Source organism: Amycolatopsis tucumanensis (assembly GCF_021654135.1).
GTDB classification, from domain to species: domain Bacteria; phylum Actinomycetota; class Actinomycetes; order Mycobacteriales; family Pseudonocardiaceae; genus Amycolatopsis_E; species Amycolatopsis_E tucumanensis.
In genome coordinates this window covers 113925-170212 of sequence record NZ_JAKGSD010000013.1, presented here as the reverse complement: position 1 = coordinate 170212, position 56288 = coordinate 113925, and the positions used below count along the sequence as shown (strand labels likewise).

General features: G+C 70.9%; 52 protein-coding genes (1 of these 52 only partly in view). 28 read left to right on the top strand and 24 right to left on the bottom strand.

The window, feature by feature from the left end; translation table 11 throughout:
- The 6 genes from L2C96_RS16215 to L2C96_RS16190 form a co-directional block, all read left to right on the top strand.
- Positions 1-2372: SDR family NAD(P)-dependent oxidoreductase (locus L2C96_RS16215; RefSeq protein ID WP_237336777.1), on the top strand; the 2372-nt coding region annotated here is incomplete at its 5' end.
- A complete protein-coding gene (locus L2C96_RS16210) occupies positions 2369-4255 on the top strand; it encodes a hotdog family protein (protein ID WP_237336776.1) in 1887 nt (628 codons plus the stop codon). The genes L2C96_RS16215 and L2C96_RS16210, both read left to right, overlap by 4 nt.
- Positions 4249-5802 carry a PfaD family polyunsaturated fatty acid/polyketide biosynthesis protein gene (locus L2C96_RS16205; RefSeq protein ID WP_237336775.1) on the top strand — a complete coding sequence of 518 codons (1554 nt, stop codon included), beginning with the start codon at positions 4249-4251 and terminating at the stop codon, positions 5800-5802. Before L2C96_RS16210 ends, L2C96_RS16205 begins: the two co-directional genes overlap by 7 nt.
- Complete coding sequence (gene accD / locus L2C96_RS16200; protein ID WP_208722575.1) at positions 5796-7490, top strand: acetyl-CoA carboxylase, carboxyltransferase subunit beta; 1695 nt, start codon at positions 5796-5798, stop codon at positions 7488-7490. Before L2C96_RS16205 ends, accD begins: the two co-directional genes overlap by 7 nt.
- A complete protein-coding gene (locus L2C96_RS16195) occupies positions 7487-7948 on the top strand; it encodes an acetyl-CoA carboxylase biotin carboxyl carrier protein (protein WP_237336774.1) in 462 nt (153 codons plus the stop codon). The genes accD and L2C96_RS16195 overlap by 4 nt, the downstream gene beginning before the upstream one ends.
- Entirely contained in the window at positions 7945-9303 is a 1359-nt protein-coding gene (locus L2C96_RS16190) for an acetyl-CoA carboxylase biotin carboxylase subunit (RefSeq protein ID WP_237336773.1), read from the top strand. The genes L2C96_RS16195 and L2C96_RS16190 overlap by 4 nt, the downstream gene beginning before the upstream one ends.
- 21 nt (positions 9304-9324) lie before the next feature.
- Here L2C96_RS16190 and L2C96_RS16185 read toward each other — a convergent pair whose 3' ends face one another.
- The 5 genes from L2C96_RS16185 to L2C96_RS16165 form a co-directional block, all read right to left on the bottom strand.
- Positions 9325-11019, bottom strand: a complete 1695-nt coding sequence (locus tag L2C96_RS16185; protein WP_237336772.1) for a DUF6119 family protein — start codon at positions 11017-11019, stop codon at positions 9325-9327.
- Positions 11020-11125: 106 nt separating this feature from the next.
- On the bottom strand, positions 11126-11935 hold the full coding sequence (locus L2C96_RS16180) for a carbohydrate ABC transporter permease (RefSeq protein WP_237336771.1): 810 nt from the start codon (positions 11933-11935) through the stop codon (positions 11126-11128).
- 10 nt (positions 11936-11945) lie between these two features.
- Positions 11946-12884, bottom strand: coding sequence for a carbohydrate ABC transporter permease (locus L2C96_RS16175; RefSeq protein ID WP_123686252.1), 939 nt, complete (start codon positions 12882-12884; stop codon positions 11946-11948).
- An 8-nt stretch (positions 12885-12892) separates the two neighbouring features.
- A complete protein-coding gene (locus L2C96_RS16170; protein ID WP_237336770.1) occupies positions 12893-14260 on the bottom strand; it encodes an ABC transporter substrate-binding protein in 1368 nt (455 codons plus the stop codon).
- Positions 14261-14277: 17 nt separating this feature from the next.
- Positions 14278-15381 carry an ABC transporter ATP-binding protein gene (locus tag L2C96_RS16165; protein ID WP_237336769.1) on the bottom strand — a complete coding sequence of 368 codons (1104 nt, stop codon included), beginning with the start codon at positions 15379-15381 and terminating at the stop codon, positions 14278-14280.
- 254 nt (positions 15382-15635) lie between these two features.
- On the opposite strand from L2C96_RS16165, the gene L2C96_RS16160 reads away from it, so the two are divergent.
- A complete protein-coding gene (locus L2C96_RS16160) occupies positions 15636-16991 on the top strand; it encodes an MFS transporter (RefSeq protein ID WP_237336768.1) in 1356 nt (451 codons plus the stop codon).
- Between the two features lie 257 nt (positions 16992-17248).
- Here L2C96_RS16160 and L2C96_RS16155 read toward each other — a convergent pair whose 3' ends face one another.
- The 3 genes from L2C96_RS16155 to L2C96_RS16145 are packed head-to-tail and all read right to left on the bottom strand — an operon-like array spanning position 17249 to position 19828.
- Positions 17249-18133: an alpha/beta hydrolase family protein gene (locus tag L2C96_RS16155; RefSeq protein ID WP_237336767.1), complete on the bottom strand. Its 885-nt coding sequence runs from the start codon at positions 18131-18133 to the stop codon at positions 17249-17251.
- Positions 18120-18647: a PaaI family thioesterase gene (locus L2C96_RS16150; protein ID WP_237336766.1), complete on the bottom strand. Its 528-nt coding sequence runs from the start codon at positions 18645-18647 to the stop codon at positions 18120-18122. Before L2C96_RS16150 ends, L2C96_RS16155 begins: the two co-directional genes overlap by 14 nt.
- A gap of 14 nt (positions 18648-18661) precedes the next feature.
- Complete coding sequence (locus L2C96_RS16145; RefSeq protein ID WP_237336765.1) at positions 18662-19828, bottom strand: acyl-CoA dehydrogenase family protein; 1167 nt, start codon at positions 19826-19828, stop codon at positions 18662-18664.
- A gap of 118 nt (positions 19829-19946) precedes the next feature.
- Between L2C96_RS16145 and L2C96_RS16140 the strand changes: the two genes are divergently transcribed.
- The 3 genes from L2C96_RS16140 (at position 19947) to L2C96_RS16130 (ending at position 22744) form a co-directional block, all read left to right on the top strand.
- Positions 19947-20852 carry a PDR/VanB family oxidoreductase gene (locus L2C96_RS16140; RefSeq protein ID WP_123687324.1) on the top strand — a complete coding sequence of 302 codons (906 nt, stop codon included), beginning with the start codon at positions 19947-19949 and terminating at the stop codon, positions 20850-20852.
- A 142-nt stretch (positions 20853-20994) separates the two neighbouring features.
- Positions 20995-21789 carry an MBL fold metallo-hydrolase gene (locus tag L2C96_RS16135; RefSeq protein ID WP_237336764.1) on the top strand — a complete coding sequence of 265 codons (795 nt, stop codon included), beginning with the start codon at positions 20995-20997 and terminating at the stop codon, positions 21787-21789.
- A 505-nt stretch (positions 21790-22294) separates the two neighbouring features.
- On the top strand, positions 22295-22744 hold the full coding sequence (locus L2C96_RS16130) for an ATP-binding protein (protein WP_237336763.1): 450 nt from the start codon (positions 22295-22297) through the stop codon (positions 22742-22744).
- On the opposite strand, the gene L2C96_RS16125 is transcribed toward L2C96_RS16130, so the two are convergent.
- Positions 22741-23490 (bottom strand): GAF and ANTAR domain-containing protein, encoded by a 750-nt coding sequence (locus L2C96_RS16125; RefSeq protein WP_237336762.1) that lies wholly within the window; start codon positions 23488-23490, stop codon positions 22741-22743. The two genes, L2C96_RS16130 and L2C96_RS16125, sit on opposite strands and share 4 nt — an antisense overlap.
- Positions 23491-24687: 1197 nt before the next feature.
- Positions 24688-25176, bottom strand: a complete 489-nt coding sequence (locus L2C96_RS16120) for a beta-class carbonic anhydrase (protein ID WP_237336761.1) — start codon at positions 25174-25176, stop codon at positions 24688-24690.
- An 841-nt stretch (positions 25177-26017) separates the two neighbouring features.
- Between L2C96_RS16120 and L2C96_RS16115 the strand changes: the two genes are divergently transcribed.
- Complete coding sequence (locus tag L2C96_RS16115; RefSeq protein ID WP_237336760.1) at positions 26018-26176, top strand: hypothetical protein; 159 nt, start codon at positions 26018-26020, stop codon at positions 26174-26176.
- Positions 26143-27084 carry a sugar phosphate isomerase/epimerase family protein gene (locus L2C96_RS16110; protein WP_237336759.1) on the top strand — a complete coding sequence of 314 codons (942 nt, stop codon included), beginning with the start codon at positions 26143-26145 and terminating at the stop codon, positions 27082-27084. The genes L2C96_RS16115 and L2C96_RS16110 overlap by 34 nt, the downstream gene beginning before the upstream one ends.
- A gap of 9 nt (positions 27085-27093) precedes the next feature.
- Here the strand turns inward: L2C96_RS16110 and L2C96_RS16105 are convergent, their stop codons facing one another.
- Positions 27094-28191 carry an NAD(P)/FAD-dependent oxidoreductase gene (locus L2C96_RS16105; protein ID WP_237336758.1) on the bottom strand — a complete coding sequence of 366 codons (1098 nt, stop codon included), beginning with the start codon at positions 28189-28191 and terminating at the stop codon, positions 27094-27096.
- A gap of 248 nt (positions 28192-28439) precedes the next feature.
- Between L2C96_RS16105 and L2C96_RS16100 the strand changes: the two genes are divergently transcribed.
- Positions 28440-29129 (top strand): hypothetical protein, encoded by a 690-nt coding sequence (locus L2C96_RS16100; RefSeq protein ID WP_237336757.1) that lies wholly within the window; start codon positions 28440-28442, stop codon positions 29127-29129.
- 79 nt (positions 29130-29208) lie between these two features.
- Here the strand turns inward: L2C96_RS16100 and L2C96_RS16095 are convergent, their stop codons facing one another.
- The 4 genes from L2C96_RS16095 to L2C96_RS16080 form a co-directional block, all read right to left on the bottom strand.
- The gene (locus L2C96_RS16095; RefSeq protein ID WP_027929084.1) at positions 29209-29442 is read right to left on the bottom strand and encodes a biotin/lipoyl-containing protein; all 234 of its coding nucleotides are present in this window, start codon (positions 29440-29442) and stop codon (positions 29209-29211) included.
- Positions 29439-30485: an alpha-ketoacid dehydrogenase subunit beta gene (locus L2C96_RS16090; RefSeq protein ID WP_237336756.1), complete on the bottom strand. Its 1047-nt coding sequence runs from the start codon at positions 30483-30485 to the stop codon at positions 29439-29441. Before L2C96_RS16090 ends, L2C96_RS16095 begins: the two co-directional genes overlap by 4 nt.
- Positions 30486-30509: 24 nt before the next feature.
- The gene (locus L2C96_RS16085; protein WP_027929086.1) at positions 30510-31490 is read right to left on the bottom strand and encodes a thiamine pyrophosphate-dependent dehydrogenase E1 component subunit alpha; all 981 of its coding nucleotides are present in this window, start codon (positions 31488-31490) and stop codon (positions 30510-30512) included.
- 98 nt (positions 31491-31588) lie between these two features.
- Positions 31589-32326, bottom strand: a complete 738-nt coding sequence (locus L2C96_RS16080) for an IclR family transcriptional regulator (RefSeq protein ID WP_123686314.1) — start codon at positions 32324-32326, stop codon at positions 31589-31591.
- Positions 32327-32875: 549 nt separating this feature from the next.
- Here L2C96_RS16080 and L2C96_RS16075 point away from each other — a divergent pair.
- On the top strand, positions 32876-33430 hold the full coding sequence (locus tag L2C96_RS16075; RefSeq protein WP_237336755.1) for a hypothetical protein: 555 nt from the start codon (positions 32876-32878) through the stop codon (positions 33428-33430).
- A 57-nt stretch (positions 33431-33487) separates the two neighbouring features.
- On the opposite strand, the gene L2C96_RS16070 is transcribed toward L2C96_RS16075, so the two are convergent.
- The gene (locus L2C96_RS16070) at positions 33488-33880 is read right to left on the bottom strand and encodes a hypothetical protein (RefSeq protein ID WP_237336754.1); all 393 of its coding nucleotides are present in this window, start codon (positions 33878-33880) and stop codon (positions 33488-33490) included.
- Between the two features lie 1212 nt (positions 33881-35092).
- Between L2C96_RS16070 and L2C96_RS45325 the strand changes: the two genes are divergently transcribed.
- Together L2C96_RS45325 and L2C96_RS16065 are read left to right on the top strand one after the other, a co-directional pair.
- Entirely contained in the window at positions 35093-35383 is a 291-nt protein-coding gene (locus L2C96_RS45325; RefSeq protein WP_372491225.1) for a hypothetical protein, read from the top strand.
- Positions 35290-35559, top strand: coding sequence for an AMP-binding enzyme (locus L2C96_RS16065; RefSeq protein ID WP_372491223.1), 270 nt, complete (start codon positions 35290-35292; stop codon positions 35557-35559). Before L2C96_RS45325 ends, L2C96_RS16065 begins: the two co-directional genes overlap by 94 nt.
- Here the strand turns inward: L2C96_RS16065 and L2C96_RS16060 are convergent.
- Entirely contained in the window at positions 35526-35885 is a 360-nt protein-coding gene (locus L2C96_RS16060) for an MmcQ/YjbR family DNA-binding protein (protein ID WP_237336753.1), read from the bottom strand. The genes L2C96_RS16065 and L2C96_RS16060 overlap by 34 nt on opposite strands.
- Positions 35886-35952: 67 nt before the next feature.
- Positions 35953-37032 (bottom strand): alcohol dehydrogenase, encoded by a 1080-nt coding sequence (locus L2C96_RS16055; RefSeq protein WP_237336752.1) that lies wholly within the window; start codon positions 37030-37032, stop codon positions 35953-35955.
- Between the two features lie 146 nt (positions 37033-37178).
- On the opposite strand from L2C96_RS16055, the gene L2C96_RS16050 reads away from it, so the two are divergent.
- Positions 37179-38561, top strand: a complete 1383-nt coding sequence (locus L2C96_RS16050; RefSeq protein WP_237336751.1) for an NAD-dependent succinate-semialdehyde dehydrogenase — start codon at positions 37179-37181, stop codon at positions 38559-38561.
- Positions 38562-38613: 52 nt separating this feature from the next.
- On the opposite strand, the gene L2C96_RS16045 is transcribed toward L2C96_RS16050, so the two are convergent.
- Positions 38614-40374, bottom strand: coding sequence for a sigma-54-dependent Fis family transcriptional regulator (locus L2C96_RS16045; protein WP_237336750.1), 1761 nt, complete (start codon positions 40372-40374; stop codon positions 38614-38616).
- 192 nt (positions 40375-40566) lie between these two features.
- Here L2C96_RS16045 and L2C96_RS16040 point away from each other — a divergent pair, with 192 nt between their 5' ends.
- The 6 genes from L2C96_RS16040 to L2C96_RS16015 all read left to right on the top strand — a co-directional run bounded on the left by L2C96_RS16040 (position 40567) and on the right by L2C96_RS16015 (position 48158).
- The gene (locus tag L2C96_RS16040; RefSeq protein WP_237336749.1) at positions 40567-41496 is read left to right on the top strand and encodes an alpha/beta hydrolase; all 930 of its coding nucleotides are present in this window, start codon (positions 40567-40569) and stop codon (positions 41494-41496) included.
- Positions 41497-41528: 32 nt separating this feature from the next.
- Positions 41529-43154 (top strand): flavin-containing monooxygenase, encoded by a 1626-nt coding sequence (locus L2C96_RS16035; protein ID WP_237336748.1) that lies wholly within the window; start codon positions 41529-41531, stop codon positions 43152-43154.
- A gap of 138 nt (positions 43155-43292) precedes the next feature.
- Positions 43293-44768: an aldehyde dehydrogenase gene (locus L2C96_RS16030; RefSeq protein WP_237336747.1), complete on the top strand. Its 1476-nt coding sequence runs from the start codon at positions 43293-43295 to the stop codon at positions 44766-44768.
- Between the two features lie 71 nt (positions 44769-44839).
- Positions 44840-47200, top strand: coding sequence for a heavy metal translocating P-type ATPase (locus L2C96_RS16025; RefSeq protein WP_237336746.1), 2361 nt, complete (start codon positions 44840-44842; stop codon positions 47198-47200).
- Positions 47201-47528: 328 nt separating this feature from the next.
- The gene (locus tag L2C96_RS16020) at positions 47529-47792 is read left to right on the top strand and encodes an SHOCT domain-containing protein (RefSeq protein WP_237336745.1); all 264 of its coding nucleotides are present in this window, start codon (positions 47529-47531) and stop codon (positions 47790-47792) included.
- A gap of 36 nt (positions 47793-47828) precedes the next feature.
- Positions 47829-48158 carry a metal-sensitive transcriptional regulator gene (locus tag L2C96_RS16015; protein WP_237336744.1) on the top strand — a complete coding sequence of 110 codons (330 nt, stop codon included), beginning with the start codon at positions 47829-47831 and terminating at the stop codon, positions 48156-48158.
- Positions 48159-48246: 88 nt separating this feature from the next.
- On the opposite strand, the gene L2C96_RS16010 is transcribed toward L2C96_RS16015, so the two are convergent.
- On the bottom strand, positions 48247-48852 hold the full coding sequence (locus L2C96_RS16010; protein ID WP_237336743.1) for a TetR/AcrR family transcriptional regulator: 606 nt from the start codon (positions 48850-48852) through the stop codon (positions 48247-48249).
- Between the two features lie 113 nt (positions 48853-48965).
- Between L2C96_RS16010 and L2C96_RS16005 the strand changes: the two genes are divergently transcribed.
- From L2C96_RS16005 to L2C96_RS15995, 3 genes are all read left to right on the top strand, one after another.
- Positions 48966-49778 (top strand): SDR family NAD(P)-dependent oxidoreductase, encoded by an 813-nt coding sequence (locus tag L2C96_RS16005; RefSeq protein WP_237336742.1) that lies wholly within the window; start codon positions 48966-48968, stop codon positions 49776-49778.
- Positions 49775-50692: an NADP-dependent oxidoreductase gene (locus L2C96_RS16000; RefSeq protein ID WP_237336741.1), complete on the top strand. Its 918-nt coding sequence runs from the start codon at positions 49775-49777 to the stop codon at positions 50690-50692. Before L2C96_RS16005 ends, L2C96_RS16000 begins: the two co-directional genes overlap by 4 nt.
- Positions 50693-51182: 490 nt before the next feature.
- Positions 51183-51557, top strand: coding sequence for an Imm1 family immunity protein (locus L2C96_RS15995; RefSeq protein ID WP_237336740.1), 375 nt, complete (start codon positions 51183-51185; stop codon positions 51555-51557).
- A 63-nt stretch (positions 51558-51620) separates the two neighbouring features.
- Here L2C96_RS15995 and L2C96_RS15990 read toward each other — a convergent pair whose 3' ends face one another.
- Together L2C96_RS15990 and L2C96_RS15985 are read right to left on the bottom strand one after the other, a co-directional pair.
- Positions 51621-52895, bottom strand: a complete 1275-nt coding sequence (locus L2C96_RS15990) for a DUF6923 family protein (RefSeq protein WP_237336739.1) — start codon at positions 52893-52895, stop codon at positions 51621-51623.
- A gap of 164 nt (positions 52896-53059) precedes the next feature.
- Positions 53060-53695, bottom strand: a complete 636-nt coding sequence (locus tag L2C96_RS15985) for a GntR family transcriptional regulator (RefSeq protein ID WP_237336780.1) — start codon at positions 53693-53695, stop codon at positions 53060-53062.
- A gap of 134 nt (positions 53696-53829) precedes the next feature.
- On the opposite strand from L2C96_RS15985, the gene L2C96_RS15980 reads away from it, so the two are divergent.
- Together L2C96_RS15980 and L2C96_RS15975 are read left to right on the top strand one after the other, a co-directional pair.
- A complete protein-coding gene (locus tag L2C96_RS15980; RefSeq protein WP_237336738.1) occupies positions 53830-54369 on the top strand; it encodes a YbhB/YbcL family Raf kinase inhibitor-like protein in 540 nt (179 codons plus the stop codon).
- Between the two features lie 8 nt (positions 54370-54377).
- Positions 54378-55061: an iron-dependent transcriptional repressor DtxR gene (locus L2C96_RS15975; RefSeq protein ID WP_308191155.1), complete on the top strand. Its 684-nt coding sequence runs from the start codon at positions 54378-54380 to the stop codon at positions 55059-55061.
- A 108-nt stretch (positions 55062-55169) separates the two neighbouring features.
- Here the strand turns inward: L2C96_RS15975 and L2C96_RS15970 are convergent, their stop codons facing one another.
- Entirely contained in the window at positions 55170-55529 is a 360-nt protein-coding gene (locus tag L2C96_RS15970; RefSeq protein ID WP_027929107.1) for a hypothetical protein, read from the bottom strand.
- Positions 55530-55542: 13 nt separating this feature from the next.
- Positions 55543-56288: the 3' portion of an NsdA family TPR-like regulatory protein gene (locus L2C96_RS15965; protein WP_037322187.1), read on the bottom strand. Its footprint extends 544 nt past the window's final position; 746 of the gene's 1290 nt are visible here — the last part of the coding sequence; its start codon lies beyond the right edge, outside the window; the stop codon is at positions 55543-55545.

Genomic DNA, 56288 nt, shown 5'->3' with positions numbered 1-56288 from the left:
TCGGCCCGGAACAACTCGGCGAACTCCGCACCCTCGACCAGATCGTCGCCTACCTGGACGGTGATGCCGCCCCAAAAGCGCGTGACGCCGGGCCGATCGCGCTCCGGCACCGCGTCGGGCTCGTTTCGCTCCCGCCGGCCGACCGGCTCGCCGACGCCTTTCCCGCCACCAAAACCGCCACCGTCATCGAACTCGGCGCGGACGGCCACGAATACCGGCAGCGCCTCACCGACCGCGGCTGGACCGTCCACACCGAACCCGCCCCCGGTGAACTGTGCCTCGTCCTCGTCGGCACCACCGGCGACTGGGACCGCAACGCCGAAACCCTCACCCAGGCCCTGTTCACCGCCCAGCGCGCCCTGACCACCCTCCGCGGCGACCGCGCCGCCTTCGTCACCGTCACCCGGCTCGACGGCGGCCTCGGCCTGCACGGCACCCGCGGCGTGACCGAAAACCTCGTCGGTGGCGTCGGCGGCATCGTCAAGACCCTCGCCGCCGAGGCGCCACACCTGTTCTGCCGCGCCATCGACATCGCGCCCGGCCACCCCGACCCCGCCGGCGCCCTCCTCACCGAACTCGAGGACGCCGCCACCGACGTCCTCGAAGTCGGCATCGACGCCGACGGCCGCCGCAGCACCGTCATCCCCAGCCGGCACCGGCCCGCGAGCGACACCAGCGCGATCCACCCCCCGGACACCACCACCCTCGACGACACCGACCTGCTCGTCGTCACCGGCGGCGCCCGCGGCGTGACCGCGCTCTGCGTCCGGGAACTCGCCCGGCACAGCCAAGCCCGCTTCCTCCTGCTCGGCCGCACCGAGCTGACCCCCGAACCGGAATGGGTCGCCGCGAACGACCTCAAGACCGCGATCATCGAGCACCTGCGCAGCTCGGGCAGCAAACCCACCCCGCGCGAGGTCGACCGCATCCACCGCGACTTGCTCGGGCAACGCGAGGTCCGCGACACCCTCGCCGCGCTCGGCGATCGCGCCCGGTACCTCGCGGTCGACGTCACCGACCCGGCCGCCGTGCGCGCGGCACTCGAACCGCACGACATCACCGGCTTCGTGCACGGCGCCGGCGTCCTCGCCGACGCCCTCCTGCCCGACAAAACCCCCGATCAGGTCGAGCGCGTTTTCCGCACCAAGCTCGCCGGAGCGAAAGCGGTCCTCGACGCCGTCGACGGGAAACCGTTGCGCCACCTGGTGTTCTTCACCTCAGTTGCCGGCCTGCACGGCAACGCGGGCCAGGCCGACTACGCCGCCGCCAACGAAGCCCTCTGCCGGATCGCGGCAGGCTGGCGGCACCGGCACCCCACGACCCACGCGGTCGCGATCGACTGGGGCGCCTGGGACGGCGGCATGGTCACCCCCGAGCTGCGGGATCTCTTCGCCGCTCGCGGTGTCCCGCTGCTCGCCCCGGACACCGGCGCCCGCGCCTTCGCCGAGCAGTTCGCGCCCGCCCGCGAAGGCGACACGTGCGTCCTCGTCGGCGCGGACGTGGCCCTCTCCGGCGACCACCACGCGGCCAAGCCGGCCTTCACCGCCTCCCGCGACCTGACGGGCCTGGCCGACGACCCGGTCATCCGCGCCCACCGGATCGGCGCCGACCTGGTCCTGCCCGCGACCTACGGCCTCGGCTGGATGATCGCGGTCCTGGAGCGGGCGCACCCGGGCCGGCGTGTCATCGAGGTCCGCGACTACCAGGTCCACAAGGGAATCATCCTCGGCGGCGACCCCCGGTTGTTCCGCGTCGAGGCCGCGGCGGGCACCGCCGACGGCGGCCGCGTCACCGTGCGCGCCGCCGTCCGCTCCGGCGAACGCACCTCGCACTACGCCGCGGAATTCGTCCTCGCCCCGGCCGCACTCGAGGCGCCGATGCTCCAACCGTGGCGCGTCGGCGAAGGCCCGGAAGACGCCCTCGCCATCTACCGCGAGGCGACCCAGTTCCACGGCCCGCGCCTGCAGGGCATGCGCCGGATCCTGGACCGCCACCGCGACCGCCTGGTCCTCGAGTGCCGCCTCGACGACACCGAGCCCGGCGCCTTCCACGGCCGGCTGCACAGCCCCGTGCTCGCCGACGTCTTGTTGCAGGGCCCGCCCGTACTCGGCAAGGACCTGCTCGGCCAGGCCTGCCTGCCGCTGGGCATCGGCCGCGCCGAGTACTTCGACCCGCTGCCCGGCGGTGAGTCGTTCATCCTGGTGCTCGACGACGTCCGGCCCGGCCCCAGCACGGTCACCGTGACCGCCACCGCCTGCGCCCCGGACGGCCGGGTCCTGCAGCGCTTCGCCGACGTGACCGTGGTGTCCACCCCGGACATGGCGGACAAGTTCGTCGAGTCCGTCCGCACCTGGATCGAGGAGACCTCGTGACCACCCTTGAGTTCGCCGGGGACCCGCTGCCCCTGCTGCCCACCACACCCGCGCCGCCACCAGACCCGGTTCCCGCGACCAGCGGCACGAGCCTGCGCGACACCCTCGCCCAGGCACACGTCAGCGCGCTGCGCGCCCAGGCCGCGCTGCAGAAGCTGATGCTCCGCACCGTCGCCGCGCCGCGACCCACCACTCCGGCGGCCGCCGCTCCGGCCGTGGCCGAGGAGGGCGCGTTCAAACCCCTCGCGCACACCCCGGTCACGACCCTCACCCCGGCCCAGCTGGCCCAGCTCGCGGCGGGCGACATCGCCGGCGTGTTCGGGCCCGCCTACGACCAGGGCGAGGCCAACCCCGACCTGCGGCTGGCCGCCGGGAAGACCCTGGTCCTGACGGGTGTCGACGGCCTCACCCGCACCGGGCTGACCGCCACCTGCGACACGACCGACCTCGTCGAGGCAGCCGTCCAGGCGGCCCAGGTGGTGGCGCTGCGCCTCGGCCTGCACCTGTGCCTGCCGGACGCGACGTTCGTGCAGCAGCACTCCGGTCACGCCGAGGGCGTCGCGGGCGGCGGGCTCGAGCTGACCGTCCTGGCCGCCGGCCTCGTGCCCCGCCCGCACGTCAAGGTCGAGGCGCACTTCCGCGGCGGCGGGCGCGTCAGCGACCTCGTCGTCGCCGTGCACGAAAAACCCGGTACCCCGATCGGGCCCGAGCGCGGCGGCACCGTGCCGGCGTGGCTGGGCCGCAAGGGCGCCACCGGCGAACGCGCGATGCTCAGCGAGTTCCACCTGGCCCACCTCGCCCACGGCGACCAGGGCATCGCCTTCGGCCCCGAGTTCGCGCACTACACCGGAACCAAGGCCACCCGGCTGCCCAACGGCGGGCTCCTGCTCGTCGACCGCGTCCTGCACCTGCACGGACGGCGGGGCGAGCTGGACGGCGCCACCTACGAGACCGAGTACGACTCGCCCGCGGACTCCTGGTACTACGCCGACACCGCCAACGACTCGATGCCCAACTTCGTCTACATGGAGACGTCGCTGCAGGCGGCCCTGCTCATTGGCTACTACCTCGGCCCCACACTGTCCACCCCGGACGCGACGATGAGCCTGCGCAACCTTGGCGGCACGGCCACCGTGCTGCGCGAAGTGGACCTGCGCGGCAAGACCATCCGGCAGCGCTCGGAACTGGTGTCCACCACCATCCTGCCCGGCTCGTCCCTGCAAAGCTTCCGCTACGTGCTCTCCTGCGACGGCGAGCCGTTCTACCAGGGCGAGACCCTGTTCGGCTACTTCAGCGACGAGGCGCTGGCCAACCAGACCGGCCTGGACGCCGGCCGCTCGGTGCCGACCTGGCTGGCCGAGAACCCAGCGCCGGTGCGGCGGCTCGACATCGCCGCCCGCCGCGCCGATCCGTCGGCGCCGCTGGTCGCGCGGAACAAGCTGGCGCTGCTCGACCACGTCGACGTCGTCGACGGCGGTGGCCGCCACAGTCTGGGCTACCTGCACTCGGTGCGCCGCATCGACCCGGACGAATGGTTCTTCACCCGGCACTTCCACCTCGACCCGGTGATCCCCGGATCCCTCGGCGTCGAATCGGTCATCCATGCCCTGCAGGAATGGCTGCTGGACTCCGGCCTGGCCGACGACCTGCGCGACCCCGGTTTCATCGTCCCGGTGGGCGCGGAGTTCACCTGGAAGTACCGCGGCCAGTTCCTGCCCACCGACGGCGAAACCCGCCTGGAAGCCCACATCAAGGACGTCCGGCGCGCCCCCGGCCGGGTCCGGGTGACTGCCGACGCCAGCCTGTGGAAACCGGGCCTGCGCATCTACGAACTGACCGATCTCGCCGTCGAGCTGCGGGAACGGGGTGCCCAGCCGTGGTGACCGCGACCGCCGCCCTCGCCCGCGACGAGGACGCCATCCACCGCACGCTCCTCGAACTCGGCCGGCCGGTGTTCGTCGTCCGCGACAGCCAGGGCGTCGCCCTGACTACCGACGAGACCGCCGCGCGCGCCGCCCAGGTGCTGGCCGTCGCGCCCGCCCTGCGGCCCGAAACGCTCGGCGACGCCGCCTTCCGCACCGCCCACGGCGTCACCCACGCCTACCACGCCGGGGCGATGGCCAACGGGATCGCCTCCGCGGCACTGGTCACCGCCCTGGCCAACGCCGGGTTCCTCGCCTCCTACGGCGCGGCCGGGGTCGTGCCGGCCAAAGTGGACGCGGCGCTGACGCAAATCCGCCGCGACGCACCCGGAAAACCGTTCGCCTGCAACGTGATCCACAGCCCCAGCGAACCCGCGCTCGAACGAGCCACCGTCGACGCGTGCCTGCGGCACGCCGTGACCTGCGTGGAGGCCTCGGCGTTCCTCGACCTCACCCCCGAGATCGTGCGCTACCGCCTCACCGGGCTCACCCCGGACGGCCGCGCCCGCCACCGCATCATCGCCAAGGTGTCCCGCGCCGAGGTCGCCGAACGCTTCCTCCGGCCCGCGCCGGAACCGCTCGTACGGGCCCTGCTCGACGCCGGCGAGATCACCGCGGAACAGGCGGCCGCCGCCCGGCGGGTCCCGGTCGCCGACGACATCACCGCCGAGGCCGACTCCGGCGGGCACACCGACCGCCGCCCGCTGATGGTGCTGCTGCCCGAGCTGATCGCCCTGCGCGACCGCATCCAGCGCGAGCTGGGCTACGCCACCCCGGTGCGCGTCGGCGCGGCCGGCGGCATCGGCACCCCCGCCGCCGCGGCGGCCGCGTTCGCCCTCGGCGCCGCCTACGTCGTCACCGGCTCGATCAACCAGGCCACCGTCGAGGCCGACCAGTCCGACACCACCAAACGGCTGCTCGCCGCCGCGGGCGTGGCCGACTGCGAGATGGCGCCCTCGGCCGACATGTTCGAGATGGGCGTCGACGTGCAGGTCCTCAAGCGCGGCACCATGTTCCCCGGCCGCGCCAAGAAGCTCTACGACATCTACCGCACCTTCGACGGCGTGGAGAACCTGCCCGCCGACGTGCGCGCCGAACTGGAGGAACGGATCATCCGGCGCCCGCTCGCCGACGTGTGGCAGGACTGCGTCCGGTTCTTCACCGAGCGGGACCCCGGCCAGATCGCCCGAGCCGAGGGCAACCCGAAACGCCGGATGGCGCTCATCTTCCGCTGGTACCTCGGCCTGTCCTCGGGCTGGAGCATCTCCGGCGCACCCGACCGCACGGCCGACTACCAGATCTGGTGCGGTCCCGCGATGGGCGCCTTCAACGACTGGGTCGCCGGCACCTACCTCGCCGCCCCGGCCCACCGGCACGCCGCCGAACTGGCCACGCAACTGATGCGCGGCGCGGCGTTCGCCGCGCGTGTCCACCAACTGCGGCTGGCCGGCGTCCGCCTGCCCGCCGCCAGCGCGACCTACGTGCCCACCCCTGGGAGGCAATCGTGACCGCCACACTGCCCGAGACCGGCGCCTGGCTGCTCTGCGGCGGCTGCCGGCGGATGCTCTACGGCAAGCGGTTCGCCCGCGCCGGCCGGGTCTGTCCCGAGTGCGGGTGGCACGCGCCGCTGACCGCCCCGCAGCGGGTCGAGTCCCTGCTCGACCCGGGCTCGGCGCGGCTGCTGGAGATCGCCGCCGCGGACAACGATCCGCTGTCCTTCACCGACACCCGCCCCTACACCGAACGCTTGGCGGACAACCGGGAGCGCACCGGCCTGCCCGAAGCGGTGGTGTGCGCGCGGGGCCGCATCGAGGGCAACCCGGTCGTGGTCGCCGCCATGGACTTCCGGTTCCTCGGCGGCAGCCTCGGCTCCACCGTCGGCGAGGCCGTGACCAGGGCGGCCGAGATCGCGCTCGCCGAGCGCACCCCGCTGCTGCTGGTCACCGCCTCCGGCGGGGCCCGCATGCAGGAGGGCGTGATCTCGCTGATGCAGATGGCCAAAACGAGCCAGGCCCTGGGCCAGCTCGACGAGGCCGGCATCCTCACCGTCTCGCTGATCACCGACCCCACCTTCGGCGGCGTGGCGGCGTCCTTCGCCACCTCGACCGACGTCATCGTCGCCGAACCCGGCGCGCGGCTCGGGTTCGCCGGGCCGCGGGTCATCGAGCAGACCATCAAGCAGACCCTGCCGCCCGGGTTCCAGACCGCCGAATTCCTGCTCGACCACGGGGTGGTCGACACCATCTGCCCGCGCGCCGAGCTGCGCACCCGCCTGGGCAAACTGCTGTCGGTGGCCAGCCGCCGCCCCGACGACGTGCCCCACCAGCTCACCACCGACTCCGCGCTGATCACCGACCCGGCCGCGTTGCCGGAGCGCGACCCGTGGGACTGCGTCCGCGCCGCCCGCCGCCTCACCCGTCCCTCCACACTGGACTGGCTCGCGTTGCTGGTGGAGGACTTCACCGAGCTGCACGGCGACCGGGCGGCCGCGGACTGCCCCGCGCTGATCGCGGGCCTGGGCCGGTTCGAGGGCGTGCCGGTGGCCGTGATCGGCACCCAGAAGGGGCACAGCGCGGACGAGCTCGCGGACCGCAACTACGGCATGCCCAGCCCGTCGGGCTACCGCAAGGCGGCGCGGATCATGCGGCTGGCGGCCAAGCTCGGCCTGCCGGTGATCACGCTCATCGACACCGCGGGCGCGTACCCGGGCATCGAAGCGGAGCGGCGCGGCCAGTCGGTCGCCATCGCCGAGAACCTCAAGCTGATGGCGGGGTTGCCGGTGCCTGTCGTCGCCGTCGTCACCGGCGAGGGCGGCAGCGGGGGAGCGCTCGCGCTGGCCTTCGCCGACCGGGTGCTGATGTGCGCCAACGCGGTCTACTCGGTGATCAGCGCCGAGGGCTGCGCGGCGATCCTGTGGAAGGACCCCGCGGCGGCGCCCCGGGCGGCCGCCGCGCTGCGCGTCGACGCTCGTTCCCAGCTCGCGCAAGGGGTGATCGACGGCGTGGTGCCCGAGCCAGAGGACGACTCGGACCACCTCGCGTTCGCCGGGGCGATGCGGGCCGCACTGGCGAGCACGCTGGCCGACCTGCTCCCACTGGACCAGATGAACCTCGTCACCACCCGGCGGGCCCGCTTCCGCCGGTTCGGCACCGGATCCGCGGTGCTGCTCGACGCAGAGAAGGAGAACGCGCGATGAGCGCCAACGGTACCCACGACGTCGACCGCGTGGTCACGGTCCTGCGCGAGCAGGTTCTCGCGCTGTGCGCGCAGGCCACCCGCGCCCCGGTGTCGGTGCGGGTGAGCGCCCACGACGTCGCCGTCGAGGTGGCGTGGGCCGAGAACGGTGCGCCCGCCGCGGTGCCCGCGCCCGCTGAGGCCGACGTGGTCGCCGAGGACGCTCGGGTGGGGAACACGTTCACCCTCGACGCCGGGACCGTCGGCGTGTTCTACCGCGCGCCCGAGCCGGGCGCGAAGCCGTTCACCGACGTCGGCGAGACCGTCAAACCGGGCCAGCAGGTCGCGATCGTCGAGGCGATGAAGCTGATGATCCCGGTGGAGGCCGCGCGCGGCGGGCGGGTCGTCGAGGTGCTCGTCGCCGACGGCACCCCGGTCGAGCACGGCCAGCCGCTGTTCGTGCTGGAGCCGGACACGTGATCGGCACGGTGCTCGTCGCCAACCGGGGCGAGATCGCGGTGCGGGTCGTGCGGACCTGCCAGGAGCTGGGCATCCGGTCGGTCGTCGCCCACTCCAGCGCGGACCGGGCGTCGGCCGCGGTGAAACTGGCCGACGACGCCATCCAGATCGGGCCAGGTCCCGCGAAGGAGAGCTACCTCAACATCCCGGCGGTGATCGAGGCGGCTCGCGCCAAGGGCGCCGACGCCATCCACCCCGGCTACGGCTTCCTGTCGGAGAACCCGGACTTCGCCGAGGTGTGCGAGGCGGAGGGCATCACGTTCATCGGCCCGCCCGCCGGGGTCATGGCGCGGCTCGGGGACAAGTCCACCGCCCGCGCGATGATGGCCGAGGCCGGGCTGCCGTTGCTGCCGGGCAGCCGGGAACCGCTGGCCGGGGTGGCGGAGGCGGCCGCACTCGCCGACGAGATCGGGTACCCGGTGATCATCAAGGCGGTCGCCGGTGGCGGTGGGCGCGGCATGGCGGTGGTCCGTTCGGCCGGCGAGTTCGCCGAGGCGTGGGCCCGCACCCGCGCGAGCGCCCAGGCGGTGTTCGGCGACGGGCGGCTGTACGTGGAGCGGTACCTGGACAGCGCGCGGCACGTGGAGATCCAGGTGCTCGCCGACACCCACGGCGGGGTGGTGCACCTGGGCGCGCGGGACTGCTCGCTGCAGCGGCGGCACCAGAAACTCGTCGAGGAGTCCCCGGCGCCGCGGCTGTCCCCGGACGTCGTCGCGGCGATGGGCGAGGCGGCGGTGCAGGGCGCCCGGGCCGCCGGGTACGTCGGCGCGGGCACCTTCGAGTTCCTCGTCGACACCGACGGCCGGTTCTACTTCATGGAGGTCAACTGCCGCCTGCAGGTCGAGCACCCGGTCACCGAGCTGGTCACCGGCCTGGACCTGGTGGCCGAGCAGATCCGGGTGGCCGCGGGCGAACCGCTCGGCTACACCGCGGTCGAGCAACGCGGCGTGGCGATCGAATGCCGGATCAACGCCGAGGACCCGGCCCGCGACTTCGCGCCCGCGGCGGGGCGGCTGGCCGAATGCGAGCTGCCGGCGGGCCCGTTCACCCGCGTCGACACCCACGCCTACCGCGGCTACCGGATCCCGCCCCTCTATGACTCGCTGCTGGCGAAGCTCATCGTGTGGGCGCCCGACCGCGACGCCGCGATCGCCCGGATGCGCCGCGCGCTCGCCGAGGTGCGCCTGTCCGGCCCCGGCATCGCGACGACGACGAAGTTCCTCGCCGAGGTCCTCGACCACGAGCGTTTCCGCAACGCCACGCACGACACGAGGTTCATCGAGACTGTCCTGCCCGCGCGGCGCGCCACCGCCTGAGGCCGGGGGCGATCGCGTGGGTCACGGGATGACGCAAACCTGGAGCGGGATGTCGTAGGTGGCCAAGGTGACGGATGCGGACACCAGGGCGGAGCGGGCGAACGTGAACAGTGTGCTCGGATCGAGCGGCTTGTCGGATCGATGGATGGCGTAGACCAGCCCGGCGGGACGGGTGCCCAGTTCTCGTGCGCGAGTCTCGTCCTGTTCGCCGACGATCTTGACGAACTCGTCCCAGGTTGTGCGGTCGGTGAGACTCTCGACGGCCACGAGCCCTTGGGCGAACAGATGGCTGAGCACCGAGGACCCGGTCCCTGAACTGACCTTCTTGACGTGCACGAGAACGTTGCCCGGGCCCAGGAGGTCGCAGGCTTCGAACCCGCGCGGGTGCACGCGGGTCTTGAGGAGTTTCTTGTCGAGGCAGAGGAAACGGCTGTCCTTGTCCGCGACGAAGCGATTGTAGTTGCCTTCGACCACCTTGCCGGCGTCGTCGCGGGGAGCGGCGTTCCACGGCGGCAGTGTCCAGGGCGGCGTGTTCGCGAAAGCCTCGGAGATGACTCGATCGACGTGCTCGACGTACTTCTCGCCGATCTCGTACCACTCGCCGTCCAGCAGGACGTGCCGGTAGTCCGGGTCGGTGACCTCCGCCGCCATCCAGTGCAGCGCGGACACCTCTCCGCCCAGACTCCTGCCGTCCTCGTCGAACCCTTCGATGTTGCTGGACCGCAGGGCTCCCACCGTCCTGTCCGGCCCGAGGCGGCGAACACCTTCTTGAAGATGAGCGAGGGTGAGTTCGTCAGTGTCGATCTTGGTGTCGCCGATGTGGCCCCGGTAGCGGTGGACGGTGGGACCGTCGTAGTAGCGAGCGGGATATGCGATGCCGGCTTCGCCGCGGCCGATGTCGGGGTCGGCAAGCAAGTCCGCGGCTGCCGAATCGAGAACTTCCCGGAGATCGTCGTTCGGTGGTACTCGGCGCACCCACCGCAGTGGCTCCAGGCGGTCGTTGACGGGCAGTTCGTCCACGGCTCTGGTGAGTGCCCGGAGATCCGACGACAGCGATTCCGCCTCGATACCGAGGGGAATGTGCAGACCGTCGCCGCATTCGAGACTCAGCGAGAAGTTCCGGTAGCGTCCGCGCTGTCGAACGTAGGCCAAGTCGAGCCTGACGTCGCCGTGCACCTTCCCGGTCAGGTTGCGGACGAGTTCGGCATGTTCGCGCAGGCCGAAGGCCCAGAGCCCCTGGCCGCCCGGAACCATGTTGCGGTCCACGCGGGCCTTCGCGCTCAACGCCCATCGAGTGATCTCTTTGATTTCGTCGGGGTCGAGCAGCCGAACAGCCACATCCAGCCCGAATTCGCGGTCGATCTTGCTGTCCCTGGGATATCGCCATCCGTGGCCGAAGGTCAGGGCATAGCTCGTTTCGTCGACGCGCAGGAACAATGCCGCCGAAGCTGTCGTGGTCGTGAAGCCGAGGTCGACACCGGTCAGTGACCTGATCGCGCTCGTCCATTCGACCGGGCCGACCTCGGACTCGCCGGAGACCAGCAGGGCGGGCAACGAGCCCACGCGGACGTCGCGGATGGCGAATTTCTGCTCGTCATCGTCGATGATCTTGGTCGCGACGAGTTCGCGAAGTGTATCCGTGTGACGCATGCGATAGACGCTCATCCTGCGAGTCGCCAGGCTCGCGGGCGTCCGATCGCTGCCGTCACCGGTCACTTGTACTTGATACAACGGCGCGGGTGAATCAACAATACGACGACCGGATGACACCTTTCAGGAAGTCACGATCGGCCCTTTCTTTCAAGATTCCCTTGGTATCCGTCTACTTCAACCCCGACCGCACGAAGGCGTTCACGATGTGCCGCTGCAGCAGCAGGTAGATCGCGAACACTGGCAGGCACGCCAGGCCGGCCACGGCCATCAGCGGGCCCCAGTCGTTGCCCTCCGTGCCCATGAAACTGCGCAACCCCAGCTGCACCATGGCGTTGCTGCGCTGCAGCACCATCGCCGGCCAGAAGTACTCGTTCCAGGCGTTCACGAACAGCAGGATCGTCAGCGCGGCCAGCGCGGGCCGCAGGTTCGGCACCACGACCGTCCACAATGTCGTCCACGACGAGCGGCCGTCCATGCGCGCCGCCTCGAGCAGTTCCTTCGGGAACCCGTCCAGGTGCTGCCGCAGCATCAGCACGCCCAGCGCCGAGCACAGGTTCGGCACCACCACGCCGGCCAGCGTGTTGAGCAGCCCGAGCTGGAACAGCAGCACGTAGTTCGGCAGCATCGTCACCTGGAATGGCACCAGCCACGTCCCGACGAACGCCAGGTACAGCAGCCGCTGGAACCGGAACCGCCACGCGGCGAACGCGTACGCGGCGAGCAGCCCGGTCAGCAGCTGCCCCAGCGCCGTCAGCAGCGCCACCACCGTGGTGTTCACCAGCAGCCCGGCGACGTCGACCTTGCTCGCCGCGTCCGCGTAGCTCTCCAGCGACAACGGCCACGGCAGGAGCGACAACGACAACACGTCGTCCGGCCGCCGCAGCGACGTCGCGTACAGCCAGTAGATCGGGAACACGCACAGCACGCCGAGGACCACCAGAACGGCGTGCCCCCGGATCGTGCGCCAGCGGGAGTCCACAGTGCACTCCTCAGTCGTCGTGGAAGGTGAGGCGTTCGGACAGCCACACGAGCCCGGCCGCGATCACGCCGAAACCGATGAACAGCAGCATCCCGGCCGCCGCGCCCAGGCCCGCGTCGTAGCTGTGGAAGCTGTAGTCCCACAGCAGGTAGTAGACGTTCGTGGTGGCGTCCGCGGGACCGCCCTGGGTGAGCGTGTCGATCAGCGGGAACGTCCACTGCGCGGACAGCAGCACGGTCATCAGCGTCAGGAACACCAGCGTCGGCGACAGCAGCGGCAGCGTGATCCACCGCGTCACCTGCCCGCGGGTGGCGCCGTCGAGCTGGGCGGCGTCGGAGTAGTCGGAGTTGATCCCGGCCAGGCCGGCGGTCACCACGAGCACCGCGAACCCGAGCAGGTGCCACCCGGTGATCCCGATGACCGCCAGTTGCGCCGAGCCGGTCTCGTGCAGCCAGTTCAGGTCCGTGCCGAGCACCCGGTTCACCGCGCCGGCGCCCGGGTCGAGCATCCACTGCCACACCGCGGCGCTGGCCACCGGCGCGACCAGCATCGGCGCGAACACCAGCGCCTGGTACACCACCCGGGCGCGGCCCTGGATGCGCCGGGTCAGCAGCGCCGCCACCACCGGGACCACGACGGTGAACGGCAGCAGCCCGGCGATCACCACCAGCGTGCGCAGCACCGCCTGGCCCAGCTCGGGCAGGTCGATCAGCCGCTCGTAGTTGGCCAGGCCCACCGGCACCATCGGCTGGGTCGGCAGCAGGTTCCACGAGAAGAACGACAGCTGCGCGGTCTGCACCAGCGGCCGGTAGGTCCAGATCACCAGCAGGGCCAGCGCCGGCGCGAGGTAGAGGTACGGCGGGGCCGCGCGCAGCACCCGCCGTACCAGCGCCGGACGCTCGGCCACCGGCACCGCGATCGGCGCCGGCAGGGCGACTTCGACGAACATCGCGCGGACTACCTGCCCGCCGGCATCAGCGGCTTGGCCGCGTCCCGCGCCGCGGTCAGCGCCGCCTGCGGGTCGGCGCCCTGGTAGACCGCCTTCTCGACGGCGTCCATCATGCCGTCGCGGATCTGCAGGTAGGAGTTGCCCGGGAAGGACACCCACGGCTCCAGGTGCGCGAGCTGCTCCACGTTCGGCTTGATCAGCGGGTTCTTCGCCGCCCACGCCTGCAGCCCGTCTGGGTCTTCCAGCAGGCCGGTGCGCAGCGGCAGGTAGCCGATCTTCGACGCGATCGTGGTGTAGGCCTCCTCGCTGGTGAGGAAGCGGATCAGCTCCCATGCCGCGCGCTGCTTGGCCGGGTCCTGGGAGAACACGAACAGCGACGCGCCGGAGTTGGTCGCCACCGTGGGCTTGCCGCCGAACGACGGCATCGTGGTGGCCCGCAGGTCCCACTTGTCCTTGGCGCCCTTGATGAAGGTGGCCTGGATCGCGCTGGTCTCCAGGATCATCCCGATGTCACCGCGGGCGAAGGCCTCGTAGCCCTGCTGCTGCGTCAGCTTCGGCGTGCTGCCGGTGTTCACCATGTTCTGGGCCATGCGCACGACCTCGACGGCGGGGGCGTCGGCGAAGGCCAGCGACGAGCGGTCCTCGGAAAGGACATGACCACCGTTGCTGCGCACCAGCGACTGGAAGCACCAGTCCTTCGCGGTCTTGGTCAGGCAGTCGATGTAGGTGCCGTCCTTGCCGGTGCGCTGCTTGATCGCCTGCGAGGCCTGCTGCACCTCGTCCCACGTCTTCGGCGGGTTCGCCGGGTCCAGACCGGCCTGCTGGAACAGCGTCGCGTTGTAGTAGAGCACCGGGGTGGAGAAGACGAACGGCACGCCGTAGGTCTTGCCGTCCCAGTCGGCCAGGGTGCGCGCGGTCGGGGCGAACGGGTGCTTCGCGCCGTCGAAGTTGGCCTGCACCTCCTCCTTGCCCACCAGGTCGTCCAGCGGCTTCGCGCCGAGACCGTGGATGGTGAAGTCCAGGTCGGAGAACCCGAGCTGCGCCACGTCCGGCGGGCTGCCCGCGGCCATCTGGGCCTGGATGCTCGGCACCGTGTCGGTGGCCGGGTTGGGGCTGTTGCCCTGCGGCTTCTGCGCGGTCACCTTGATGTTCGGATGCGCCTGCTGGAACTTGCCGATCAGCTCGTTGAACGTGTCCGTCCACGCGCCGGCCTGGCCGAAGTTGTAGCTCTCGAACACGATCGAGACCTGCTGGTCCGGCCGCAGCTCGGGGGCGCGCGCCACCGTGCTCGGTTCCTGCGAGGCGGTGCTGCCCAGCCCGCAGGCCGTGGTGCCCAGCACCACCGCCAGCGCGAGGGCGATCGGGGTTTTCCTCATGGGTCGTGCTCCTTGTTTCACTGGGGGAGAGCGGAGAGTTCGTCGAGGGCGGGCACGGGTTCCCACCGCAACCGCCGTCCGGTGTCGCGGTCGAACAGGTGCAGGCGCTCTGGCGCGGCCGTCAGCTCGACCGCGTCACCGGCGGCCAGGCCGAGCGGACGCGGGCCGCGGACGCACACCCGGGCTCCGCCGACGGTGCAGTGCGCGACCTCCTCGCTGCCGAGGTTCTCCACGAGCCGCACCACGGCCCGCAGGCCCGGTCCCCGGGTGAGGTGCTCGGGCCGGATGCCCAGCACCACCTCCGCCGGGGGCAGGTCGGAAGTGATGCCCAGCGGCAGGCCGAAGTCCTCGCCGACGACGTGCAGGGCGCCGCCGCGGCTGACGACCGTGGCGGGCAGCAGGTTCATCGGCGGGGCGCCGAGGAACCCGGCCACGAACACCGAGGCGGGCTCGTCGTAGACCTCGGTGGGGGTGCCGACCTGCTCGAGCCTGCCCTGGTTCAGCAGCGCGATGCGGGTGGCCATGGTCATCGCCTCCACCTGGTCGTGGGTGACGTAGACGAACGTGGAGCCGAGCCGGCGGTGCAGCTCGGTCAGTTCGGACCGGGTCGCGGTCCGCAGTTTGGCGTCCAGGTTGGACAGTGGCTCGTCCATCAGGAACGCGCCGGGGTCGCGCACCAGGGCCCGGCCCAGTGCGACCCGCTGCCGCTGCCCGCCGGAGAGTTCCTTGGGGCGGCGGTCGAGGAGGCCGTCGAGGTCGAGCACCTGCGCCACCTCGGTCACCCGCTGCCGGATCTCGGTCCTGGGGCGGCGGCGCGCCCGCAGCGGGAAGCCGATGTTGCGCTCGACGGTCAAATGCGGGTAGAGCGCGTAGCTCTGGAACACCATCGCCAGGTCGCGGTCGCGCGGCGGGGTGTGGGTGATGTCGCGGTCGCCGAGGAGGATGCGGCCCGCCGACAGCGGCGCCAGCCCGGCGATCGCGCGCAGCAGCGTGGACTTGCCGCAGCCGCTGGGGCCGAGCAGGACGAGGAACTCGCCGTCGCCGACGTCCAGCGTGACCTCGTCGACCGCGGTGACCGCGCCGAACCGCTTGGTCGCCGCTTGGATCTGGATCCGGCTCACCGGTTTTTCCTCCCGGTCCTCGGGGAATCGCGGAATGCGTGTTTCGCGGCGCATCACAGCAGCCCCCGGTGTAGCGCAGGTGAACGGGTGGACACGGTTGCGGCGCGCGAAAGCCCAGTTCAGGGGCCTGTTCAGGGAGGATCGGAAGGAGTGCCGGATCGATCGGCGCGGCGAATCGATAGGTTGTTCCGATCGGGCGAAAGGAATGCCAGTGGCGCGCTTTCCGCCGGTCCGGGAATGGTTAGCGTGAGGCGGTGTCGCCTCGTTCCCGGCTCGTGCTCGCGCTGATCTGCGTCGCGTCGTTCCTGGTCTACCTCGACACCAGCATCACGCCGGTCGCGGTGCCCGCCATCCGGGCTGATTTCGGGGCCGGGCCCAGCTTGGCGCAGTGGCTGCTCGACGCCTACACGCTCGCGTTCGCCTGCCTGCTGCTCACCGCGGGCTCGCTCGGCGATCGCCTCGGCCGCAAGTCCGTGTTGCTGGCCGGGATCGCCGGGTTCACGCTCGCGTCGGTGGCCTGCGCGGCGGCGCCGGACAGCGGGGCGCTGATCGCGGCCCGCGGCGCGCAGGGCGTCTTCGCGGCCGCGGTCGTGCCGGTGTCACTGGCCGCCACCGCCGGGTTGTTCACCGACGCGCGGGCGCGGGCCAGGGCGATCGGTGTGTGGGGCGGGACCAGCGGGGTCGCGCTCGCGCTCGGGCCGCTGCTCGGCGGGTTGCTGGTCGAAGGCGCCGGGTGGCGGAGCATGTTCTGGATCAACCTGCCGATCGGCGTGGTGGCGTTCGCGGGTCTGTTGTGGACGATGCCGCGGGTGGCGCCCTCGGGCGGTCGCCGGATAGATGTCCCGGGCCAGGTGCTGTTCGTGGCCGGCGCGGCGGCGGTGACCTACGTGCTGATCGAGGGCAGGGTGCTGGGCTGGAACTCGCCGGTCGTGCTGGGAGTGCTCGCGGGCGGGCTGGTCGGGCTCGGGGCGTTCGTGGCGTGGCAGCGGCGCACGTCCGAGCCGATGCTGCCGCCGCGGCTGCTGGGGATCCGCGAGGTCGCGCTGGCGTGCGCGGTGAACTTCCTGGGCCTGTTCGGGCTGTACGCGGTGCTGTACCTGGTGACGGTGCACCTGCAGGAGGCGCTGGGCCTGTCCCCGATGGCGACCGGCGTGCGGTTCCTGGCGCTGTTCGGGTGTCTGGGCGTCACGGCCGTGCTGGCGTCCGCGGTGGCCGCGTGGCTGGGCACCAGGGTCACGATGGCGCTCGGGCTGGCGTGCATCACCGCCGGCCTGCTCGGCCTGACACTGCTCGAGACCGGCGCCGGGTATTGGGCATACGGGTGGGCGCTGGTGCTGCTCGGCGTGGGCGTGCCGCTGTCCAGCGGCGTGGTCGCGATCCAGGCCATGATGGGCGCCGTGCCGCCGGAGCTCAGCGGAACGGCGTCGGGGAGCATGAACACGTTCCGCCAGTTCGGGGCCGTCGTCGGGGTCGCGCTGGCCGGTCTGCTGTCCCCGGGCCCTGGCACGCTGTGGGTGACGTTCGCGGTCGCCGCGTCGGGAGCCCTGCTGGCCGGGGTGCTGGTGATGGCCCAGCGCCCGGCGGCGGTGCGGGTGCCGGAGCGGGTCTAGCTGGCCGCGCGCCCACCTCATTGAGCGGGTCAGGGACGAGGTCGCGGAGGCATGGCGCGGCACCGGCTCCGCCGCCGACGAACTGATCGCGGAGCGGCGGTCGGAAGCCGCCCGGGAAGCCTGCGAATGACCGTCGACAACGCCTGGGCGGACCTCGACGGAGTGGACGTCCCGGTCAAGCTGATCCGCTGACGCCGGAATGACAACGGCCCGCCCGGCGGCCTCCAGGCGCACCGAGCGGGCCGCGAGCCCGTCCGTCAGCCGGGCAGCTCTCCCCGCGTCACCCACTCGGCGACCGCCGGGCCCAGCACCGCGCTGTCTTTGATCCACTCGAAGTGGTCCAGGTGCTCCACACCCGCGCCGCGCTCGATGTGCCACCGCTGCGACGGCACGCGCGTGGCCAGGAAGTCCACGTTCGACTTCGGGCCCAGCGTGTCCTCGGCCAGCGAGATCAGCAGCACCGGCACCCGCACCTCGCGCAGCAGCCGGTCGTAGTCGTGGCTCCCGCCGCGCGGGCGGTAGCGGCTGGTGCGCGAGTGGCGCGCCCAGTCGGTCATCACGCCGCCCGCCATCGCGCCCGGGATCAGCACCCCGCCGGGCCACCACCCGCGCACCTTCGCGACCAGCCCGATCCACTGGATCTTCCACAGCGCCTCGACCCACCGCCGCGGGCCGAACGCGCGCCAGAACACCGTGCCGGTGCCGATCGTCACCACGCCGGCCACCTGGTCCGGGTGCGCGGCCGTGAACAGCAGCGCGATCTGCCCGCCCAGGCTGTGCCCCAGCAGGTGCAGCGGCGCGCCCGGGAACCGCGAGCGCAGGGCCGCCGCCACCGCGGGCAGGTCGGCCTCGATCAGCTCGCGGTACCCGAAGTCCGGGCCCTCCCGCAGCGCGGGCTTCGCCTCGCCCTGGCCGCGCAGGTCGACCGTCGCCACCGACAGGCCCGCCGCGTGCAGCGCCTTGGCCAGCGGCAGGTAGAACTTCGCCTTCATCGCCATCGCCGGCAGCACCAGCACGACCGGCGCGGCCGGGTCGGCCGCGGGCAGCAGCCGCACCACGAACGTGGCGCCCTCGGACGCCACGGTCAGCGACTCCAGCGACGAGAACTCCGACGGCCGCCGGCCCGCCTCACTCACCGACACGGCCGGACTCCTTGAGGTTGCCCACGTACTCGAAGGTGAACTTCGCGACCAGCACGTCGTCGTCGTTGTAGCACAGCGCCTTGCCGTCCAGGTCGAACCGCGTCGCGGCCGGATCGCCCAGCACGCGGCGGATCTCCCGCTCGTCGACCGTCGCGACCGCGCGGATCCGGCCCGTCGCGGGCTTGCGGAACGAGCACCGCGCGTCACGCAGTACCAGGAACTCCACATCGGACAGTCGCGGTGCGATCGCACCCACGAACGCCGACGCCCCGGCGATGTCCGCGGCCAGGAACAGCGCCCCGGCGTGCACGGTGCCCAGGTGGTTGAGCTGGTGGTCCGTGCCCGCCACCTCCGCGACGGCGCGGTCGGGCCCGACCTCGGTGATCGCGACCCCGGCGTGGTTGCCGAACGGCACCAGCGCGTCGGCGACCTCACGGATCTTGGCGTAGTCCGGCGTGTCGCCGCCGGCGCCGGCGAAGGCGTCGGCGAACCCGCCCAGTTCTGCGATGGCCATTCGAGTTCTCCTTGTCAGCGGTAGGGGCGCAGGACGCGGCGGGCGATCGACCACCGCAGCACTTCGGACGGTCCCTCGTAGATGCGGAAGGCGCGGGCCTCGACCAGGAACCGGGCCACGAGGTGGTCCTCGCACACGCCCAGCCCGCCGTGCAGCTGCACGGCCCGGTCCAGCACCCGCCACACCGCCTCGGACACGAACGTCTTCGTCACCGACGCGTGGTGCCGGGCCGCGCTGCTCGCCGGGCCCTCGGCGTCGATCACCTCCGCGCAGCGGGCGATCAACGCACGGGAGGCTTCGATGTCGATCTCGTTGTCGGCCAGGTGCCCCTGCGCCAGCCCGTGTTCGGCGATCCGCGCGCCGAACGCCTCGCGCCGCGAGATGTGCCGCGCGGCCAGCTCCTGGGCACGCGTGGCCAGGCCGAGCCAGCTCATGCAGAACGACAGGCGCGACGGCGCGAGCCGCACCTGCGCGTACTCCATGCCCAGCCCGACCTCGCCCAGCACCGCCGAATCCGGCACGAAACACCCGCTGAACGCGACCTCGCAGTGCCCGCCGGGCGCGCTGGTGTGGTCCAGGGTCGGCATCCGGCGCAGCACGCGCATGCCCGGGTTGTCGGTGTCGACGAGGAACATCGTCGGGCCGTCGTCGGTACGCGCCACGCAGATGACGAACGCCGCGCCGTCCGCGCCGGTGGTCAGGTGCTTGGCGCCGTTGATCACCCACCCGCCCGGCGCTTCCTCGGCGGTGGTGCGCAACATGCCCGGGTCCGCCCCGGCGCCGGGCGCGGGCTCGGTCATCGCGATCGCCGAACGCACCTCGCCGGAGGCCAGCGGCGCCAGGTAGCGCCGTGCCTGCTCGGCGTTCGCGGCGTGGGCGAGCAGGTGGATGTTGCCGTCGTCGGGCGCCCAGCAGTTGAGCGCGAGCGGCCCGATCAGGCTGGTGCCCGCGGCCTCCAGGACGACGGCCTGGTCACGGGTGTCCAGGCCGAGCCCGCCGTGCTCGACGGGCGACAGCGGGCCGAACACGCCTGCCTCCTTGGCCGCCTTCTGCAGCTCCAGCCGCAACGCGTCGTCCATCGGGCGGCCGTCGACGACGATCTCCCGCTCGACGGGCAGGATCTGTTCGGAAATGAAGCGACGGGTTCGCGCGGCGAGTTCCAGCGCGCTCGTGCTGACCATGCGGCCAGTCTGCGGCGGGCGCGGGACCGCTCCGGCGGGCATTGCCAGATCCAATCGCCCGAGTCGAATCCGGTCCGCACGCGTGGCCTCGGCCCGGCCGGTCGTGACGCTGGAGGTCATGCGCACGCTGCACGTGGAGTCCAAGACCACCGAGGCCGACGGGGTCGTCTCGTTCGTCCTGTCCGGGAGCGACCTGCCCCGCTGGGAGCCCGGCGCGCACGTCGACGTCGAGATCCGGCCCGGCCTGCTGCGCCAGTACTCGCTGTGCGGGGACCCGGCCGACCGCACGCGCTGGCGCATCGCCGTGCTGCGGGAGGAGGCCGGCCGCGGCGGATCGGCCCACCTCCACGACGCGGTGCCGCAGGGCGCGACCCTGCGCGTCGGCGACCCGCGCAACAACTTCCCGCTCGTGCCCGCGCCGCGCTACCGGTTCGTGGCCGGAGGCATCGGGATCACCCCGCTGCTGCCGATGCTGCGCGTGGCCGAGGCTACCGGGGTCGAGTGGGAGCTGTACTACGGCGGGCGCCGCCGCTCCCGGATGGCGTTCCTGGACGAGCTGGCCGCCTACGGGTCCCGCGTGCGGATCCTGCCCGAGGACGAGCACGGGCTGCTGCCGCTCGCCGAGATCGTGTCCGGCGACGCCCTGGTGTACTGCTGCGGCCCGGGCCCGCTGCTGGACGCCGTGGAACGGCTGTGCCCGGCGGACCGGCTGCGGGTGGAGCGGTTCCAGCCGCGCGAGGTGGCGGAGACACCGGCGCGGGGTTTCGAGGTGGTCGCGTCCGCGTCCGGGCGCACGGTGCGGGTCGCCCCGGGCCAGTCGGTGCTCGACGCGCTCGGCCGCGCCGGGCTCGCGATGCCGTCGTCGTGCCGGGAAGGGACCTGTGGCAGCTGCGAGACGACGGTGCTGGACGGCGAGGTCGAGCACCGCGACTCGGTGCTGTCGGAGCAGGAACGGGCCGCGGGCAAGACCATGATGGTGTGTGTGTCGCGGGCGGTGTCCGACCGGCTCGTGCTCGACGTGTGAGCCGGCGATAGGCGTACCCGATCGGCCGTTCGGGTTTGCCCGCGCGCGAGTGCGCGAGTGGTCTGGTCCAGGTCATGCTGGCGGGGCCAGCGCGGGCACCGGCCTGCCTGGCGTACCACGCTTTCGGCAGATCGGAAGAACCATGCAGCTCACTGTTCTCGGCTGCCGGTCGGGAATGCCCGCCGGCGGATCGCCCAGCTCCGGATACCTCGTGGACACCGGGCGGAGCCGCCTGCTGCTCGACTGCGGACCGGGGATCGCCACCGCGCTGTCCGCGGTGGACGGCCCGCTGGACGGCGTGGTGATCACCCATCTGCACATCGACCACTGCTACGACCTGCTGCCGCTGGGCAAGTCGCTGCTCAAGCCGATGCTGCGGTTCCCCGGGGCGCCCGAGTTCGGCGGCGAGTGCCGTCCGGTGCCGCTGCTCGTGCCGGCCGGGGCGAAGGAGCTGTTCACGCGGTGGTCGCAGCTGTTCCCGATCGCGTCGATGCCGGTGCTCAACCGGGCGTTCGAGGTGGCCTTCGACGTGCGCGAGTACGAGCCGGGCGAGCTGTTCGAGTTCGGCGACTGCGCGGTGGAACTGCACGAGCTGGTGCACTCCGCACCCAACTGCGGCATCCGTGTGACTGACGGCGAGCGGACCCTGGCCTACACCGGCGACACCGGCATGACCGACGCGCTGGTGAAGCTCGCCGCGGACGCCGACGTGTTCCTGTGCGAGGCGACGCTGCGAGCCAGCGACACCACCGGCCACGGCCACCTCAGCGCCGCCGAAGCGGGCCGGGTCGCGGCCGAGGCGGGGGTGGGGGAGCTGGTGCTGACCCACTTCGCGTCCACGGAGCCGGAGTGGCTCGACGGCTTGCTCACCGACGCACGAGCGGAGTTCGACGGCCCGATCCGGCTGGCCGAAGCGGGGAAGACGCTGACGTGCTGATCAGCTGGACAACGTCGAGCTCCTGAACGCCAACCTCTCCGAGACGACGGCGCGCCGCGTGCACCTCAAAGCAAGCCGCGGGATCGGCGGTGCCCGTCGGCGACCTGTGTGGCCTTCGCTGAGTGCGACCTCGAGGGCGCGGAGTTTGCCGCGTGACGAGCCGCGGACTGCGATCTTCGCTCGTCGAACCCGCGCAACGTGCGTGGTCTCCTGACTTTGGGTGGGGCGAAGATCAATACGGGACAGGCCGTCTCGATCGCCGCAAGCCTGGCAACCGAGAGCGGCCTGTCGGTCGTGGACTAGCGGAGCCGGTTGTCGAAGCCGGGGCTCGCTTGAGGACGGCCTGCGCTGCGTCACCGCCCAGCGCCGTAAGGCCCTTCCGCGCTGAGCAGAATGTCCTCGGGTGTTGGCTGGGCCGGGATACCGCCGGTTTGCGGTTCGGTCGCGTGTGGTGCAGGGTGGCCGCAGCCGATCGTCTTGAGCAGACAGGACGGGGTGGGGTGGCATGCGTCGGGATGAGGACTCCGATGGCTCCGGGTTGACGCTGCGACTGGCGCCGGAGGCCGAGCCGCCTCTGGTGCAGGTCCGTCGGTGGGCGAGCCAAGCGCTGGCGGATCTGGGTGAGGATCACCTGGTGGCGACGCTGCTGGTGGTGACGGAACTGGTGACCAACGCCTACCAGCATGGCCAGGGAGCGACCCGGATCCGGGTGTGGCGGGAGCCGGAACCGTGCCGGATCCGGATCGAGGTCGACGACCGCTCCAGCACGCCCCCCGAGGTGCGAACCCCGGACGCGCGGACACCGGGAGGCCGCGGCTTGCAGATGGTCGGCAAAGCCTCCCTCGACTGGGGGACGCGCGTCACCCACGGGGGCAAGACCGTGTGGGCCGTCATCGACTGCAGTGCCTTCGGCTGGCAACCCTGCCCCCGACCGCAACCGCAACGCGAGGATTAGCTCGGCGGCTGGGGCGGGCCGGGGGCCGCGGCCGGTTGGTGGGTGGTCAGGATTGCCTGGGCGACCCGCTGCGGCGTGGTGTTGCGTTGCTGGGAGGTGCGTACGAGGGCGTCGAAGGCTTGCTCAGGACTCAGGTCGAACCGTTGCATCAGCATTCCCTTCGCGGTGGAGATCACGTCACGGCTGTCCAGCGCCGCCTGCAGCCGCACCTGCCGCTGCGAGCCGGCCAGCGCGACCGCCGCGTGCGCCGCGAACAGCTCGACCAACCGCTCGGCCGGGGGATCGAAGGCCGCCCGGTGGTGGGAGTAGAGGTTCAACGCCCCGACCAGGTGGCTGCTGGTGAACAACCGCACCCCCAGCAGCGAGCGCATCCCCCGGCCCGCTGCCGCCGGCGCGAACCGCGGCCACCGCCGATCAGCCGCCAGGTCCCCGACCCGGTACACCGGGCAATCCACCATAGCGTCGACACACGGCCCCTCACCCAGCTCCACCTGCAACCGGTCGAGCTCAGCCACGATCGCACTGCTGGGCGCGACACTACGCACCTGACCGGATTCCAGCAGCGACACACCCGCATCCTCAACGCCGGCGATCGTCGCCATCGCCGCAGCCACAATATGGCCCACGGTTCCGTCGACATCCGGTTCAGGTTCCAGCTCCCTCACGGCCTTGGCCACCGTGTCCGCCAGCTCGTCCCGCCCCATCGCGGCACGGCCGGCAGCCGGCGGCCCCACGGTCTCATCCATGCCCGCCAGTGTTCCCATCCACACCCAGGATTAGACGTGCCACCGCCTTTCCCTTGCCCGCACGCCGGGGCGCACCCGGTCGCCGATGAGGTCCAGCACACCAGCAACCGGACCAGCAGCGCCCAGGGTGCCGACCCGGGAGGGCGGGGGCGGCCGTGCCGTTGCCTGGCGACTCCCCGGCGACCGCCCCCGCCCCTGATCGGCCTTCGGAACCACACCGCCGCGCGGAACCGTAGGGCCGGGTCGCCTCCCCCGCAGCAACCACCCTCCACCACACCGCCAGCCCAAGTGATCCGCTAGAGCCGAAGGTCCCGACCGGACGGTGGCCTGACTCACCGGAGCGCGCAGTTGGGCGGCCGATGACACGGCGCGCGATTCCAGATGCACAGGGGTATCAAAGTCGACAACCGGTGCGACGATGGAGGTTGTGGGCGGCCTGGCCGATCGAGGAGAGGTGCCTCCGTGGATGGCCGTGCTCTGCTCCTGTCGAGAGGGCTCCCTCGACCCGAGGTCGGTGCGACGAGGCGGACCTGGTCGTGGACGTCCCTGCCGTCTTTTGCGTGCGGGTCTGCGATCCCCTCCGGCTGAAGGCTCGATGCGGCGAAAGCCCTCACGAAGTTGGACGGCGTGCGGAAGTTGCGCGGCGTCCAGGGGCTGTCGACACGGATCGGCGAGCACATTCGGCGCGTAGACACTGCGCTGCAGGCAACGGCAAAGAAAGCAGCAAGCCACAGCGGCCGCATCCGGAACGCAAACGGGGCTTGAGCGATGTCCTCGGGCACAGCGCCTCGGACGCCATCGGGGCGGTGACCCGCTCACTGCACCGTTGCGCTGCCTTTACCCAACCATCCGCGTAGATCCGGAACATGATGGGCCGTATCGGCCCAGACCATGTCCGCAACCTCGCGCGGTTCGCGGAAGCATCCGTTGGGCCACTCGATTCGAGTCGGCCGGGCTCGGCGTACCGCACCCGACTGGGAAGGGGACAGCTCGGCAGGCGCGGCTGCCGGCAAGTGGATCCCCGCTCGAGAAAACCTCACGGCAACCGTTGCGCGGACGAGTCTGTGGCCGGATGGTCATGGTCGCGATGCAGGAGCAGGGAGCACACCGCAAGATCTTTGGCCAATCGGCGCGTTCACTCCAGAGGGTGGCGATGGGTCGGAAACGTTCCCTGCAGACACGGCGGGGTGGCCGAGGTCAGCGAACTTCGTTCAGTTTGCCCGTGGCGACGTCGAAGACGAAGCCACGGATGGAGTCCTTGTGAGGGATGAATAGGCTATTCTTGATACGCGCGATCGACTGGCGGACGTCGTCGTCGAGGTCGGTGAAGGCTTCGGCGGCCCAGGCCGGCTTGATGCCGACCTCGTCCTGAATGGCCTTCTTGAAGTCGTCGTCGGTGAAGGTGAGCATCCCACAGTCGGTGTGGTGGATGAGGATGATCTCTTCGGTGCCGAGCAGTCGCTGGCTGATGGCGAGGGAGCGGATCTCGTCCTCGGTGACGACGCCTCCGGCGTTGCGGATGATGTGGGCCTCCCCTTCATTGAGGCCAAGGATGCCGTAGACGTTGAGGCGAGCGTCCATGCAGGCGAGAACGGCGACGTGCTTGGCGGGCGGCAAGGGCAGGGGCCCGGAGAAACGGGCGGCGTATTCGGCGTTGTTCGCCAGGAGTTCCTCGGTTACGGACATGCCATTCCTTCCGGTTGGCGAATGGGCTGCGTCGAGTAGACGCGCCTCGCGCGTGGCTGCGCAATCACGCCCACAATCTGGACAGAACCGACACCCGGCCGCACGGTGGTCTCGACGACGCTGGAGGATCGCGGCGCAGGCCGTCATGGGCGAGGAAGTGCTTGCGTGCCGACGGGGTAGCCGACGATGTCGGGTGGGAAGGTGGGTCGAGTGGAATCAGTTGACAGCGGAGCGCTTGTCAGGTTCCCGTTGACTGTCGGCCCGCCCGGCGGGTGGCGCGGAAGAACAGCCCTTCGGCCGTCGCTGCACCTCCGGTCGGTCGAGCGGAGTCAGAGAGCTTGCAAGGGCAGCCCGAAGCAGCTGCTGGTTTCGCTGGTCCGTTGATTGCCGGCGTCGAAATTCGTGCGTCCGTTGCATCGGGCAGGGGCCGCCAATGTCAGTGTTCCGCGGGCACCTGCCATTTGGTCTGTACACAGGTCAGAATATGTTGGGCGCAGAATCGGTACGTAGGGGACGGTCCGGACGCGGCTCAACCAGTCGGCCTGTAGACGCATGCGTTGCAGGCTGGGTCGGCGAGTATCGACGGCCGTTCGACCTGGGTGTCGGTCGCGCAGGTTGATGTCCGAGGCTGGGGCAGAGCAGGGTCAGCTCCAGCTGCGCCCCGGCGTGACCGTTAACGTCCAGCGTTCCTGCCCGACGTGGACCGCCTGCTCACCGAGGCCGAACGGCTGCTGGGCGTGTCGGCGAAGGTGCTGGCCGACGCGCCGCTGGCTGGCGAGGTCCGGGTCGGCTCGGCGCCGCGCTGGACGCCGGACGCGCGGAGGACCGCCGGGTGCGGCCGATGCCCCTGGCGGTGCGGCGCGCTGCCGACGGGTGGCTGGTGTGGTCCGGCTTCGACGTCGTGTTCGGCGAAGTCACCCGCACCAACCCGAACTTCGGCCTGTTCGCGAATCCGTCATCACGCGAGTGCTGCTGCACGACGGCGTCGTGCGCGGGGTGACCGTGCGCGATCTGCACACCGGCGCCGATCACGCGGTTGCCGCGTCGTCCGTCGTCGTGGCCGCCGACAGTCTGCGCACCCCGCAGCTGCTGCACGCCTCCGGCGAGATCGCCGACCTCGGCGCCACCGGCATCGAAATCCTCGGCGAGGCCAACATCCCCGGCTACCCGGAGCCGTCCGCCGAGTGGATCGACGCCTGGCACGCGCGCTGTGCCCACCACGGCCTCACCCCGACCAACTACGACTCGTGGATCGACACCTCCCTGTGGCACGACCGCGACCTCACCGCCGACGAGGGCGCCGCGATGCTCGCCCGCGACCTCGGCCTCGCCGCGAGCCTCGGGTTCACCTTCCTGCGCCCCAAGATCGGCGTCGTCTCGCACGACCTGAAACCGCACCCGGTGTGGGAGGAGGTCGTCGAGCGCAACCTGGACCGCGCCGCCGAACTCGGCATCGTCATCTGCCCGGAGATCCACGCGCCGACGCCCATCCGGCACGAGGTCGTCGACGGCTACCTCGCCTTCCTCGAACGCACCGGCACCAAGAACTTCGGCCTGCTCATCGACACCGGGATCTTCCAGCGCGCCCCGGTGACCGCCAAGCACGAAGGACTGTCCGAAGAGGCGCAGGAAGCGGGCTGGCGGCGCCCGCTCGCCGTGCCGATGGCCGACCTCGCCGAGATCCTCCCGCACGTCGTGTTCATCCAGGCCAAGTTCTTCGACATCGATGCCGACCTGGTCGACGCGACCATCCCGTGGCGGGAGATCCTGACGACGCTCGACGGGCACGGCTGGAGCGGCTGGCTGTCCAGCGAGTACGAGGGCGACCGCGCGCCCTACCGCTCGCTGGAACAGGTGCGCCGCCAGCACGCGCTCCTGCGCTCGATCGAGGCGGAGCTCCGGGACTGAGCGCCCCCGTCAGCCGGCGGTGGGGCCGAACTGCTCGGTGAAGCGGCCGGTGAACAGGTCGGCGCCCTTGTACTGCCGGACGATGTCGGCCGTGACGACCGAAGGGCCGTCCGGGGAGGGCAGCTGACCGACTCCGCCGCCCGATCCGAGCGGGAGCAGGATCATCGGGAAGGGGAGTGGCTGGTAGGTCTCGGTGGGCTCACCACCACGCAGCTGGGCGGTGATGTTCTTCGCCACCACCTCCGCGTGCTGCATCGCGTACCCGGCCATCTTGGCCTCGGGCACGTCGGTGATGTCGCCGACGGCGTAGACGTGGTCGTACCCGGCCACGTTGAGGGTTTCGGTGACCCGGACCGCGCCGTCCGGGGTGCGGGTGGTCAGCTTGCCGTCGGCGAGGTAGTCGCTGTTGACGTTCGTGCCGAACGCGCGGAACCAGATGTCGGCGGTGATCCGGTCACCGCCGGTGGTGGTGACCGTGAAGGTTCCGGTCTCGCCGGGCCGGTTCGACGGCGGCGCCACCAGGCCGGCGCCCAGCCGCACGTCGACGCCCAGTTCGGCGAGCTGGCGCTGCAGATCGGCCCGCACCTCCGGCTGGAAACCGGGCAGGAGCTCCTCGGCCGGGGCGACGACGGTCACCTGCTTGTCCGGCCAGACCTCCTTGATCTCGCCGGCCAGTTCCAGGCCGACCGGTCCGGCGCCCAGGATGAGCACCCGGTCCGAGCCCGCCAGTTCCTTGTGGGTCCGGCGGAAGTCGTTCAACGCCTCGTCGACGGAGTCCGCGGCGGGGTGGGCGGGGTAGGCGTAGCGGGAACCGGTGGCCAGGACCAGGTAGTCCGCCGCGACCCGGCGGCCCGAGGCCAGGGTGACACCCTCCGCGTCGACCGAGACCGCGCGGTCCTGGATCACCTTGGCCCGGGTGAGCATCGTGTCGAAGGGGAAGAACATGTTGCCCGCCCAGTCGGGCTGAGCCACCGCCCGCAACGACCCGGCGACGTTGACGAACGCGTCCCGTGGGTCGACCAACACGACGTCGGCCTCCTCTTCGAGCGCCTTGGCGACCGAGGCGCCCCCGTACCCACCACCGATGACGACGACGGTCCGACTCATGATCTCACACTCCTTAGCAGGTCTTTCAGTTCGTAGTACGAACCATATTAGTTCGCAGTACGAACTGCAACGCCTCTGTGGTGCGGGCCACAGTGCGCTGCCGGAGTGGTAGGTCTGGACAACGGTGCGCACGGACCCTGCTCGCACTCCATGAGCAGCCCGTCTACCCGACTCGTCCCAAAGCCCGGGGAAGACAGGTTCGCCTTTTCGCCGGACTTGTCCCGCCGTGGTGGGTATCGTCCGCTGATGTGGAAATCATCGACGCCGGGTTGATGGGCGTGCGGTCCGCGGTGCTGCGCGTCAGCCGCCGTCAGACCCCGCTGCGGTTCACGATCTACCCGATGGCCCACCTTGGCGAGCAGTCCTTCTACGACGAGGTTTCCCGCCGGCTGCGGGGCCACGACCTGATCGTCGCCGAGGGCATCATCGGCGCCTCGGCCGGCGCGCGCAAGCTCACCAGGACCTACCGGCGCGCGGGTGGGCACCGCAAGCTCGGCCTCGTCGAGCAGTCGAAAAGCGTGGTGGACGTCGGCGTCCCGGTCGTGTGGGCGGATCTGACCGGCAGCGAGTTCGACGACGGATGGCGCAAGGTTCCGTTCACCGAACGCGCGATCGCCACCGTCGGGGCCCCGCTGGTGGCGGGTTACCTCCGGATGTTCGGATCGCGCGAGGTCCTGGCCGGTCATCTGAAGCTCGACGACGACGTCGCCATCGACCGCTGGGATCCCGATTCGGGACTGGACCGGCTGGTCTCCGACGAGCGCGAGGTGCGGCTGGTGCGCGCTCTCCAGGACATCTACGAGCGGCGCCACGACGAACGCATCGACGTGGCAGTGGTCTACGGGGCGGCGCACGCGCTGCCGGTGGTCCACTTCCTGATGGCCAAGCTGGGTTATGTCGTCTCGTCGGCGGACTGGGTCACCGTCTTCACCTACTGACCCTGCTGAACCGGCATCCCTGCGAGCCGATGGGGGCTGCCGCCGGCCCCGGGGCATGGGGCCGGCGGCAGCGTGGCTCCTACTCGATCCGCGCGATCACCGCGCCCTGCTTGACCACCTCCCCCTCCTCGACGAGCAGTCGCAGCACACCCGCGGCCGGGGCGGGCACCTCCACGTCCACCTTGTCGACCGCGACCTCCGCGATCAGGTCGCCCTCGCCGACCTGATCGCCGTCGGCGGCGAACCACGTCGCGAGCACGCCCTCGGCGTCGGGCTCGTTGTCGGAGATGTGGGGGAAGGCGATATCGGTCATGCGCTCACCAGGCCGAGAACAGCCCGGCGGATCCGGTCCGGCGTCGACAGCACGGCGTACTCCAGCGGGCGGGCGTACGGGATCGGGACATCGGGCACCGCCACCCGGGCGGCCGGAGCGCGCAGCAGACCCGGGTCGCGCTCGGCGACGCGGGCGATGACCTCCCCGGACAGCCCGAACGACAGGTAGTCCTCGTCGACGACGAGCAGCCTGCCGGTGCGGCCCACCGACTCCAGGACCGTGTCGGTGTCCAGCGGCACCACGCTGCGCAGGTCCACGACCTCGCAGTCGATCCCCTGCGGCGCGAGCTCCTCGGCCACGTCCAGCGCGTGGTGCACCGACAAGGACAGCGTCACGATCGTGACGTCGCTGCCCGGCCGCACGACGTTCGCCTTCCCGATCGGCACCACGTGGTCGCCCTCGGGCACCGGCCCGATCGACCGGCGGTTCTTGGCCATCCACGGCAGGCCCATCACGCCCTTGTGGAACAGGTACACCACCGGGTTGTCGTCACGGATCGCGGCGGTCATCAGGCCCTTGGCGTCGGCCGGGTTGCTGGGCGCGACCACCTTCATCCCGGGCAGGTGCGCGAAGGTGCCCCACAGGCACTGCGAGTGCTGCGCGCCGTCCGAATACCCGCCGCCCACCGCGGCGGTCAGCACCATCGGCACGGTGACGTTGCCGCCCGACTCGAAGTGGATCTTCGCCATGTGGTTGTAGATCTGGTCCATGCACACGCCGAAGAAGTCGACGAACATCAGCTCCACGACCGGCCGCATGCCCTCCACCGCGGCGCCGATGGCCGCGCCGATGAACGCGGTCTCCGAAATGGGCGTGTCCATCACGCGCCGCGGCCCGAACTTGTCGAGCAGGCCGGTGGTGGAGCTGAAGATGCCGCCGTAGGCGCCGACGTCCTCGCCGAGCACGAAGACGTCCTCGTCGCGCTCCATCTCCTGCGCGATGGCCTCGACCATGGCCTTGGCGGTGCTGAGCTTGCGGTGTGCGGGTGCGGAGGACGATGCCGAGGCATCCGTGAGCGTCATTGCTTCTCCTCGTCGGTGGTGGGATCAGGCCTGCGCGAACACGAAGTCCAGCGCGGTGTCCGGGTCGGGCTCGGGGCTGCGCTTGGCGAACGCGACCGCAGCCTCGACGCGGTCACGGGCCTGCGCGGCGATCGACGACACCGCGGCGTCGTCCAGCATGCCCGCGGCGAGCAGCTCCTTCTCGTAGGTGGGCAGCGGATCGCGGCCCGGCACACCCTCCAGATCGGACCGGTAGCCCTGCGCGTCGCCCTCGAAGTGCCCCCACAGCCGCAGCGTGTGCACCTCGATCAGGCTCGGCCCGTCGCCGGCGCGCGCCCTCGCCACCGCTTCGCCCGCGACTTCGTGCACCGCCTCCACCGAGTTGTCCTCGACCCGGTGACCGGGAATGCCGTAGCCGGCGGCCCGCACGGCGTTCGACGTCACGCACGTCGAAGCGCTGCGCGGGACCGAGATGCCCCAGTCGTTGTCCTCCACCACGAACACCACCGGCAGCTTCCACAGCGCCGCCAGGTTGAGCGCTTCGTGGAACGCGCCCTGGTTCGCCGCGCCCTCACCGGTGACGGCGACCGCGACCCGGTCGGTGCCGCGCCGCTGGAACGCCAGCGCCTGCCCCACCGCGGGCGGATAACCCTCGGCGATGATGCCCGAGCACGAGAAGTGCGTCGCGGGGTCGAACAGGTGCATGTGCCCGCCACGGCCCCGGCCGAGACCGTCCACCCGGCCGAAGATCTCGGCCGTCATCTTCTCCAGGTCCACCCCGTGCGCGATGGCGAAGTGGTGGGGCCGGTGGGTGGCGGTGACGGCGTCGTCGGCGCTCAGGTGCGCGCACACCCCGGCGGCGACCGGTTCCTGCCCGGCGGAGAGGTGCATCTCGCCCGGGATGAGCCCGGCGCCGATGTCGAACACGGGTTTCTTGTCCGCGTGGTACTCGCGGAGGATCGTCTCCTCGTAGGTGCGGATCAGGACCATCATGCGGTACAGGCCCAGCCTGTCCTCCGGTTCCATGTGACCTCCCAATCGGTGTGGGAGTCACTGTCGCGGCGGGCGCGGGCCGCGGACAACGGTGCGGATTTCAGATGGTGATAAACGCCGGTTTCCGCAGATCAGGACAGCAGCGCGAAGGCGCGGGACACCCGCCGCGACGCCCGCTCCAGGGACACCGGCTCCACCGCCGGCAGCCGGCGCGCCGGCAGCGAGATCGCCACCGCACCGACCACCCCGGGCGCGCGCACCGGGGTGGCCAGGCAGGCCGTGCCCAGCAGGTACTCCTCGCGGTCGTTGAAGACCCCGCCGCCCTCGGCCAGCCGCTGCTCCAGCACTCGCGTGTCGGTGATGGTGTGCGGGGTGAGGTCGGCGAGCCGGTACCGCGAGAGGTGGTCGCGCCGCGCCTCGGGGTCCAGGCACGACAGGATGCACTTGCCGAACGCGGTGGCGTGCGCCGCCTCCTGCACACCCACCCACAGGTCCACCGCGGGCAGCTCGGGAGCGTCGACGATGTCGATCAGCTTGATCTCGCCGCCGGAGTACAGCGACAGGTAGGCCGCGCCACGGACCTCGTCCCGCAGCGCGCGCAGCACCGGCCGGATCTTGGGCAGCAACGCGTGCAGCGAGTTGTGCTTGCGCAGCGCGCCGACCTGCTCGCCGAGCACGTAGCCGTCATCGAGTTTGCGGAGATAACCCTCGTGCAGCAGGGTGCGCAGCAGGTGGTAGGTCGTCGGCAGGGGGAGGCCGACACCGCGGGCCAGCGCCTTGGCCGTGACCGGCCGTTCGCTCGCGCCGACCGCGTCGAGCAGGTGCAGTGCCCGCTGTACGGAGCCGATCAGTGTCGGTCCAGCAGCCATCCCGCCTCACCTCCGCCGCCCCGTTGCCGCGCACCCAGGATGCCCGGTGCCGCCGGTCACCGGCAAGGCACCAGGCCCGACACGGTGATGCTCGCCTGCCAGGGACAACTCCGCGATCGAGCGCACCGGCCCATCAGTGCACAACACTGCGTCGACACCGACATCACCGCGGCCCTTGACCGATCTTCCAACTGTCGCAAGAAGGGATGATCGACCAAAGGGCTGAGTTCATGATCAACGGGGGTAGGCAAGCGCCACCCGAAGGTTAATACTCAAGATAGGTGTTGGCCTGCCGGAACGCCTCGCCACGCAGTATCCGAAACTCACCTCAGACACGTCAGCCTCGTGGAGTATTGACGCCGCTGACGAGTTGTACAAAAGTTCTTGTCATTGCCGCTGGGGTGAGGCTACTCGGGGACTGGGGAAACATAAACGACAGCCTGGCTGCGTTATCGTGCGCGCCGATTCGTATTAGTCAGCCATGTCGCCTTTGGCACGTGAGCTCCATGCGGCAAGCGAAATAATCATCTCACGCCACGAGGAATTGATATGTCTCACGGAAAGCGCGACGGCATGAGATGGTGGAGCGCGGTTGTCGCAGGAGCAGTCTTTCTCGGAGGACTCGCTGCTTCGCTTGTCGGCACGACCGTCCCCGCGTCGGCTGACTCGACTCCTGCCACCGTTGCTCCTGCTGGTGACGCCACCATTCTTGCGTCGACCGTCCTCAACGGTGGCTGGCGGATGAATAGCAATCAGTCGGTAGCGTCGCCGGACGGACGAACGGTGCTCCAGCTTCTACGCGGCCTTTTCGAAGTATGGGTTGACGGTAACCACGTGTGGACCGCAGGGCAGAGCGCCGCAGGTGAGTACGTGACGTTTCAACGTGACGGCAACCTCGTCGTCTACACCAACGCCGGTCAAGCAGTCTGGGCCGGCAACACATCGGTGTGGTGCGGTACCGACGGCTGCCACTTGAGTGTCCAGGACGACGGTAACGTCGCGATCGAGGACGACTTCACGCAGTACGACGTCTGGTCAACCAACTCAGCCCGCCCCACGGCAGTGGTTTCCGAAACCGGGCAGACGCATGTGGCGGCTTGGTAGTTCAAGGCGGCCACGGGTCTTCCGCAAGAAACCGCTGGTCGCCCAACAGTCAAGGTGTTAGTTGTCGACTTCCAAAGAGGTCCGGGTCACAGGAATATCGAAGACTGGCCACTCGACGACGACATCTAATTTTACCGAACCTGGAGCAGGCCAGAGCCAGAGCAATTGCTGCGACCGCATTTCGTCGCCGTCGATTTTGAATCCTGGTCCACCGACTGTTCCTAGGTAAGGCTGTTCTGGCGGGACCGAAGGAACTAACGGGTAATCCAGCGTGGTAGCGATACGTCCCTCGCCCAGATCTACACCGAAGCGTAAGACGCCGTCAGGAACACCTGTATTCGTTGATTCCTCCGACATTGCTGACCGAAGCAGTTCACCGGGCGAAGTATCGCCCCCGGTTCTTGTGACGACTTCGAACTCAAGTGCAACGCCCTGATCGTACTCCGACACCGATGTCAGCCTCACGACCGCTCGATCTGACTGTCCCACGATGAGGTTTACCGGACGAACCCGAAGAGCGGTTGCGCCACGTGGTGGCCCACTCCATTCTCCCGGCCTTCCTGTAGGCGCCGCACCTACGCTCTCGGTACGCCCACGCCCTGGGAAAAACTGGTTGTCCATTGTTCCGACGCTAGCATCGTTGGGAAGACTAGGTCAGCGTGTTCGACGCAAACACCGGATCGGCGTACAGGTCTGAGGGGCGTACACGATGCAACACCTCGGGATTCTCAGCGGCAGCCAGCGATACGGGCACCTTCCGCGTCCGGTAGGATTCTTTCGGTATCCGACTGTGGCGGCAAGGTCCGTCCTGTAATCGCTACAGCGAGCTATTGGTCTCACCGAGCTAAAAGCGAAGGTCGTCGAGCCCAGCGAGCTCGATCCCACACCGCGCATACGCCTTGATGGTGTTCTCGCTCATCAACCGGTCTTCGGTGTATCCGAGCAGGCTGGCAATCCGAACGACCTCGACGGCTGAGTCAGCCTCAGACCTCGATCGAGCCCCGCTTCGGCACACCGGTCGAGCGCCTCGCGGAGTGCGGTCAGAGTGGTCGCCCGACAACCTCGGGCGGGTGGCCGGCGACTTTGTGGGAGCAGGCCGGACGGGGCGCGTGGCCATCTACACCGTCACCAACGGGGCCCGGTTCCTGCCCGCGCCCGTGCTACCGGACGCCAGCTTCGAAGATGCCCGGCGTGCCCTCGTTGCGGCAAAACGTGCAGGTCATCCCGCAGGTGTCGGAGCTTCGCGCGCAGGGTGTGGTCGGTGGTGACGTGCAACGGCAGGGCGGTCGAAGTCATTGGGCTACTCCTCAGGAGATCGTGAGGCGCGGAGGCCGCGCATGAGTTCGCGGAGGTCAACGTCGAGGACGGCGGCGAGGCGCACCAGGTCAGGTTCGGTGAGTCCGTGCTCGATCAACACCAGATCAAGCCAAGACCAACACAGCCTGCTGGCAACCTCGCGCGTTGACCACCGCCGCGCCCGCCGGAGCTGACGCAGACGCCGGCCGAACGCCCGGCGGACGGCGAGCCATCGGGCTGCCTGTCGGGCCAGTAGCACGAGGTAGCTCACGGGGAGACCGACTGCGAGCGTGATGAGGGCAGCCACTGGGGGCACGGCGGCGGGAGATCGTCACCAGCGTCGGCGGCAGGGTTTCCGAGGCCGGCGTGGCGCTGCACCAGTTCGCCCAGCTCGATAAGCAAGGCTCCCAGCGCCCGCGCAACCCGGCGGCGACGGCGGCCACCCTCGACGCCGACGGCTGGTTGCACACCGGCGACATCGCGACCGTGACCGCGGACGGCGTGTTCACCATCGTCGACCGGGTGAAGGAGCTGATCAAGTACAAGGGCTACCAGGTGCCGCGGTGGTCGCCGTGCCGGACGAGGAGGGGGAGGAGATCCCGAAGGCGTTCGTGGTCCGCCGCCCCGGCGCCCGGCTGGACGCCGCGGAGGTCATGAGCTACGTCGCGGCGCGGGTGTCACCGCACAAGAAGGTGCGGCGCGTGGAATTCCTCGGCAGCATCCCGAAATCCGCGTCCGGCAAGATCCTGCGAGCGGTCCTGCGGCGCAGGCCGGCAATGCAAGAGGTGCCTTCGGGGACTCAGCCCGGACCGCCGGGATGGGCGAGGTCGTAGGCGCGGGAGACCTTCTGCGGCACCACCATGCGCCACGCGTCCACGACGAACTCGCGGGCCTCGGCCGGTTCCAGCGCGGCGAGCACGGCGTGGACCCAGTTGAACCGCATGTCCGACTGCGCGGGGGGCCGGAACTTCTCCGGCTCGCCCGCGACGAGCGCGGCGCGTTCCTCCTTCGGGAACGCGAACTCCATCACCGTCTCGTCGGCGGAGAACGCGACGTAGACGATCTGCCCGACCCGGAACTTCAGCCTGCCGCGCACGTAGACCGGATACGAGCGCTCGAGTTCCGTGCCGAGCGCGCGAACGTCGTCGAGCACCGCCATGACGCACCTCCCCAGCCGGAAACCGACCATCGTAGCCGACCACCGGTGGCCTCGGGTGGAGCGCGCTTCAGGATCCACGCGGCAAACCCGCCGCGCGGAGCACGATCCGGCCGCCCACGCCGCCGTTCGCCAGCCTGTCCAGGGCCTCGCGCACGGAGTCGGCCGTGAGGGGAGCGTCGATGACGGGGATGTGCGGCAGCGCGCCGCGCCGGGCCAGGTCCACGAGCGCGGACAGCTCGGCCGGGGTGCCGACGAAACTGCCGCGAATCGTGATCATCTTCAGGGCCATCAGCGCGGTGGGCACGGTCAGCTCGCCGCCGAACAGTCCTACCTGGACGAGCTGCCCGTTCTTGCGGAGGGCGTCGAAGGCCGCGGTGGCGGTGGCCCCGTTGTTGACGAAGTCGATCGCCGCCGCCACGGGGCCACCGCACGCCCTGAGGATGTCCTTGCTCGTGGCGCCGTGAGTGGCCACCACGGTGGCGGTGGCGCCCATGTCCGCCGCGACCGCCAGGTTCGCCGCCGACAGGTCGACTGCGCAGATGGCCGCGTGGCCCAGGGCTTTCAGGGTCGCGATAGCGGTGAGCCCGACGCCGCCCGCGCCGATCACGACCACCGGCTCGTCCGGGGGCAGCGGGAGTACTTTGTGGACGGCGCTGAAGGCCGTCAGGCCGGAACACGCCAGCGTGGCAGCCCAGCCCGGATCGAGCCCCTCGATCCCGACCAGGTACTTCTCGTCGGGCACCAGGATGTACTCGGCGTAGCCGCCATGCCGGGCGATACCGAGGTTCCGGCCTGCCGCGCAGTGGTTGTCCCGTCCGTGCCCGCACTCGGTGCACTCGCCGCACCCGATCCACGGGTACACCAGGCGCATGTCGCCCGGGCGGTGCCCGGTCACCTGGTCGCCGATGCGCACCACTGTGCCGACCACCTCGTGCCCCATCACCAGCGGATACGTCATGCCGCGGTCCGCCAGCCGGAGGCTGCCGCGACCGCCGAGGTCGTAGAAGCCCTGACGCAGGTGCGTGTCGGTGTGGCAGACGCCGGACCGTTCGACCCTGAGGAGAACCTCGTGGCCGCCTGGCTCCGGAGTCGGCACTTCCACGTCGGTGACGTCGGAGCCTTCTCCGGTGACCGCGAACGCGTGCATGTTCTTCCACCTCATATCGGGAACTGGCCGGTGGATCTTTGGTACCAGCGCGGCCACGGCCGGGAGGTGTCCCGATTCGGAACACCTCGGTGGTGTCCGTCCTGCCGCATGCTCGCCATGACCCGGCGCACCGAAACGAGGAGACCATGAGCGGTTACCGCACCATCAACCCGGCGACCGGCGAGCTCGTCAAGGAGTTCCCGGCGGCCTCCGACCAGGAGGTGGAGCACGCCCTGGCCCGGGCGCACGCCGCCTACCGGTCGTGGCGCGAGGTGCCAACCGGGCAGCGCGCGGCCCTGCTGCGGCGCATCGCGCAGCTGCACCGGGAGCGGGCGGACGAACTCGCCGCGATCCTGACCCTGGAGGTGGGGAAGCCGATCACCCAGGCGAAGGGTGAGGTCGCGCTGGTCGCGTCCATCTACGAGTACTACGCCGAGCACGGCGCGCGGTTCCTGGCGGATCGGCAGCTGGACGTCGCGGGCGGCGGCGAAGCGGTCGTGCGCACCGAGCCGATCGGTGTGCTGGTGGGGATCATGCCGTGGAATTTCCCCTACTACCAGGTGGCGCGGTTCGCCGCGCCGAACCTGGTGCTCGGCAACACGATCCTGCTCAAGCACGCGCGGAACTGCCCGCAGGCCGCCTTGGCGGTCGAGGCCCTCATCGCCGAGGCCGGCGCGCCGGATGGGGCCTTCGTCAATCTGTTCGCCGACAGCGGGCAGATCGCGCACCTCATCGGCGACCCACGAGTGCAGGGCGTGTCCCTGACCGGCTCCGAACGTGCCGGTTCCGCGGTCGCTGAGATCACCGGCCGCCACCTGAAGAAGTACGTGCTCGAACTCGGCGGTTCCGACCCGTTCATCGTGCTCGACGGCGAAAGCCTGGACAGCACGGTCGACGACGCGGTCGGCGGCCGCCTGTTCAACGGCGGCCAGGCGTGCACCGCGTCCAAACGGTTCATCGTGCTGGCGGACGTCTACGCCGCGTTCCTGGACAAGTTCGTCGCCAGGATGCGGCAGTGGCGGCCGGGGGAGCCCGCCGACCCGGCGACCCGGCTGGGGCCCCTGTCCTCGCACCAGGTGGTGGACGACCTCGAAGAGCAGGTGGCGGACGCGCTGGCGAAGGGGGCGACGTTGCGCACCGGCGGCCGCCGCGGTGACGGTCCCGGCGCCTGGTACGAGCCCACGGTGCTCACGGACGTGACGCCCGGGATGCGGGCCTACTCCGAGGAGCTGTTCGGTCCGGTCGCCGTGGTGCACCAGGCCGGATCGGCGGAGGAGGCGGTCGCGCTGGCGAACGAGTCGCCGTACGGGCTGGCGGCCTCGATCTACACCGCCGACGTCCAGCGGGCCCGCGCGCTGGCCCGGGACCTGGAATGCGGCATGGTGTGGATCAACGGCACGAGCAAGAGCTCACCGGATCTGCCGTTCGGCGGCGTGAAGCGGTCGGGCGTCGGGCGGGAGCTGTCCGAGCTGGGCATCAGCGAGTTCGCCAACAAGAAGCTGGTCCGGATCCCGCGCGTCCGCTCGTGAGTCCGGCCTCCGGCCGGCAGCTCGTCGACGGGCTGCCGGCCGGGTGGTCCGCTCAGGTGATCCCGAACTCCCGCATCTTGCGGTAGAGGGTGTTGCGGCCGATGCCGAGCGCCTGGGCCGCGCGGCTGCGGTTGCCGCCCGCGGCGTGCAGCGCTTCGACCACCGCCGTGCGCTCGGCGGACTCCAGCAGGCTGAGCGAGCGCCGGGGTGTGCGCAGCTCGTCGGGCAGGTCGTCGACGTCGACGGTGCTCCCGCAGGCGCGGCGGGCGAGCAAGGCCACGGTGTTGCGGAGTTCGGCGAGGTTGCCCGGCCAGTGCCAGGACATCAGCCGGTCCCACGCCGGCGCGGCGAACGTGGTCGTCGACTCCGGTTCCGGCAGTTCGGCGAGCACGGTCCGGACCAGCGCGGGCAGGTGTTCGAGGCTGTGCGCGAGGGCCGGCAGCCGCACGGTGGTGGCGACCTGCCGCACCAGGCCGACCGCCAGGTCGCCGGCGGCGTCGAGGTCCGCGGTGAACGCGAGCGGGACCCCCGGTGCGGCGAGGGCCCGCACCTGCGCCACCGACGGGACGGGGTCGTGGTGGATCCTGCGGATCACCAGGCCGCGTCCGTCCGCGACAGCCGCCGCGGCGTCCCCGAACCAGCCGGGCTCCAGGTGGGGTTCGACGACGAGCGGGTCAGGGGCGCCTTGCCGGCCCAGCACGCGCAGTGCGGTGCGGAGCTTCCCGGTGCCGCTCGGCCCCGTCAGCGCGATCAGTTCGCGGTGCCGGACGGCGGTCTCGAGTTGCCGGTTGACCTGGTCGTCGAAGTGCAGCAGGTCACCGACCACGGGCGGGGTGACCGCGCCGGTGGTGCCGCCGCCTGCCGGCGGGCTCGGGTGCCGGGACAACACTTTCACGCTGTAGGCGACTTTGCCGGCGTCCCGGATCGGTTCGACCAGGGCGTCGTGCGGGCCGTCGGCGAGTGGCACCCGCATGCGCCGGGTCCGGTCCGGGCCGTGTTCGCTCAGGTACCGCCACAGCAACGGGTGCAACTCCGGCCCGGTGTGGCTGAGCCCGAGGCGGTTGGCGAGCACGGTGTCCTCGTCGACGACGAGTGTGGCGGTGTTCGCCCGGTCCAGGGACAGGTAGGCGTGCACGAGCCGGCGGCGCCGGTCCCCGGCCTCGTCCAGGAGCCGCGCCTCGATCTGGCGTCCGATGTCCCCGGCCATCACCGCCATCAGCGGGTGGACGTCGCGCGTCGAGCAGGCCAGTGAGAACGAGCCGATGACGCGGCCGGTGCCGGGCTCGATGATCGGGGTGCCGGCGCAGGTGAGGTCCTCGAGCAGGGCGTTGTAGTGCTCGGGGCCGCGAACCAGCACGGGGCGGCGTTCGACGAGCACCGTGCCGATGCCGTTCGTGCCGATCGATCGTTCCGAGTAGTCGAACCCTTCGGCGGCCCGTGCCCGGTCCATCACCTCGCGCTGACGGCGCACCGCGGCGTGGCGCACCACGATCCGGCCGGTGGCGTCGGACAGCACCATGGCCACCGGCACGTCGGCAAGGCTGTCCTTCAGTCGTTCCAGCACCGGCTCGGCGGCGCGGCTCAGCGTCGTCCGGTTGTCCTCCGGTTCGCGGTAGTCGACGTGGTCGGGCGTGACCGGCACCGCCTCGCCCACACACCGCCGCCAGCTCTGCTCGATGTGCCGCGGCACGCCGCTGCGACCCGGCGGCGCGGCCAGCAGCCCGCCGCGGACGAGCGCCTCCCGGGTGCGGCGGATCCGTTCCCGCTGGTCCCGCGACAGGTCCGGCAAGTGGGGGATGTCGTCTCGACGCATCGTTGCCTCGTAGTCCGTCCCGAGCTGTCCGGACACACCGTAGCCGCCGCCGCGACCGCGTGCGGTGTTCCGTTCTGGAACACCCGTGATCGTTCCGAAACGGAACAACCGGCGGCGCCGCCCGCTCGCCACAGTGAGTCCCACCCCACAGCGGCCGCCGCACGGCCCCTGACGAGTTGGAGGAGGAACCAGATGACAACGGCGCCATCGACCCGCCCGCCGGGCACCTCGGCGGGAGCGGACGCCCTGCGCGCGCTCTACGCGGACTGGGCGGGCATCATCGCCACCACGCCGGGCCTGACCACGCGCTTGTTCCGCAGCATCTTCGACGAGTGGCACCAGCCCACGCGGGAGCCCGAGGACGTCACCTACCGCGAGGACACCGTCGGCGGCGTGCCCGGGATCTGGGCGCTGCCGGCCGGCGCGGACCGCTCCCAGGTGATGCTGTACACCCACGGTGGCGGCTTCGCCGTCGGCTCGGCGTCCAGCCACCGCAAGCTGGCCGCGCACGTGGCCAAGGCCGCCGGCGTCACCGCCTTCGTCCTCGACTACCGGCGGGCGCCCGAGCACCCCCACCCCGCCCAGGTCGAGGACGGTGTCGCGGCGTTCACCGCACTGACCGAGCGGGGCATCCGCCCGCAGGACATCACCACGATCGGCGACTCGGCTGGCGGGAACCTCGCCATCGCCATCCCGCTGGCGCTGCGGGAGCGGGGCCTGCCCCCGCCGGGGCGGGTGATCGCGTTCTCACCGTGGCTGGACATGGAGAACTCCGGCGAGACGCTGGTGACCAACGACGCGACCGACGCCCTGATCAGCGTGCCGCTGCTCGACGGCATGATCGCCGGCGTGCTCGCGGACGGCAAGATCGATCCGCGCACGCCGCTGGCGAACCCGCTGTACGCCGACTTCACCGGCTTCCCCCGGCTCTACGTCAACGCCGGCTCGGCCGAATCCCTGCTCGACAACGCCACCCGGGTCGCGGCGAAGGCCGAGGCGGCGGGCGTCGACGTCACCCTGTCGATCGGCGAGGGCATGCAGCACGTCTTCCCGTTCCTGGCCGGCAACGCGCCCGAGGCCGACGCGGAGATCGCCGCCATCGCGAAGTGGTACCGCGGCTGAGCCGCGCCCGTCCCCGACTCCAAGGAGCGACCATGAGCACCACCCGTACCCCGGACGTCGACGCGATCGTCATCGGCGCCGGATTCGGCGGCATCTACATGCTGCACAAGCTGCGCAACGAACTCGGCCTGTCCGTCACGGCCTTCGAGAAGGGCGGCGGCGTCGGCGGCACCTGGTACTTCAACCGGTACCCGGGCGCCAAGTCCGACACCGAGGGCTTCGTCTACCGCTACTCCTTCGACAAGGATCTGCTGCGGGAGTGGAACTGGACGACCCGCTACCTGGAGCAGGCGGACGTGCTCGCCTACATCGAGCACGTCGTCGAGCGTTTCGACCTCGGCCGCGACATCCGGCTGAACACCGAGGTGACCGGCGCGGTCTTCGACGAGGAGAGCGACCTGTGGACGGTCACCACCGCCACCGGGGAGACCACCACGGCGCGCTACCTGGTCAACGCGCTCGGCCTGCTGGCCAGGAGCAACATCCCCGACATCCCGGGCCGGGACAGCTTCGCCGGCCGCCTGGTGCACACCAACGCCTGGCCGGACGACCTGGACATCACCGGCAAGCGCGTCGGGGTGATCGGCACCGGGTCGACCGGCACCCAGTTCATCATCGCGGCCGCGAAGACGGCGAGCCACCTCACCGTCTTCCAGCGTTCCCCGCAGTATTGTGTGCCGTCCGGCAACGGTCCGGTGGACCAGACCGAAGTGGACCGCACCAAGGAGAACTTCGACGCCATCTGGGACCAGGTCCGCAACTCCGTCGTCGCGTTCGGGTTCGAGGAGAGCGGCGTCGAGGCGATGAGCGTGTCCGAAGAGGAACGTCGCAAGGTGTTCCAGGAAGCCTGGGACAAGGGCAACGGCTTCCGGTTCATGTTCGGCACGTTCTGCGACATCGCCACGAACCCGGAAGCGAACGCGGCCGCCGCGGCGTTCATCCGAGCCAAGATCGCCGAGATCGTCGACGACCCGGAGACCGCGCGCAAGCTCACCCCGACCGACCTCTACGCCAAGCGCCCGCTGTGCAACGAGGGCTACTACGAGACCTACAACCGGGACAACGTCGAACTGGTTTCGATCAAGGAGAACCCGATCCGCGAGATCACCCCGGCCGGTGTGCGCACCGCCGACGGGACCGAGCACCCACTCGACATCCTGGTGTTCGCGACCGGGTTCGATGCGGTCGACGGCAACTACCGGGCGATGGACCTGCGCGGCCGCGGTGGGCGGCACATCAGCGAGCACTGGACCGGCGGGCCGACCAGCTACCTCGGCGTGTCCACCGCCGGTTTCCCGAACATGTTCATGATCCTGGGGCCGAACGGGCCGTTCACCAACCTGCCGCCGAGCATCGAAACCCAGGTCGACTGGATCGGCGAGCTGATCCGCCACGCCGAGCGAACCGGGGTGCGGACGGTCGAGCCGACCGCGGCCGCGGAGGAGGCGTGGACGGCCACGTGTGCGGAGATCGCGGACATGACCCTGTTCCCGAAGGCCGATTCGTGGATCTTCGGGGCGAACATCCCCGGCAAGCGCAACGCCGTGATGTTCTACCTCGCGGGGCTCGGCGCCTACCGGGCGAAGCTGCGTGAGGTCGCCGACGCCGGATACACCGGCTTCGAGCTGACTCGGGAGGACGCGACGGCGGCCGTCTGAGCAGCCCTCACCCGGTGGGGGTGCCGGCCGGGACCGGCACCCCCGCTGTCCTGCTGGGTTGGTTCAGGGTGGCCCGTGGGCTGTGCCGCGCCTACCGTGGAACGACAACGTCACGCACTCGTCGACGAGGACGGACCGATGGCGGAGCTGGAGCGTTTCAAGCTGGTGATCGGTGGCAAGCCGGTCGACGCGACGTCCGGGGCGACGTTCCGGTCGGTGAACCCCTACACCGGCCAGGCGTGGGCCGAGCTGGCCGACGCCGCGCCGGTGGACGTGGACGCGGCGGTCGCGGCCGCCCGGTCGGCGTTGACGGGGGAGTGGGGCGCCACGACCGGGTTCGCCAGGGCCCGGCTGATGCGTCGGGCCGCGGAGGTGATCGCCGGCAACGCCGAACGCCTGGCCCGGCTGGAGGTCAGCGACTCCGGCAAGCTGTACCGGGAGATGATCGGCCAGATGGCCGGGCTGAGTTCCTGGTTCCACTACTACGCGGGCCTGGCCGACAAGGTCGAGGGACGGCAGATCCCCGCGCCCAACCCGGACTACCTCGTCTACACCCGTAAGGAGCCCATCGGGGTGGTCGCCGCGATCACGCCGTGGAACTCGCCCCTGCTGCTGCTCACCTGGAAACTCGCGCCCGCGCTCGCCGCCGGCTGCACGGTGGTCGTCAAACCGTCCGAACACGCCCCCGCCTCCACCGTCGCGTTCGCGGAGCTGTTCGACCAGGCCGGGTTCCCGCCCGGCGTGGTCAACGTCGTCACCAGCCAGGACCCGCAGGTGGGTGCCGCGCTGGCCGGCCACCCCGGCGTCGACAAGGTCGCGTTCACCGGCTCCACCGCCACCGGGCGCCGCGTCGCGCACGCCGCGGCGGACAACCTCAACCCGGTGACGCTGGAACTGGGCGGGAAGTCGCCGCAGATCGTCTTCGCCGACGCCGACCTGGCTGCCGCGGCCAACGGTGTGGTCGCCGGGGTGTTCGCCGCGACGGGGCAGACCTGCATGGCCGGCTCGCGTCTCGTCGTGCACGAGTCGGTGCACGACGAACTGGTGCGGCTGGTGGCCGACCGCGCCGCGACGATCGCACTCGGCGACCCGATGGACCCCGGCACGGAGATGGGCCCGGTCGCCAACGCACCTCAATACGCCAAGGTCATGCACTACCTGAAGACCGCGCAGGAGGAAGGCGCGACCATCGCCTACGGCGGCGCCGCCGACGCGGGGCTCGGCGGGTTGTTCGTCAAACCGACCGTGCTGACCGGGGTCGGTCCGGAGTCCACGGTCGTGCGCGAGGAGGTCTTCGGCCCGGTGCTGTCCACCCTGACCTTCCACGACGAGGACGAGGCGGTCGAACTGGCCAACGACACCGCGTTCGGCCTCGCGGGCGCGGTGTGGACCAAGGACGTGCACCGGGCGCACCGCGTCGCGGCCAGGGTCCGGGCCGGCACGGTGTGGATCAACGCCTACCGGGTCGTGGCGCCCAGTGTCCCCTTCGGCGGTTACGGCCAGTCCGGCATCGGCCGGGAGAACGGTGTGGACGCGATCGAGGCCTACACCCAGACGAAGTCGGTGTGGGTCGAGCTGAGCGGCGGCACGCGCGACCCGTTCACGCTCGGCTGAGCCCACGCCGCCGGCGGGACAGCGATTGTGGCCGGTGGCGGCGCGGCGGCCCCGCCGTGAGGGAGGCGTCGGTGGATCACGGTGACCACGCGGTGACCGGCGTCCGGCCGGAGAACGTCGTGCTGGACGTCAGCGGTTTGTTGCGCGCGTCGGAGGGCAACGTGGTCGACGCCCGGCTGCGCCGTCAGCCCGGTGTCCTCGACGTCGCGGCGAACCCGGTGGCGCAGACGGCGACCGTGACGTTCGACCCGTCGCGCGCCTCGGTGGCCGGCTTGCGGCGGTGGGTGCAGGAGTGCGGCTACCACTGCGCGGGGCAGTCGGTGCCCAACCACGTGTGCGATCCGCTCGAGGAGCCCGGCCACGCCGGGCGTGTACCGCGCTCGCCCGAGGCGATGGAGCACGGCGATCACGCCGGGATGTCGATGGCCGCGATGGTGGCGGACATGCGCAACCGGTTCCTGGTGGCGCTGGTGTTCTCGGTGCCGATCCTGCTGTGGTCGCCGATCGGCACCGAGGTGTTCGGGCTGCACCTGCCGGTGCCGTTCGGGTGGCGGCCGGACGTGTGGTCGCTGCTGCTGAGCCTGCCGGTGATCTTCTACTCGTGCTGGATCTTCTTCGACGGCGCGGTGCGGGCGCTGCGGGCCCGCAGCCTGGACATGATGGTGCTGGTCGCGGTCGCGGTGGGCGCGGGATGGCTGTACTCGGTGGCGGTGACGCTGTCCGGCGGGGGCGAGGTGTTCTACGAGGCCGCCACGGTGCTGGCGGCGTTCGTGCTGCTGGGGCACTGGTTCGAGATGCGGGCCCGCGGCGGCGCCAACGACGCCATCCGCACCCTGCTCGACCTCGCCCCACCCCACGCGGTGGTCGTCCGCGACGGTGCGGAGGTCGAGGTCGCCACGGCTGAGATCGTGGCCGGTGACCTGCTGCTGGTCCGGCCTGGCGCGAAGATCGCCGTCGACGGTGTGGTGGCGGACGGCGAGAGCGAGGTCGACGAGTCCATGGTCACCGGCGAGAGCCTGCCGGTGCACAAGGCGCCCGGCTCGCCGGTGATCGGGGCGACGATCAACACCAACGGGGTGCTGCGGGTGCGGGCGACCAAGGTCGGTTCCGACACCGCGCTCGCGCAGATCGTCAAGCTGGTGCAGGAGGCCCAGAACTCCAAGGCCCCTGGGCAGCGGCTGGCCGACCGGGCGGCGTTCTGGCTGGTGCTGGTCGCGCTGGTCGGCGGCGCGGCCACGCTCGCGGCGTGGCTGCTGGCCGGTGCGGCGTTCTCCGCGGCGATCCTGTTCGCCATCACCGTCGTGGTCGTCACCTGCCCCGACGCGCTGGGCCTGGCCACCCCGACCGCGATCATGGTCGGCACCGGGCTCGGCGCCCGGCGTGGGGTGCTGGTCAAGAACGCGATGGCGCTGGAGACCTCGGCACGCGTCGAGGTCGTGGTGATGGACAAGACCGGCACCCTCACCAAGGGCGAACCCGAGGTCACCGAGGTGGTCGCCGACGACGAGCACGCGCTGTTGCGGCTGGTCGCGGCAGTGGAACGCGAATCCGAACACCCGCTGGCCCAGGCGATCGTCCGCCACGCCGACCGCGCCGGCGTCGCGCGGGTGGACGCCGAGCGGTTCGAGAACGTGCCAGGGCACGGCGCGATCGCCCAGGTCGACGGGCATCGCGTGGTCGTCGGCAACCGGCGACTGCTGGAGCGGGAAGGCGTCGCCCTCGGGCCGCTGGCCGCCCGGCGCGACCGGCTCGCCGCCGGCGGGCGCACCGCGATCGTGGCCGCGGTCGACGGCGTCGCCGCCGGGGTGATCGCCATCGCCGACGCCCCGCGCGAAACGTCGGCCGCCGCCGTCTCCGACCTGCACGACCTGGGCGTGGAGGTGGTCATGCTGACCGGCGACAACCAGGCCACCGCCGACCGCATCGCCGCCCGGCTGGGCATCGACACCGTCATCGCCGAGGTCCTGCCCGGCGACAAGGCCGCGAAGGTCGCCGAACTGCAGGCCGGGGGGCGCCGGGTGGCGATGGTCGGCGACGGGGTCAACGACGCACCGGCCCTGGCACAGGCGGATCTGGGCATCGCGATCGGCGCCGGCACCGACGTCGCGATCGAAACCGCGGACGTGGTGCTGATGCGCTCCGACCCGCTCGACGTGCCGGCCGCCCTGCGCATCGGCCGTGGCACGCTGCGCAAGATGCGGCAGAACCTCGGCTGGGCCGTCGGGTACAACGCCATCGCGCTGCCCATCGCCGCCGGTGTGTTCGAACCGGCCTTCGCCCTCGTGCTGCGCCCGGAGATCGCCGCCCTGTCGATGTCCGGCTCGAGCCTGATCGTCGCCGTCAACGCGCTGGCGCTCAACGGGCTCCGGCTGCCCGGGCCGCCGGAGGCCGAGCGCCCCGTTCCCGCCCGCAGCGACAGCGTCACGACGTGACCGCGGCGGGGACCTTCTGCCCCCCGGCACGCGACCTTGGCCCATCGCACCCGCAGGGGCCCGGGCGCACGCTGGCGGTACCGCGCGGAAGGGGACGACCATGAGCACCGATCGCGAGACGCCACCGGAGGCGGGGGCACATCGCACCGGCGCCGCGGGCACGGCGGGATGATGCTGCTGATGTGCGCACCGCTGCTGGTGATCGCCATTGTGCTCATGCTGACCGGGGTCGCCGGCGCGGCGATGGTGGCCGGCATGAGCCGGGGCGGCCCGGCCGGCCGGAACTGACGGCCCGGTTCCCCGGATCGAGGAAGGGCGGGAGCCGACGATGATGTACTGGTACGGAAACGGGATGAGCGGCTGGGGCGTCGCGCTCATGACCGTCGGCAACGTGCTGTTCTGGGGACTGGTGATCATCGGGGGCATCGCCTTGTTCCGCGTCCTGCAACACGGGAACGGTTTCGGTGGCCGCGCCCGCCCGTCCCCGGAGGAACTGCTGGCCGAGCGGTTCGCCCGCGGCGAGATCGACGAGCAGACCTACCGGCGTGACGTGGAGACCCTGCGGCTGCACAACTCCGGGGCGGACCGCTGATCCCGGCAGGACGAGCCGGTGAACGGGAGCGACGTCATGAGCGATACCTCCACCGTCGGCATCGGGGGACAGGACGCGCTGCGGCGGCGTCTGAAGCGGGCAGCCGGGCAGGTGCTGGGCGTCGAACGCATGCTCGCCGAGGAGCGGCCCTGCGGCGACGTGCTCATCCAGCTCGCCGCGGTGCAGGGAGCCCTGCGCGCGGTCGCTCAGCAGATCCTGTCGTGTCATCTGCGCAGCACGTTTTCCAGTGTGGCGGCCGGTGAGGTGGCCGCGGCCGACGCGGCGGAACAGGCCGCCTATTTCGCCGGCCTGCTCAGCGAAGCGGCGCGCGCCCAGCGGGTCGCGGCCGGCCGGGCGGTGACCTGAAGACCCGCGTCGCCGGCACCCGGGATCGGCCGCACCACCCCGCGGCGGGCCTGACCGGCGCACACCGTGCTGCGCAGGCCGCGCCTGTTCAGTCGTCCGCGTGGAGTCCCGCGAAGGCGGCGTCGATCGCGGCGGTGGCGGTCGCGGGGTCGGTTCCCGTGCGCGCCAGGAGCGAGGTGCCCTGGGCGAGGACGAGCAGGAGTTGCGCTTGCGCTTCGGGTGGGGAGGCGGTGCTGACTTCCCCGCGTTGCTGGGCTTGCCGGAGCGGTTCGATCAGCAAGTCGGCGAACCGGGCGAACGCGTCGGTGACGAGGGCGGTGGCTTCGGCGTCGTGGGGGACGAGTTCGGCGATGGTGTTGCCCATCATGCAGCCGTGCGGGGCCTGCGGGTCGGAGGCCACGGTTCCGAGTTGCGCGGGCATCACCAGGACCTCGCGCAACGCGGGGAGCAGCGGGACCTGCGTGAGTGCTGACCGGAGGGTCTTCTCGTACTCGGCCCAGTACAGCTTCACCGTCTCGAAGTACAGCCGGCGTTTGTCGCCGAACGCGGCATAGAGGCTCCCGCGTTCGAGTCCGACGCCGTCGACGAGCGCCTGGATCGAGGTTCCGCCGTAGCCGGACGCCCAGAAGATGCTTTGCGCCGTGGCCAGCGCTTTCGCCGGGTCGAACGCTCTGGGCCGCCCTGTCCTTGCCATGTCCCCACTCTATGACTTCTTGACTGCACGTTCAAGAAGTCATAGAGTCGCGGACGACTTCTGGAACGCTTGCACGGAAATCGGGGCGTTCCCCGGCACAGACAGGAACCACCATGAAAGACCTGCGCACCTACGGCGCCTATGCGGTCGTCACCGGAGCGTCCTCCGGCATCGGCGAGCAGTTCGCGCGGCAGCTGGCCGCCGCGGGCGTGACCCCCGTCCTGGTCGCGCGCCGGAAGGACCGCCTCGAGGCGCTGGCCGCGGAGCTCTCCGGCGCCTACGGCGTCGACAGCTTGGTCGTCGCGCTCGACCTCCTTGAAGACGGCGCCGTCGACGAGCTGTCGCGACAGGTCAGCGGCCTGGACATCGGGATCGTCGTCGCGAACGCCGGCATCTTCCACGCCGGCCCGTTCGTGGGCAACGAGCTGTCCGACGAGCTGGACGTCCTGGCCCTGGACGGGGCGCTGCCGCTGCGGCTGGCGCACCGGTTCGGGCGGGAGTTCGTCGGCCGCCGTCGCGGCGCCCTGATCCTGGTGGCGTCGAGCCTCGCGGCCAGCCCGGTGCCCTTCCAGGCCAACTACGCCGCAGTGAAGGCGTATGTGCTGTCGCTCGGGCAGGCGCTGAACCACGAGTGGAAGAAGCACGACGTCGACGTCCTCGTCGTCTCGCCGGGCCCGACGCGCACCGAGGGTCTGGACAACGCCGTCGGCATCGACTTCGGCAAGCTCGGCGGGCGCAAGATGGACCCCGCCGTGGTCGCGCGCACAGCACTGCGGCAGCTCGGCCGAAAGGCGCACGTGATCCCCGGCTTGATGAACAACCTCGCCGATCTGGCGGGGAAGTACCTGCTCCCGCGGTCGGCGTCGGTCCGGCTGTACGGGCGGATCATCGAGCAGGCCCTCACCGGACCGGGGACCGCGGCATGAGCCGGGCCGTCCTCCGCGACGCGTTCGGCGGGCCGGAAGTGCTTCAGGTGCGCGAAGTTCCCGAACCGCACGCAGGTCCCGGCGAGATCCGCGTCGCCGTCCGCGCGGCCGGGCTGAACCCGATGGACTGGCAGATCGCCGGTTCCGCCCGCCACGCGGCCATGTTCGGCATCACCGGGCCGTCCGGCTTCGGCTGCGACCTCGCCGGCGTCGTGGACGAGGTCGGGCAGGGCGTCACCGAGTTCGCCCCGGGCGACCGCGTGTACGGCGGGGTGCTCGTCGGTGCGGTCGCCGACCATGTCGTGCTGCGCGTGCCGCTGGCGCCGCCGAACCTGTTGCGGCACACCCCCGACGGCATCGACGACGCCACAGCGGCGGCGTTGCCCACCCCCGGACTCACCGCGGCTGCTGCCCTGGACGCGATTCGGGTCGGCCCGTCGGACACTGTCCTGGTCGGCGGCGCCGCGGGCGGTGTGGGCGTCCTGGCGGTGCAGCTCGCCGGGGCGACCGTGATCGGTACCGGGTCCCCGGGAACGTTCGACTTCCTGGAGCGTCTCGGCGCCGTGCCGGTGACTTACGGCGCCGGCCTCGCGGACCGGGTACGCGCGCTCGCCCCGGACGGCATCACCGCCGCGACCGACCTGCACGGCACGGAGACCGCCGAGACGGCCCTCGCGCTCGGCGTGCCCCCGGCGCGAATCTCGACCATCGCCGCGGACCGTCAGCTCCCGGGCGTGCACGCGACGGGCGCCTTCGCCGCGGACCCGGCCGCACTGGAGCGCATTGCCGACTTGGTCGCCGCCGGAGCGGTCACCGTGCCCATCGCGGAGTCGTTCCCGCTCGACCGGATCCGGGAGGCTGTCGCGCTGCAGGCGGGCGGCCACGTGCACGGGAAGATCGTGGTGACGCTGTAACCGTTCGGGCACGCTGCCTCCACGAGCCGATTGGCGAGAACGGGCCCGGTAACCCGGCAGTTCTGCGGGAATCACCGGCGCGGGCGGCGCTTGCCCAAGCGCATGAACTGGTCACCGAGCCAGCGCAGGGCAGAGGTGGCAACCTCGGCGTTTGCGCAGCCACTCGCTGCAACAAGCCGAGCAGGCGCTACGCGGTCCGCACTCTCGGTGTCGGCGAGGACGTGCCCGGTCCTCCGGCGCGCCAGCCGCACAGCCACATCGGAGGAGAACCGAACTCGGTGTGTGGGTCGAGCGGGCGAGGCAGCGTGTCGGCCGGGCAACGCACGTCGGGGTGAGGCGCGCGGTGAGTGGGTGCGCGACCATTCGACCAGGCGCAGCCGTTCACCTGTGACAAGTACCTTGCGCGTTTCCTCCCTCCGGGAGCGCGGTTGCGCGTGGTGCAGGCGGACGGCACGGTAGCTACCTACACCGGGAAGGACGAGGGATCCGAATGACGCTCATGGCGGCTGTGCCCACGTTTCGCGATGGTGTGCCGGGTGGTGAGACCGTCGACGTCACCAGTGATGAGGACGTGACACGCCTGGTCGAACTGCTGGCGCAGCCGTGGGCGGACACGGGCAGCATTCAGACCGATGACGCGGTTCTGGACGTGCACGTGCACGAGGGCTGGGGGTATCTGCTGTACTCCGGCGCGGCTGGATATCTCGTCACCGATGGGGATCCGGAATCGCCCTCCGCGCCGTCGGAGACGGGGTTTCCCGCTGGGAGCGGGCTTCCTCTCGAGCGGATCACCGAAGCTGTTCGTGAATTCGTTCGGACCCGGCGGCTGCCAGGTGCTGTGCCCTGGCGTGACGTGGGTGCATGACACCTGGTGGAAAAGGGGCTGCCGCCCCCTGGAAGGCAGGAGGCGGCAGCCCCAGGACCGAGGTCAGCGGCTGCTGTTCCGGCGGCGGCGCAGCGCGAAACCGCCACCGGCGAGCGCCAGCGCTCCCGCCGCCAGCGGCGCCGCGAACATCGGCACCACCACGGTCGTCACCGTGTTCGAGTTGTCGTTGCCCGGGTTCGGATCCTCCTCGTTGCCCCGCACCTTCGCGGTGTTGAACAGGGTCTGCACACTGCCGTCGGCAGTGCCGGACACCGTGATCGTCGTGCTGTCACCCACACCGAGCGAGCCGCCGGTGCAGGTCAACACCATGTTGGCCACCGCGCAGCCGGGCGAACTCGTCGTCACGTTCGTCAGGCCCGCCGGAATCGAATCCGTCACGGTGTAACCGCTCGACGTGCCCGGGCCGTTGTTCAGTACCGTGAGCGTGTAGGTGACGGTCTCACCGTTGTTCACCTGCGCCGGACCGTCCTTGACGAGCCCCAGGTCCGTCGGCTGCGCGACGCACGAGGCCGCGTCGTTGCCGCCGGACGCCGGGCCCGTCTGTGTGGAGATGATCTGGAAGGCCGGGTTCGCCGAGGCGGGGTTGGTCACCTGCAGCCGGTAGAGCGTGCCGTTGTTCTCGTACATGCCGAGGTCGCCGTTGCCGTAGGCGAACACGCCGCCGAAGGTCCCGGCGGGCAGGCCGGCGTTGAAGTTCTCGACCGCGCCGGTGTTCGGGTTGACCCGCGTCACGGTGCCGTTGGTCGCGACACCCCACAGGTAGCCGTCGGCGAACACGAAGTCGGCGTAGGAGGTGCTGCCGTTGAGGTCGATGCGCTTGACCACGCTGTTCGTCACGGGGTTGACGACCCAGATGTACGGCGCGGTCCCCATCGCCACGTAGAAGTTGCCCTGGTCGTCGAACGTACCGACGTTGTAGCCGGTGATCGTCACCCCGTTGACGACCGTGCCGGGCGCGGGCAGCCCGGCCGGCGGGCCGAACCCGGTCGCGGTGCCGTCGGAGTTGATCCGCCACAGCCCGCCGTTGGTGCCCCGGATGCCGTAGAGGTAGTTGTCGACCGTGTTGTAACCGATCGCGTTGTAGTTGTCGATCGCCGGAGCACCGATCGGGCTGAAGGTGATGTTGCCCTCGCCGAAAGTGCCGCCGTAGAGCTGCCCCTGCGTGTTGTTGTTCACCGCCTGCGCCAGGAAAACCTGGCCGGTGCAGACGAACGGCGCGGCCGACGCCGTGCCCGCGCCGGTGAACACCAACCCGCCCGCCATCGCGGACGCGGCCAGGGTCAGCATCCCCGCGCGCTTCAACTGTTGAACGACCACTGATTTTCCTTCCGGTGTGCGGAACGGTCATCCGGAAGGACAGGACGTCCTGGCGCGAACATGTCGCGTTCCCCCGCGGAGGGGAGGCCCGCCGGGGTGTCCTTGGCGGTTGTCGCGGCTCTGCCGCCCGAGGCAAGGGTTCATCACGTTCCCCGCGCGGGCTCCTATCCGTCGTTGAGCGCGGCCGCGGTCATGGCGACGTGCCGGGCCAGTAGCTCGGCCGCGGTGTCGGCGTCGCGGGCCAGCGCCGCCTCCTCGAGCCGGCGGTGTTCGTCGGAGCCGTCCCGGTCGGGGTTGCGCTGCGTCGCCCAGCGCCGGGCCAGTTCGCTCGCCGTCCACATCCGGTCGAACGTCTCCAGCAGGACGGCGTTGCCGCAACCTTCCAGCAGCGTGCGGTGGAAGACCCGGTGAGCCTCCGACCACTCGCTGCTGTAGTACTCGCCCTCCTCCGGCGCCCACACCGGGGTGCGGGCCAGGCGGTGGTGGGCGGCTCGCACGCGGGCCTCCCAGTCGACGTCCCCGCGTTCGATGGACATGCGCAGCACGGACGGCTCGACGATCTGGCGGGCCTCCGCGATCTGCTGCCAGCGGCGGTCCGAGAACGCGACGACGGCGAAGCCGCGGTTGGGCAGGCGGTCGGCGAGCCCGTCGCCGACCAGCTGCACGAGCGCTTCCCGCACGACCGCCAGGCTCACGCCCTGCTGCTGGGCGAGTTCCTGTGGTTTGAGGGCGGCCCCGGGGCCGTGCTCGCCGCGCATGATCGCGTCCCGAAGGTGGGCGTAGACCTGCTCGGAGAGCATCTGCTTCCCCGGTGCCCGGGATGTGGGTGCCATGCCGGAAGCATAGACGATCTGGTTGATAATCGATTATTCGTGCTATCGTCGATCTCGCGCGGCGAAGTACGCCGCCAGCACGGTCTGAGAGGAATGACGCGATGAGCGCCAACGACCCGTTCGCCCGCCTCCCGGAGGCGGCCTCCTTCACGCTCACCAGCACGACCGTCGCCGACGGTGCTCCCTGGTCGCGCGAGCAGTACTCCGGCCTCTTCGGAGTGCCGGACGGGAAGGACGTGTCCCCGCAGTTGACCTGGAGTGGGGCCCCGGAGGGCACCAAGAGCTACGCCGTCACCGTCTACGACCCCGACGCGCCCACCGGTTCGGGCTTCTGGCACTGGGCGGTCGCCGACATTCCCGCCGCGGTCAGCGAGCTGCCCGAGGGCGCCGGCGACGACTCCGGTTCGGGTCTGCCCGCGGGTGCCTTCCAGCTGCGCAACGACGCCGGCCTGGCCCGCTTCATCGGCGCCGCGCCGCCCGCCGGGCACGGGCCGCACCGCTACTTTGTCGTGGTGCACGCCCTCGATGTCGAGTCCGTGGGCGTCGCGGCCGACGCCACCCCGGCCGTCCTCGGATTCACCATGTCCGGGCACACCCTCGGCCGCGCGGTCCTGATCGCCACCGCCGAAATCCCCGCTTGACGGGCAGCATGTCCGGCCGGATCGGCACCACGGAGATGTACCTGCGCATCATCCTGGAGCTCGAGGAGGAAGGCGTGGTCCCCAGGCGTGCCCGCCTCGCCGAGCGTCTGCACCGGAGTGGCCCCGCCGTCAGCCAGACCGTCGCTCGCCTGGAGCGCGACGGCCTGCTCCGCCTTGCCGCCGGCCGGCGCCTCGAGCTGACGGAGGAGGGCAGGCGGATCGCCACCCGTGTGCTGCGCAGGCACCGGCTCGCGGAGTGTTTGCTGGTCGAGGTGATCGGGCTGGAGTGGGAGCACGTCCATGCCGAAGCGTCGCGCTGGGAGCACGTGATGAGCGAGGCCGTCGAACGCCGCTTCCTGGAACTGCTGCGTCATCCGACGGCCTCGCCCTACGGAAACCCCATCCCGGGGCTGGAGGAACTCGGCGGGAGGAGCAGCAATGTCGACGAGACCGCGCTCAGCCTCAGCGCGCTGGAGCCGGGACCGAGCGGTGCCAGCGCGCTCGTCCACCGCATCGGGGAACGGATCCAAGCGGACACCCAGCTCCTGAACAGTCTGCGGCGCGCCGGTGTGCGGCCGGGCGCGGTCGTGAGCGTGAGGTCGTCACCCCACGGCGTGTACGTCGGCACCGGCGGGGAGACCACCGAACTCCGCCCGCAGACGGCGTCGCACGTCTACGTGGTCAAGCGGTGAACCGAGCCTGACCCGGCTCGTCGAGGCCTGCAACGGGGCCGGCCTCGACGAGACGCCGGGAGTCGGTTGTTGCCCGGCTCCTCGGCGAGAGCCTCAACGCCCGATGCGCTACACGGATTGTTCGATGTGCTCGAAGATGTCCGCGTCGGTGGCTTTCTGCCAGTCGGGAAGGTCGTGCCAGTCGGCGACGTAGGAGGGTTTCGGGTCGGGAAAGTGCTTGAAGATCTGGCCGATCCAGCAGAGCGCGACGAATCGTCCTTTTTGGTCGCGGGTCAGCTTGCTGGTAGCGCCGCCGGTCGCCGTGACGAAGGCACGGACTTGGTCGTACACCGCGGCAGCCGCCTCCCGTTCCCAGTCCGGGGTGTCCTCCCAGGGCGCGATATAGCCGGGCTTGGGCTGGCCGGGGTAGTGCTTGTTGACGCCGGCGATCCAGGCTTCCCGGAAGGTGCGGCCTCCGTCGTGTGTCATTCGTGCTCCTTGCTCACGTCAGGGTGCTGAGTGCGTGGATGTCGGCGGTCAACTGCCGGATCCGCGGGTGCGCAGGCGTGCGGGAGAGGTGTTGCTGGAGTACCTGCAGTTTGCGGATCACGACGGCGGAGCCGGTTTGGCGGGCGATGGACACGGCGGTGCCGGCGTAGGCGGCGACTTGGTCCGGATCTTGCCGCTTCAGCCCGAGAAGTGCGAGGTCGGTGACCACGGCGGCTTCGCGCCGCAGGGTCAGGCCCGACTGGAGCGCGTCGGTCAGCGCCCTTTCGGCGAGGTCGGTCCGGCCGAGGGAGAGGTAGCAGGTGCCGCGCAGTTCGGGCAGGCGTGAGCCATCGAACCGCAGCCAACCCCGGTTGGACGGGGGCTGCGGGAGCTGCAGCACTTCGGTTGCGGTGTCGAGCGCCCGCTGGCAGGCGTCGAGATCGCCCAGCCCAGCGTGAGTTTCTGCTTGCACAGCGGCGATCCAGTGCCGGGTGGGCAGACTGGGATCACCTCGCCGGGCAAGCGTTGCGGCGAGGTCGAGGAGAGGGGCCGCGTCGCTGAACCGGCGTTCGTAGACGGCGATGTAGGCGTGCCGGGTCAGCGCGCACGCCCACAGGTCGATCGCGCTCGATTCTTTGCCGGCGGTGGCCGCCAAGGTGTAGCAGTGTGCGGCGTCGCCATAGCGGTCCGCGTCGAAGAGGATTTCGCCGGCCAGCTGGAAGAGGTCAGCCGCGAGTGCGCAGAGGTGCTGCCGGGTGT

Bases quoted from the DNA above. Each gene is read 5' to 3' on its own strand.
- L2C96_RS16195 (WP_237336774.1), top strand. From the start codon at position 7,487: ATGAGCGCCAACGGTACCCACGACGTCGACCGCGTGGTCACGGTCCTG.
- L2C96_RS15975 (WP_308191155.1), top strand. From the start codon at position 54,378: ATGTCCGGCCGGATCGGCACCACGGAGATGTACCTGCGCATCATCCTG.
- L2C96_RS16125 (WP_237336762.1), bottom strand. From the start codon at position 23,490: ATGGATGAGACCGTGGGGCCGCCGGCTGCCGGCCGTGCCGCGATGGGG.
- L2C96_RS16010 (WP_237336743.1), bottom strand. From the start codon at position 48,852: ATGGCAAGGACAGGGCGGCCCAGAGCGTTCGACCCGGCGAAAGCGCTG.
- L2C96_RS16130 (WP_237336763.1), top strand. From the start codon at position 22,295: ATGCGTCGGGATGAGGACTCCGATGGCTCCGGGTTGACGCTGCGACTG.
- L2C96_RS16140 (WP_123687324.1), top strand. From the start codon at position 19,947: ATGCGCACGCTGCACGTGGAGTCCAAGACCACCGAGGCCGACGGGGTC.
- L2C96_RS16115 (WP_237336760.1), top strand. From the start codon at position 26,018: ATGCCCCTGGCGGTGCGGCGCGCTGCCGACGGGTGGCTGGTGTGGTCC.
- L2C96_RS16090 (WP_237336756.1), bottom strand. From the start codon at position 30,485: ATGACGCTCACGGATGCCTCGGCATCGTCCTCCGCACCCGCACACCGC.
- L2C96_RS16035 (WP_237336748.1), top strand. From the start codon at position 41,529: ATGAGCACCACCCGTACCCCGGACGTCGACGCGATCGTCATCGGCGCC.
- L2C96_RS15995 (WP_237336740.1), top strand. From the start codon at position 51,183: ATGACGCTCATGGCGGCTGTGCCCACGTTTCGCGATGGTGTGCCGGGT.
- L2C96_RS16080 (WP_123686314.1), bottom strand. From the start codon at position 32,326: ATGGCTGCTGGACCGACACTGATCGGCTCCGTACAGCGGGCACTGCAC.
- L2C96_RS16030 (WP_237336747.1), top strand. From the start codon at position 43,293: ATGGCGGAGCTGGAGCGTTTCAAGCTGGTGATCGGTGGCAAGCCGGTC.
- L2C96_RS16055 (WP_237336752.1), bottom strand. From the start codon at position 37,032: ATGCACGCGTTCGCGGTCACCGGAGAAGGCTCCGACGTCACCGACGTG.
- L2C96_RS16040 (WP_237336749.1), top strand. From the start codon at position 40,567: ATGACAACGGCGCCATCGACCCGCCCGCCGGGCACCTCGGCGGGAGCG.
- L2C96_RS16000 (WP_237336741.1), top strand. From the start codon at position 49,775: ATGAGCCGGGCCGTCCTCCGCGACGCGTTCGGCGGGCCGGAAGTGCTT.
- L2C96_RS16095 (WP_027929084.1), bottom strand. From the start codon at position 29,442: ATGACCGATATCGCCTTCCCCCACATCTCCGACAACGAGCCCGACGCC.
- L2C96_RS15970 (WP_027929107.1), bottom strand. From the start codon at position 55,529: ATGACACACGACGGAGGCCGCACCTTCCGGGAAGCCTGGATCGCCGGC.
- L2C96_RS16005 (WP_237336742.1), top strand. From the start codon at position 48,966: ATGAAAGACCTGCGCACCTACGGCGCCTATGCGGTCGTCACCGGAGCG.
- L2C96_RS16020 (WP_237336745.1), top strand. From the start codon at position 47,529: ATGATGTACTGGTACGGAAACGGGATGAGCGGCTGGGGCGTCGCGCTC.
- L2C96_RS16075 (WP_237336755.1), top strand. From the start codon at position 32,876: ATGTCTCACGGAAAGCGCGACGGCATGAGATGGTGGAGCGCGGTTGTC.
- L2C96_RS16170 (WP_237336770.1), bottom strand. From the start codon at position 14,260: ATGAGGAAAACCCCGATCGCCCTCGCGCTGGCGGTGGTGCTGGGCACC.
- L2C96_RS16045 (WP_237336750.1), bottom strand. From the start codon at position 40,374: ATGCGTCGAGACGACATCCCCCACTTGCCGGACCTGTCGCGGGACCAG.
- L2C96_RS16150 (WP_237336766.1), bottom strand. From the start codon at position 18,647: ATGGCCATCGCAGAACTGGGCGGGTTCGCCGACGCCTTCGCCGGCGCC.
- L2C96_RS16050 (WP_237336751.1), top strand. From the start codon at position 37,179: ATGAGCGGTTACCGCACCATCAACCCGGCGACCGGCGAGCTCGTCAAG.
- L2C96_RS16135 (WP_237336764.1), top strand. From the start codon at position 20,995: ATGCAGCTCACTGTTCTCGGCTGCCGGTCGGGAATGCCCGCCGGCGGA.
- L2C96_RS16060 (WP_237336753.1), bottom strand. From the start codon at position 35,885: ATGGCGGTGCTCGACGACGTTCGCGCGCTCGGCACGGAACTCGAGCGC.
- L2C96_RS16085 (WP_027929086.1), bottom strand. From the start codon at position 31,490: ATGGAACCGGAGGACAGGCTGGGCCTGTACCGCATGATGGTCCTGATC.
- L2C96_RS16015 (WP_237336744.1), top strand. From the start codon at position 47,829: ATGAGCGATACCTCCACCGTCGGCATCGGGGGACAGGACGCGCTGCGG.
- L2C96_RS16105 (WP_237336758.1), bottom strand. From the start codon at position 28,191: ATGAGTCGGACCGTCGTCGTCATCGGTGGTGGGTACGGGGGCGCCTCG.
- L2C96_RS16120 (WP_237336761.1), bottom strand. From the start codon at position 25,176: ATGTCCGTAACCGAGGAACTCCTGGCGAACAACGCCGAATACGCCGCC.
- L2C96_RS16145 (WP_237336765.1), bottom strand. From the start codon at position 19,828: ATGGTCAGCACGAGCGCGCTGGAACTCGCCGCGCGAACCCGTCGCTTC.
- L2C96_RS15985 (WP_237336780.1), bottom strand. From the start codon at position 53,695: ATGCTCTCCGAGCAGGTCTACGCCCACCTTCGGGACGCGATCATGCGC.
- L2C96_RS16175 (WP_123686252.1), bottom strand. From the start codon at position 12,884: ATGTTCGTCGAAGTCGCCCTGCCGGCGCCGATCGCGGTGCCGGTGGCC.
- L2C96_RS15980 (WP_237336738.1), top strand. From the start codon at position 53,830: ATGAGCGCCAACGACCCGTTCGCCCGCCTCCCGGAGGCGGCCTCCTTC.